The sequence below is a fragment of the Fodinicola feengrottensis genome (assembly GCF_039530045.1).
In the GTDB taxonomy this organism is placed as follows: domain Bacteria; phylum Actinomycetota; class Actinomycetes; order Mycobacteriales; family HKI-0501; genus Fodinicola; species Fodinicola feengrottensis.
The window spans coordinates 1-56,097 of record NZ_BAAANY010000017.1 but is presented as its reverse complement, the minus strand read 5'-3'; the positions used below and the strand labels follow the sequence as shown (position 1 = coordinate 56,097).

Here is a 56,097-nt window from a genome sequence, read left to right as displayed (position 1 = left end):
CAACTACCGCCTGCTCTCGGCCGTTAGCAGGAAGGCCGAGCCCGGTCCGGAGAGCGCGGTCGCCAAACTGGCCTGGTCCGAGGCGAACCAGCAGCTGACGAGACTGGCGCTGGACCTGCTCGGTCCGTACGTGGCGTACGCGAGCTCGCAGTCGGACTGGAGCGCGTTGTGGCGCTGCGAGGCGCTGCGGGCCCGGGGCAACAGCATCGAGGGCGGCACGTCCGAGATCCTCAAGAACGTGGTGGCCGAGCGCGTCCTCGGCCTGCCGAAGGGGCGGTAACAGCGCGATGGACTTCTCTTTCAGCCCCGAGCAGGACGGTCTGCGCAGCGTCGCGCGCGACTTCCTGTCCGACACTCTGCCGGCGCACCGGATGGCCGAACTCGCCAACAGCGCGCCGGGTTGGGACCCGACCAGCTGGCCCCGGCTGGTCGGCTTGGGGTGGCTCGACGCCGACCTGACCTTCCTCGACCGGGTCGTGCTCGCCGAGGAATCCGGAGCGGCCTTGCTCGCTGCGCCGTGGCTCGGCACCGTCACCTTGGCACGTGACCTGCTACCGGAGGGGAACGCGGTCCGCGACGCCATTGCCGAGGGCGGTGTGCGACTGGCCGCCGGGGCGACCGACGTGGCGCTCGACGTCGACGACGGAACGGGTACGGCCAGCGCCACGATCGTCGGCATCCCCGATCTGCGCTGGGCGACCCACGCGGTGTTGCCCCTGGCTGGCAGCGACCGCGTGGCCGTCATCGACCTCGACGATGACCGCGCGAGCGCGGTGGCGCTGGACAGCCTCGACGCCACCCGGCCGGTCGGCACCCTGCGGTTGGATCGCTGCCCGGTCGAGCTGGTGGTGAACCCGGCGCGGGCGTCGGCGGTGATGAGTTATCTCGCGGCGTTGGCCTGCGAGGCGCTCGGAGTCGGGCGTACAGCGTTGGCACTCGGTGTCGAGCACGCCGGCACCCGCGTCCAGTTCGGTAAGCCGCTCGGCGTCTATCAGGGCGTTTCGCATCGCTTGGCGCACACCTTCCAGAATCTCGAACTCGCGAGGTCGCTGAGCTATCGCGCCGCCTGGTCGGTCGATGCGCACCCGACCCTGTCCGCCGTCGACCGCGCCCTCATCGCCGGCGCGGCGCTACGGGCCGGTGCGATGGCGGTCGAGGCGTGCGAAGACACCTTGCAGGTGCTCGGCGGCATCGGCATGACCTGGGACCACCCTTTGCACCGCTGGTACAAGCGCGCGGTCAGCTCGTACGGCGTCGCGGCACAACTGGTCAATGACAGCAAGGCATTGGACGGGCTCGGCGACGGGACCATTCCCATCGCAGCGTGATCGTGTGCGCCGACAGCTCACCCAGGCAGGAAAGGAAGGTCATGACGCAGATTCCCACGCTGACCGGAGTCGTCGAGTCGAGCGACCTGGGCCGGGTTCTGGTGCACGAACACGTCTTCGTGATCTCCAGTCACGAGTACGTGAAGAACTACCGCGACGACGTCGACGAGGAAGCACTGATCACCCAGGCGGTGCGGGAGCTGACCGAACTCAAGGCCGCCGGTATCGACACGATCATGGACCCGACTGTGTGGGGCCTCGGCCGCTACATCCCGCTGACCCGGCGGGTCGCCGAACAAGTGCCGATCAACATCATCGCGGCCACCGGCCTGTACACGTACGGCGACGTGCCGTTCCCGATGCTGCACGTCGGGCCCGGCGAGATGTTCGATCAGCCCGACCCGTTGCCCGAACTGTTCGTCCGCGACCTGACCGTCGGGATTGCCGATACCGGGATTCGCGCGGCTTTCCTGAAATGCGCAATCGACACGAAGGGCCTCACCCCGGGGGTGGAACGGGTGATGCGGGCCGTCGGGCAGGCGAGCGTACGCACCGGCGCGCCGATCACCGTGCACACCGACTCGGCGTCGCGGTCCGGTTTGGTCGCGCAACGGGTGCTCGGGGGAGAGGGAGTCGACCTGCGCAAGGTCGTGATCGGCCATTCCGGGGATACCACCGACCTCGGCTATCTGACGGCGGTGGCTGACCAGGGCTCGCTGCTGGGCATGGATCGGTTCGGCCTCGACGCGGTGCTCCCGCTTGCCGACCGGGTCGCCACGATCGCTGAACTCGTCCGGCGCGGCTACACCGAGCAGATCGTGTTGTCGCACGACGCGTTCTGCTTCGCCGACTTCTTTCCACCGTACGAACCGCGCACCAGCATGCCCGAATGGAATTACGTCTACATCTCCCACAAGGTGCTGCCGGCGTTGCTTGAGGCCGGAGTCTCGCAAGCCGATATCGACACGATGCTCGTACACAATCCACGCCGCTATTTCGAGTAGGTCGCATCCATCGCCGACCGAATCACGCGCCGTCAAGATGGCGGCAGTGCTGAATCTGGATCCACGTGCCTGCCGTTGCTCGGTAAACGAGGATCTGCGGCGGCCGGCGAGACGCTGGTCGCGATGACTCTCGGGTTGGCGGCGTGTTCGTCGAGTGGTGGCCGCATTGTGCCGGAATTCCAGTTCGGGATGAGCCGGAGAGCATGCAGGCGGTTCGTGGGCGATATTTTCGGCGCTCCGCTGACAATCGAGGGGCTGCTGGCCTGGGCATGGGTGTTGTAGTGGACTTTCCCGGGCGTCGCTGATGGGCTTGTGATGGGGCTGGTCAAGTGCTAGTCGGACGGTTGCTGGGCAAGATGGGCCTGTCGCCGGGGCGACCGTTTGTGGCGTGCAGAGCTGGAAGAGCGACGAATATTCCGCTTTCTTCGCGGCCGCGAAGAAGACCGGTGCGGTGGTGTACGTCGCCCGGCGAGGCCCTGGATCAGGTCCGATTTTCACAGTGGCCCACGTGGGGACGAATGGGCGTCATTACCGCTTCGTTGGAAACAAGCGGTCGAGTATCGGGCGCCAGAGCGTGCTCTGAAACAAGGGTTTTCCACAGGGGGTTAAGTGGTCCGTTTCTTATCCACAGAAACGAAAACTGGCACCCCGACTGTCGGTGGCAGCCGGTAAAATTGGGTCATGAGCAGAAAACGACGGCGACCGGAATTCACCGACCCAAACATGCAACCGTGGCGGACCATGCCACCCAGCTGGGTTCCTCTGCAGATGCTGGAGGAACTCGACCGGTACGGCCGAGCCGACGCGGACACCGCGCTGGCCGCGATCGAAACCTTGGATAAGGTGATTTCTTATGCGCAGGCGATGCAGATGCGGTTCATGGACCGCTTCACCAACGCCCGCCCAGCCGTTGGCGCACCGTTCTCCAAATACGCGGCCGGTGAAATCGCCGCAATGCTGACCTGGAGCGTGTCAGCGGCCCAGAAGCGGCTGAATTTGGCGTACCAACTGGTCCATGAGCTGCCGGGCACGATGGCGGGGATGTCTCACGGCGCCCTTGACTTGCGTAAGGCGTTCACGTTCGCGGACCAGGTCGGCCACCTCTCACCCGAGGACGCCCGGAGAGTCGAGGAGAAGGTGCTACCCGGCGCCGACTCGAAAACGCCTCGATCGATCCGGGACAGGGCCCGCCGGGAGGTCATCAAAATCGACCCAGCCGCTGCCGAAGCCCGCCGCAAGAAACTGGTCTCCGAGAGGCGAGTCGAAAAACAACCCTGCGAAGACGGCATGGCTCTACTGGGCGCTCTCCTGCCCGCCGAATCAGCGGAGGCGATCTACCGTCGCATCGACGCGATCGCTCGCAGCCTTAAAGCCAAAGACGAGTCCCGCACCATGGACGCACTACGCGCCGACGCCCTCACCGACCTCTGCCTCGGCGTGCCCAGCAACGTACGCACCAAAATCGAACTCCGCGTCGACGCCACCACGTTGATGGGCCTGGACGACAACCCAGCGATCCTGAGTGGATACGGGCCGATGACCGCGCAACGCGCACGAGAACTCGCCGGCGACGAAAACAGCGAATGGTACCGAATCCTCACCGACCCAGTCAGCGGTGTAGTGATCGACCACGGGCGTACGCGCTACCGCCCGACCAGGGCGCTGCGGGACTTGGTGAACGCACGCGACCAGCGATGCTGCGGCCCCGCCTGCAACCGGCCGGCGGCGACCTGCGAGTTCGACCACACCATTCCCTTTCGCGATCCGGAAGGGAAGACCGCGTATGACAGTGCCGGATCGGCCTGCAAATTCCACAACGACATCAAAGAACACGGCTGGACCGTCACCCAACCGACGCCGGGCCGATTCCTGTGGACCAGCCCCACCGGTCGTACGTACGACGTCACCCCCAACGACGAATACCCACCACCACCGTTCTAGCGGTAGGAAGGGCACCGGTGATCCCGGGTTCACCACGGCCAGCGAGAGTCGCTGGGTCAAGCACGTCTACTACCAAGACGGGGATGTCATAGTGAGCTTTCCGATGGTGTGACGGAACGGACTTGGTTTATGGCTGGTCAACGGCTGAGTCGGAAGCGGAGTCTGCGGGCGCAGGCTTTTGCGGATGTTCGAAGCGGGCGTCGATCCCGAGACGATTCAGGTAGCACTGGACGCTGGCCTGTCGACGGTCTACAAGTGGTACGCGATCTGGGCCCCGACACGCCAGACCCGGTGATGGAGAAGCCAGGTCAAGCAACCTCCCACACCATCAAGATGCTCTTCCGCCATCCACCCTGCGCCACGTCTCAAATGTCCCTTAACTCACTACCGGCTTGGTAGCAGCGGATTGAGCGTGAGTCCCCACGCCACGGTGCGACCCTGGTCGTCGTACTCGATGTCACCCCCAGCGGGCACCACGGCAAGGTCCGGTTCGGCGACACTTGCTGCCGCGGCGAGCTGATAGACCGCGATCGGTTGGGCCAGCGTAGGAGCGGGTTAGCGTCGATTTGCTTTCGGATCACCACGACCGCGTGGTGTGAGAGTTGACATTCCCCCCGGGGGTAGGACGTAGCGTCGGCCGCGCATCCAATCGACGGACGGAGAATAATAATGACCATCGCCATCCCGGGGGTAGATTCCGAAGCGTTTCAGAACGAGGGCTTCGCCGTTGTCCCCGAGCTGTTCACTCGTGACGAGGTGGACAGATTCCGGCGAGCAGCCGAACGCGAGTTAGATCCTGGCAATCACAACGCAAAGGTCGGCCTGGTTACCACGACCGACGCCTGGGAGCACAACGAGGCGCTGCGTGCGCTCGCGTTGCACCCGCGTCTGGGGGCTGTGGCCGAGCGGCTCGCCGGCCGTCGGCTGCGGATCTGGGGCGGCGAGGTGCTCGCCAAGCAGCCCCACGAACGGACGCCCAGCTATCTGCACGACGACCAGGTCTCCAGCCTGCTCGACTCGCCGATAACCTTCAACGCCTGGATCGCACTCGTGGACGTTCCGGTAGCCCGCGGCGCGATGTCGTTCCTCCCCGGGTCACACCGCCGCCCCGGCCCGGATCGCGTCACGGTGGCCGACCTGCCCAACGACGCGTTCGCCAGCTATTTGCTCGACACCTGGCCCGACCTGCAGTGGAAGCGGCGCATGACGATCCCGCTGCGCGCTGGAGGAGCGACCTTCCACCATGACCGAACGGCGCATGAAGCCGGGCCAAACACGACCGATCAGATCCGGCTGGCCTTCGTGGTGACCTTCACGGCCGCCGAGGCCAGGTATCGGCCCCAGAAAGGACGTGACCCACTGGCGATGACTGCCGGGCAACCCATCGATCCCGACCGCTACCCGCTGGCCGGCACCGCCGAGGCCGTTTCATGAACCGACCAGACCGTGAGCGGTACGATCGCCTGACTTCGGTTTGGTGGTAGGGCTGTCGAGCTATTGGCCCGACCGAAAGGAAACAGCGCGACGTTGCCGCCTGTGATCCCGATCCCGTCGCGGGGTTACAACCGTGTTGGCGATAGGTTGCGCGCATCCGGCATGATCGCCAGGCAGGGTGATGCGGGATAGTGTATTCGGTAAAGCGTCGGCGAAAGGTCGGTCGCCTCCACAACCACGAGCAGCTGATGCAACGGTTAACCTGTCCGCTCGGTCTCTCCTCGTCGTGCTGTTTCGAAGGTGTCGATGCGGTCGAGGATTTGTTGCGCGACGGCGATCCGTTGCTGTAGTCGTTGCCGGGAATGCCGCAGTAGTTCGGCCAGGTGGGAGCCCACGGTGTCGTTGTCACCGGTGGTGAAATTGGTGGCTAGACGGCGGATTTCCGCGATGGTCAACCCGAGTCCGCGCATCTCGCCGATGAATCGCACGCACCACAGAGCGTCGTCGGTGTAGAGCCGGTATCCGGCGGCGCTGCGGCCCGGAGTGCGGATCAATCCGAGGTCGGTGTACTCGCGCAGGGCCTTCACAGGTACGCCGGTCCGTGCCGACAGTTCCCCGATCGTCGCCAGGCGTGTTTTGGTGTTTTTCGGGTCCATGGGTGCCTTTCTCTCATTCACCGGTGTTGAGCTCGGGTTGTTCAGCCGGCGCAGCAGGACAGCTCAATGACATCGGTGGTGAAAGAGGTCTATTCGCATTGACGAATATCTACGCGAACCATACTATGCGTCTACGCGAATAATTCAAGTCCCATGGAGGCGCCAGAATGACCCGGTCCGGCAGCGGCACCATCGTGTCGGGCGATCCGGCCTGTACACACGTCGATACGACGGCGAGATTTTTTCGCGCGCTGTCGGATCCGACCCGGCTGGCGCTGCTGGAGTTCATCGTTGCCGGTGAACGAACATCCGCCGACTGCGTGCGGTACGCCGGAATTTCCCAGCCTCGGGTCTCGGTGCACCTGTCCTGCCTCGCCGACTGCGGATATGTCGTCGCTCGCCGTGACGGCAGAAAGCTGCGCTACTCGATCGGGGATCCGCGGGTGCCCGACCTGCTGACTCTGGCACGGGCACTGGCGGTCGAGAACGCCGTCGCTCTGGATTGCTGTACCCGCATCCCCGCCGCCGTGGACGGCAGTCGATGAACGCGCTGAGGAATTCGGGCGGTCACACCGGCCCCGCTCGTGGTGACATTTCGCCATGGTGGAGTCCGGTTCCAGGACCTTCGGAAGTCGACCGAACTGCCGTGGGACGCGATTCTACTGGATGGGAATAAAACGGGCGCGCCGTACGGGTGTCGCGGCGCGCCCGCCCCCCTTACGCGAGCTGGCCTATCGACCTACCAGCTCCGCGGCTCGTTTCAGCAACCTGGTGATCGCGGCCGGATCGTCATCGTTAATCGCGGGAAAGCCGCTGCCGAAGCCACCGTTCAACCATGACACCCGCACTCCAGGGTTCGGTACGTTGGTGCCATCGGCGAGAAATACATGCGGACTGCAGTTCACTCGCCCGCCTCCTGCTTGGTCGAACTGATCGATCACCGATGAGCGGAAGGTTCCGTGGTCGAGGGCCTGCTGAAGTTTGATTTCGTCAACACCGTCGGTCTCGGCTGCGATGTCCAAGATCACGTGCCTGAGTGAGATACACCGGTGGTCAGACCAGAAGGCGATCCGCAGTGCCCGGTCGAGCTGCTCGCTGGCCGTCCAGCCCTGCGCCTTGCATGCCTGAACTGCTTCCAGCGCGGGCAGGGTCGTCACCGGATACGTCCAGTCTGGACCCGGCCGCAGGCGCCATCCGGCCTCCGGCTCGAGGGCGCCGACGACCGCGGCCTCCGAATCGACGCCCGGCCGGGAATTGACTGACCGGTTGAACAACTCGAGGGGAAAGGCCGGTGATCAAACCAGAGCCGACCGTCGAGTCCGAGTCGGCTTCTCTCGCGATGTAGTCGATACACCGCCAGATGAGCGAATGAGCAGTTCAGGTCGGAATAAATGGCAAGGACGGCCGGCGAGCTCGGCAACAGTGGATTCTCGGACACTTAGTGATCCTTTTGGATGTCAGCCCCACGATGGTCGCGGATGCAGGTGACAGTAGTAATGCGGCCCGGCGAGAGCAAGCCTGAGGTTATTACGAGAAAATGACCTGGAAATGGTCCACTAAATGGACGCGTAATTGGACCAGCGTGGGCAGCCTTTGCGTCATTCGACAGGTATAGTTCGCAGACATGGCACAGCCTTGGACTGCGTTCGGATTAGAACTTCCGCTGCTGCTGAAAAGGACTGGACAAGGCCGGGTCGCGGGGCAACTGGAGACCGCCTTACGGTCAGCGATAAACTCGGGCCGCCTTGGCAAAGGCACGAGGTTGCCGTCCACGCGTACGCTCGCGTTCGATCTTGGTCTGTCCCGCGGCACCGTGGTCGAGGTATACAGCCAACTGGTCGCCGAGGGTTATCTCATCGCTCGCCAAGGATCGGGCACCGAGGTGGCAGTGGGCGCGCGGCCGCTCGCGCTGGCCCGAACCGGCTCGGCGCGGCCTGGTCCCAGAGCTCGGTGGGATTTCCGTCCGTCGCTACCTGATTTGTCGCTCTTCCCGCGCCCGGCGTGGCGGCGCGCCCTGACCTGGGCACTGGATAATATGGCAGACGAGGCGCTGGGCTACGGCGATCCGCGCGGCGTGGAAAGCCTGCGCACCGAACTGGCCCAATACTTGCGCCGGGTTCGTAACGTTCACGCCGATCCTGAACACATCGTCATCTGCAGTGGCGTCACCCAGGCGCTGACACTGATCTGCCGGGTACTGTCCGACCATCCGGACGTGGCCGTCGAGGATCCAGGATCACCCGCATTGTGCGCGCGAATCTCGACGGCTGGCCTGCTGCCGGTCTCGATCCCGGTCGACGCCGAAGGGCTCCGTGTCGACCTGCTTCGCTCGAGCCCAGCAAAAGCGGCGCTGGTTACCCCGGCACATCAGTTTCCCACGGGCGTGGTGCTTTCCGCTCGGCGACGAGCCGATCTGCTGCGTTGGGCAGCAGAGGGCGGCCTGGTCATTGAGGACGATTACGACGCTGAGTTTCGGTATGACCATCGTCCGACCGAGGCTTTGCAGTCCGCCAGTCCGGACCGTGTGTTGTACGCCGGGTCGGCCAGCAAGGCGCTGGCTCCGGCGTTGCGGCTGGGATGGCTGGTGTTGCCGGCCCACCTTGTCGACTCGATCGCCGACGCCAAACAAACCGATGACTTGGGTTCACCCGCTGTGGAACAGTACGCGTTCACCCACCTGCTGGCCACCGGCGCGTATGACCGCCATCTCCGGCACGCACGCACGATCTACCAGAGCAAACGAGACGCACTCATGAAGGCAATTCAGCGGCATCTACCGATCGCCGATATTCATGGCATCTCCGCCGGTCTGCAGACCATGATCAGCCTGCCGTCCGCTGTTGACGAACATCAGTTGGTCAAGACCGCCCGCCGAGTCGGCGTCGGCATCTATCCGCTTGGCGACTACGGCTCCGGCAGCCGACGGATCGGCCCTGGCCTGGTCCTCGGATTTGCCTCGCTTGGTCCTTCGGAGATCGCCAGCGGTATTGAGTGCCTTGGGCAATGCATCACTCAACTACTCTCCGTTGACCATGAACGGCGATGACGTTTCTGCTGCGGACCAGGAAACCTGACCAAACTGATGCCTTTATTTCCTCCCTCTTGCTGCGGGTTCTTGTAGTACGCCAGCGCTGCCGGGCCTAGCTCGACAACCGCCGGATGAACCTTCGTGCCTTGGTTGGCAGCCGAAACGCGGACTTTTTACTGTTGTCAAAGGATCGTTGGACCGATTGCTCGGGCTGATGTGGAGGGTTGACCTGTGCGACACGGTCCTGGTCGCACGTCGAAGTGGCCACCGGATGCCGATGGCGGCCGTGGTAGTGGGCAGGCCGTGCGGCGTCGGCGTACCGCTGCGTCGCCTCGGCGCAAAAAGGTGTAACACGGTTGGTACGAACAGTGATATCCGTTTTCCCATCATCAATCATGCCCGATGAACGCGACGGACTTGATCGTCATTCCCGATTCGGCAGCCTTTTTGGCTAATTTCTGCCGCTCGCCGGCACAAATTACTCTCAGGCTGCGGCAGCCTACGGAAGGTCGATTTTCGAACGTTTTCATCGCAACGCCGGGGTCTGGAATATCCGAACTGGCACAGAAACCCCTTCAAGAATCGGACCAAAGCCGCTGCCCCTGCGACGGTATCGTCGAAGCCCGGACTCCGGAAATACCCGCCGGATCTGAGCCATGATCCCAGACAAGCCCGAGAGAAGAACGTCGTGACATCTCCTCAACAGCCATCCCCGAACGACAGCCGAGCACTGCCGGACCTCACCGGCCAACTGGCCGGACGAGCCGCGCAACTTGCCACCGAACTGCCACCCGAGGTGCTCAGCGTGTTCTTCGGACAGGCAGCAATGCTTGGCGAAAGCGACCTGGAAAGCAAAGTGCTCGCCGCAGGCTCGCGGGCACCCGACTTTTCTCTGCCGGACCCGCAAGGTGACGTCGTTGACTTGGCGGCGATGCTGGCCCGCGGACCCGTGGTTCTGACCTTCTACCGAGGAGCCTGGTGTCCCATGTGCAACCTGCAGTTACCGGCACTGCGGGACAGCCTGCCGGCGTTCACCGCCGCGGGAGCTTCACTCGTTGCGGTGAGCCCGCAACTGCCAGATGGCTCGCTGACCATGGCTGAGCGACACGCGCTGACATTCCCGGTGCTGTCGGACCTCCGCAACGTCACCGCCCGCCAGTACGGACTGGTGTTCACGATGTCCGCCGAGGTAGTCGACACCGCCCGCGCGATCGGTGTCGATTTCGTTGCGGTCAATGGCAACGACACCTGGGAACTGCCTATTCCGGCGACCTTCGTCATCGATCGCCAAGGAGTCATACGCTGGGTGCAGGCACACGCCGACTGGCGTCAACGACCGCAGCCACAGGCCATTCTCGATGCGCTCACCGCTTTGGCCGATGAACCGGAGTGAGCATGCTGTCCGGTGTAGCGCGGGCGACCCAGTTTGTCATATCCCAGCCTGCCGCACGTCTTCTTGCTGCGATCGGACCCGATCGAGCCGTTCTGTCAATGTGACCCAACCATTCCGCTGTTGATTAACACCAGGGAGCAAATGATGCAGTTTCTCGTCCTGAGCCACACCAAACCAGGCGCCACCGACGCCCAGGTAGGTGAGCACATCGCGGCCGAGATCGAGCGGGCGTGGAGTTACTACCTCACCGGAATCATCCGGCAGATATTCGCGCGTACGGCACCCGCCGCGCCTGGAGCCGTCCTGGTGATCGAGGCGGAACAGCTCACCCAAGCGCAGGAGCTGATGGATCAGATGCCACTGGCGCGAGCCGGCCTCGCCACTTTCGAAGTCATCCCGATCGGACCGTTCGCGCCATGGAATGTGCTGATGTCAAAGATCGACACCGTAGTGGGCGACGCCAAAGCAGATGCGTCGGCCTGAGCCTGGAATCGCTGCTCGTTCGCTGGGAGCGTTTCTCCAAACGCGTACGTGCCTATCTCGCTGGGCATTGGATGGTCGACAGGAAAGGCTCTACTTCCGTGGGCTAATATTCGGTGCGGGGCAATTATGACAAACCTCATGGGCGAGTCGTGTTGATTACAACTGCCCCGCCAGCGCCGGGTAGCGAACAATGGACGAGTACTCGGGTTTCGGGCCCGCACCGACCACGGAGGCAGTCCCTTGTCTATTCACGAATCGCCGCGGCCAGGTTCAGCATGAGCGCGCAAACGCAGGAGTCGTCCAGGTTCGGACGCAACATACGTTTCCGAAAAGAGTTCCGCGGCACCACCAGGCTCTCCGGTTTCTACCTTTTCCTCAGCCTGGCCACCCTGGTCGGCGTGTTCTTCCTGCGCGACAACGCGACAATGGTCACGCCAGCGGTGTGGATTCGATGCTCCATCGTGGCTGCGACCTCCATATTGCTGGTCTTGCTCACCGCCGCCGCGGCGCGCGGATCAGCAGGGGGATACATGCGACTGCGTATCTCCTCTGCGATCCTGCTGGTGGCGGTGATCGTCATTCTCGTTCTGCCGGGCGACTTCCCGCTGTGGATCAAAGCCGAGCAAGCTGGGTGCGGGTTGTTGCTGGCGGGAGTGGTCTACAACGTCAACCGAGCCAAGGTCCGCAGCCTGTTCGTGAGCTGACTCTGGCATTTGGTCCACGACCGCGGCTACTTCTATCGGCAGGGTCGCAGACCCGACTGGGCGATACTCCGCAGATATTTGTCAGCGACCACCAAGGAATGACAACTGTCATCAGCTAGTCCCAGTGGAAGCATTTCCACCGAGAGAAAATGGGGTGTCAAAGTGCGTTGGACAAAAGTCACCGCGGCTACATTCATGGCGATATTCATGGCGATCGCAGGCACACTTGTCAGCGACCAGGGCGCCTATGCGGGAATTGGGTGTGGTGCTGACACTGTCAGCGAAGGATATTTTCAGGTCGACGTTCAGCGCGCGGTGTTCAGCTGTGATGTCGTTGCGTTCGGCATCGAAGGGGTGCATGGGCCGTACGGCGGCGGTCTTTTTGTCAACGCGTGGGGTCCAGATGGCATTCAGGGTAGTGTCACGCTCACCGCGAATGGTTACGTCAACGTATGGAGCGGCGATCATGCGCCCGGCGGCCTCTGGTGCGGACAGATAAGCGACGAATACTGGACCAGGGTCTGTCTCAGCACCTGACTTCCGTGACAGCACTGGGCTCGGCGTGTTCCCTATCCGATGGCCGGTCCACCTCCAAGCTCGGCCGGCGAATGATCTTCCTGCTGGCTCCGAACGGGTGAGAGACAACGGACGGCTTGTTCTTCCAGCTCGGACTTGCCGGTGACGCCGTGGATCTGGTGAGGTTGTTCGAAACGTACGCGCGCGGGCTTTGGGCGAGGCCGCTTGAGTTTCTGGAGATGCCATGACTGCGGCGCGGTTGTTGGTGGAGGCCGAGCGGGACGCGGTTCAGATCGGTCGGCTGTCGGATTTGTTTCCGGAGCTGGACGTGGCCGGTGCGTACGCGATCCAGCTCGAAAACATCCAGCGCAGGGTCTCGGCTGGCGCCGCGGTGGTCGGTTACAAAGTCGGCCTGACCAATGCCGCGATGCAGCAGTTGCTCGGGGTGTACGAGCCGGATTTCGGCCATCTGCTGGACGATGTGACCTACTCGGACGGGATCTCGCTGGTAGCCGCGCGCTATTGCCAACCGCGTGTCGAGCCGGAGATCTGCTTTCGGTTGGCGGAAACACTGCACGGTCCCGGTGTGACGGTGTCGGACGTACTGGCCGCCACCGACGCCGTCGCGCCAGCGCTGGAGATCGTGGACAGTCGCATCCTGGACTGGAAGATCAAGCTTGTCGACACCGTCGCCGACAACGGTAGCGCGGCGGCCATGGTGGTTGGCGCCTTCCAGCCGCTGGACGGCCTGCCGGATCTGGCGTCGATGACGGCCGAGCTGTTCGTCGACGGCGAGCTGATCGGATCCGGCGCTGGCGAGGTCGTGCTCGGCCATCCCGCCGCAGCGGTTGCCTGGCTCGCCAATGCGCTCGCTGGCTGGGGCACCGGGCTGCCGGCCGGCCATCTCGTGCTTCCCGGCTCGATGACCACCGCGCCGTTCGTTCACGCCGGCCACCGCGTCGAAGCGCGCTTCGACGCGCTCGGCACTGTGTCCGCGAGGTTCACGTAAGGAACCCGTCATCAGGACCGATGTGCGGCATTCCGTCCTGCCGCTGGAACGGCGCGGAACATCGCGACCGGCCTGTGAATGGACGACAGCACGATTTCGGGCTGCGCGCGATCGGCTGCAGTGGAGCGACCTACCAGCTCTGGTACCTGTCAGAAGCCTGACAGCGGCGGCCTTTGGCGTGAATCCCCCGCCGGCGGGGGATGTTTCCTTGGGCGGTTGAGATAGTCACCAGCGAGCCCGACCCTGGGCTGCCTCTTCGCGGGGACGCTCATCGGGCGGACGGCAGGACCCCACCGGCCTGCCAGGTTGTCCATGACAGGTTCCAGTCGCCGTAGCCGTCCCAGCTGGGTGTCGTGGGTCCGCCGGTGTTGACATAGCTGAAGACGTCCCCGATATGGGCGAAGTTGAAGTAACGCTCGGCGTCGGCCACAGTGAGGTTGGTGCAGCCGTTGGAGGTGCTTCGGATACCGATGTTGCCGCCGTTCCAGCTGGCTGAGTGCACGAATTCGCCGGAGCTGGTCAGCCGGACCGACCACGGCACCTGCAAGTCGTAAGGGTCAGCCGGGTTAGTGGACATCATGCGCTGGACCCGGTCTTTTTCCATGACTATCTTGGTCCCGTTGTAGGTAGGGGTCTTCGATTTTCCCAGCGACACGGGCAATGTCATCGCGGGTTGACCGTCCGATGTGACGGTCATCCGTTTCGTCGCACCGTCCACGGTGGCGATGTTCGCGGCGCCGGTGGCGATCGACAGGGTGAGGCTGTCGTCATAAACGAGCCCATTGCCGGCAGACAGGCCCTTGACTGGGAAAGCGACCTCTATCTTGGCGTGCGCCGGCCAATATTGCTGGAGCCGGTAGTGCGCTTCCAGAACCTGTCCGGCCCGTGCGGACCGCTCCCAATACCAGGCGCCGACGGCCGGCGCGCCGTTGACGGTCACCGTCGTCGCCTTGTCGAAGGCACTCGCATCGGTGACCTTGCGATTGAAAAACGCGACGATTGGCATGCCCACGCCGTACACCGTGCCGTCGCTCTCAAGCAGTGACAGGTGAACGGGAGCACCCGTCAAGGCTGGTCCGGGCGAGGCGGATGATCCCGGGCTGGCGGGACCGCTTTTCGACGGTGTCGGGCTGCCGGCAGCATTGCTCCCACCCGACGAACAGGCGGAGAGAACGATGAAAGCCGCGACGGCCACGGCGACCGCGCGGACCGCGCCGCCGCGGGTGGCTAAAATGTTCATCTGTATATTGTACGCTGACCGTTGCGCGCTGGAATTTTCCGCGTTGACTCATGAAAAATGCCCGCGTACGTGATTCTTGCCCATGCAAGGGCGCCGGTGTGGTGTACGGGCCTTGGAAGGCAGTGAGGTTGACGGTGACTGTGTCCTGGTCGCAGGAGGCGCGTCGGCTATCTGCACCGCATACTGTGCTGCGTCTTGGCGAAACGACCGAATCGAGGAGGCCGAGTGCCTGACGACATCGAGTACGCCATTGCCGCACAGGTGACGCGTCTGCGCGACACTTTCCGCACTGGTCGTACGAAGCCACTGTCCTGGCGCATCGATCGGTTGCAGCAGCTGCGCACGATGCTTGACGAGCAGCGTGAGGATTTCCGCGCCGCGCTTCAGAAGGACCTCGGCAAGAGCGCCGCGATGGCTGACCGTACCGAAATCGACTTCGTGATCCGTGAGATCGACCACCTGCTCGCGCATCTTGAGGAGTGGCTGCGCCCGCAGCCCGCGGCGGTGCCCGCTGCGATGGGTGCCGCGACCGCTTGGACCGTCTTCGATCCGCTCGGAGTCGTGCTGGTTGTCGCCCCATGGAACTATCCACTGCAGCTGCTGCTCGCTCCGGTGGTCGGTGCGTTGGCCGCTGGCAACTGCGTGGTGGCCAAGCCCAGCGAGGTTTCCCCGGCCACCTCAGCCGCGATCGCCCGCCATGTGCCGCGCTATCTCCCTGGACGCGGTCGCGGTCGTGGAGGGTGCTGTCGCGGAGACGACAGCGCTGCTCTCGCAACGCTTCGACCACATCTTCTACACCGGCAACGGCGTGGTAGGCCGCATCGTCATGACCGCCGCGGCGAAGAACCTCACCCCGGTCGCGTTGGAGCTTGGCGGCAAGTCACCGGCGTACGTCGACCGTGGCGTGGATCCGGCGGCCGCGGCTGCCCGGATCGTCGCTGGCCGGTTCCTCAATGCCGGTCAGACGTGCGTCGCGGTCGACTATGTCCTCGCCGATCCGGATACCGCCGCCGCCCTGGAGTCCGCCTTCCCGCAGGCCCTCGAGGACTTGTACGGACCGAACCCCGCCTCGGCCCCTGACTACGGGCGCATCGTCAACGAGCGCCATTTCGACCGGCTGCTGGGCCTGCTCGGCGCCGGGCGTGTGGTTGTCGGCGGCACCCATGACCGCACCACCAAATACCTTGCTCCGACCGTGCTCGCCGGGATCACCGGCGAGGATCCGGTGATGCAGGAGGAGATTTTCGGCCCGATCCTGCCGATCATCGAAGTTGCCGACCTCGACGCGGCCATCGAGTTCATCAACGCGCGGGACAAGCCGTTGGCGCTTTACGTGTTCACCGACTCCGACGCCACCCGGGACCGACTGCAGAACGAAACCTCCTCCGGTGCGCTCGGCATCGGACTCCCGCTGGCTCACCTCACCGTGCCCGAGCTTCCCTTCGGTGGGGTCGGCGAGAGTGGCATGGGGCACTATCACGGGCTGTACTCGCTCGAGGCATTCAGCCACCGCAAGGCGGTCCTGGAGAAACCACTCGGCTGAACAGCGGTGTCAGGGAGGTGTGCGTCGGGACCGCGTCGGCGGTACGGGTGCGTCCGGCCGCCGCGCGGACGGTTGGACCGCCGACGGTTTCACCAGGACCCGGCGGTTATCCGTTGACCCTGGAGGCGTATCCACCCGACATGGAGACAGGGGTGAACTCCACTTTGAATCCCACGCCCACTCCGTCTTTGGACTCGGCTTTGCCGATGGCAGGGAAGATCAGGCGTCCCACCATGGCACCGCCGTCCATGAACTCCAAGGCGTCGATACCGGTGTAGTTGTGCTTGCTGCCCTGGACAACTGATTCGAAGTTCATGAACCTGGCCACCACGATCGGACCGGCGATGTCCGCGGGCGCCCAGTACTGACTGGGTTTGTCGGCTTCGACGCCGTCTTTCTCGAGCTCCAGCTTGATGAGACCGATGCCCAAACCACCTTCAACGAGCTTCGCGTGCTCCTTTTCCTTCTCCGGTTTCTCCCATTGGCTGATTCCCTTGCTCACCAGGTTCTTGGCGGTATCCCAGGCACCCCCAAGCAGCCCACCCGCGGCCCCCTTGGCGGCCCCACCGGCGGCCGTACCAGCCTGACCTTCCAGCGACGCGTCGACGCCGATCGAGGCCTTGAGCTCCATTCCGACAATCTGATATTTGGAGGTGAATGCCCAGTCGGCACCAATGTTGTTGGCGTACGTGATGTCGACGGTCGTCACCAGCTTCTCGACCACCCATTTCATCCCGTCGAACACGGGGTTGGTCGGGGCTTCGTGATGCATCGAGATCTTGTACTGGTGCTCGGCATTGAGGTGGTGGCCGTCGAGGAACATCACCAGCACCCCGGACGGGATCGCCGACGAGCTGACCTTCTCGCCGCTCCCGCCGCCGATGCTGTCGAGTTCACGGAGCAGCTTCTGCCGGTCGCCGGCCAGTTTGGCCTTGGCCAGCGGAGCCAGCGAGGCGTACCAGGAGTCGTATTGGGGCAGCGAACCACCGCGACCATCGAAGGCCGCCATGGCCGCGGCGATCCGAGACTGGCCGGGCAGGTTGCCCGAGCCGCGACGGTTGGTGTCCTTCTTCCAGGCCTCGAAGTCGCCCAACGCGGCGTCAATGTCGGCGACGAGCTGATCGCCGCCTTTCTGTTCCCAGATCTGCTGCACCTCGCCGGCTGGTCCCGGCTTGGCGCCGGTCTGCCCACCAGCGCCGGGCCCGCCCGCGTCGCGCTGCACCGCAGCCCGCTTGCCGTTCAGCAACCGAGCCACCGCCGCGTTGCCGGCCGACCGCTGCAGGTCGACCAGCCCGCTGGGATCAGCTGGCCGTGCCGGATGGAGCGGCGGTCGACTGCCCGTTGTCGGTCGTTGCTGGTTGTCGTCGTGCTGTCGCATGTCCCGATCTCTCCATCGGCGGGGCGAGCGCCTCGACGCTGGCCAAGAATAGGAATCTATCAACCCCCGAAATCAAGCACCAGCGGAGCGAAACCAAGGCTCGCTGCTTTTCGTGACCATATGCGCGCGGCCTGGCGGAGAAGTTCACGGCGGGAACACACAACTGCCCAATCGGGAAATGGCCAGCCAATTTCTTGGCGAGATTTTTACCTGAACAGGGCCGTATGAATGCGTTCGAAGACAAGAAGTGTTCGCGCGATTACGGAACGAGTTTCGCCCTTCACTCCAGCGGGCGCGGCTGTCGTACGTCAAGACCGCCTGGGTGCGTCCGCATATTCTCGAGGTGCTGCGCTACCTCCGTGCGACCCGGGCGACTCGGCAGCGCTCAGCCACCGCTGTCCCGGGCTGTGCGGCGAACCGGGGGAGCCCTGTTGCTGGCGGGTCCGAAGCCAGAGACTGCGGACAACAATGTCTGGTCAGGTCGACTCGGGATTTGTCATTTGCGGGTTCCTGGTTTTATTTTGTTTCGGTGGCTTAGAAAGTCACTCGGGCTGTTTGGAGGGCGCGGACCGCGGGCGCGTTGCGTGCGGCTAACGCGTGGTCGACCGGGCGGCCGGACAGCCCGCGAAGGAAGTCGACGGCGTCGGCGCGGACGTGTCCGGTCGGAGCGCTGTCGCCGAGCTGGAATTTGTCGCCGGCGGGGCCGGTCAGTTCCAGTGTGACCGCCGGGCCAGTCCAGCTGGCGGCGAGGTCGCGAATGACCTCGTTGACGATCCAGCGGTCGTGGTCGTCAAAGACCATCGGTTGGTCCGTGGCGCGACACAGATCAACGCGGTGCATCCAAAGATCGCGGCTGTAGATGATGTCCTGGAGGTAGCCGATGGTCCAGCGCGGCGGGTCGGGTATGCCTGGGCGGATCGTACGGTTGCGGATGACTGCTGGCATCCGACGTACCGAGCGCAGCGCGCGCGGCCAGGCCGTCGCGAAGGCCGTGACCAGCTGCGGGCCACTGTCCTCGGTATGGTCGGCTATTTGCTGCGCGGTGAGCGCATCAAGCTCGATACGGTCGGGAAAGTGCCGCCTGCCGTGGCGGATCCGCCGGGTGACGGTGAACAGCGACGCGAGGTCTTCGGCCTGACCGACCAGATGCGCGGTGATGTCGCGAACCGACCAGCCGACACAGTCGGTCGGTTGCTGCCAGTGGTCACCGATTCGGCGCAGTACGGCCAGGATCGCGTCGCCTTCGGCTTCGGCGGCGTTGGCTGCCTGGTCGCGATCCGGTTTCTGTCGCCGAGCGGCCGGGTACGTGGTCATCGGCGTCAAAGTTTCTCCGTTGGGGTGTAGTAGGCGCAGAACATGTCAATGGCTTGTGGTGCCAGTCGGACGTACCGCCCGGCTCCCAGGTCCACTGCCGGTTCGTTGGACAGCTGTTGGCTGAGCAGACCCGCCATCAGCGAGGTGTAGAGCGCCAACCCATCTGGCTCGGCGGCCGCCGGGGACAGCCGGCCGGCGGCCACCGCCTCGTCCAACGTGGTCCGCAGCAGGTCAATCGTCTCCACGGCCGGCGCGTACGCCCGCTCGGACGGGGTGAACCCGGGAACTGGCCGCCAGAACAGCAGCTGGGCGAGTACCGGATGCGCGGTGCCCCATCGCAGCGCGCCATCCTCGCCGGCCCGCAGGCGCTCGATCGGATCGGTGATGCCCTCAGACGCCGTCGCGATCGCGACGTTCTGTCCGCGCGCGCCGGCCTCAAACAAGGCGTCGTACACGGCGATCTTTGAGGGAAGTACTGGTAGAGCGACGGCGGGCGCAGCCCCATCCGGCGAGCCACCTCCGCCAGACTCAGCGCCGCGACACCTTCTTCGACCATCACAGCCAGCGCGCCGTCGAGGATTTCCGCGATGGTGTCGTTCCGTCTACGCGTGCGCCTATCGAGTCCCTCGCTCATGGCATTAGCGACCTAACCCACTGTCGGGAGGGTTCTGTGACCGCGCTGCCGTCAACGACGCGGACCTGCACCGAGCAGGCCTCCGGCTTCCCGTACGTCGCCAAAGGAGCGAGCTGCGACCCGGCCAACCGGCTGACTGACGGCCACTGCGGGCAGGTCATGGCCGCGCTCGAGCAACGGATCGAGGGGCTCACCGCCTGCGTTCGCGGCAACCGCGCACGGGCTCGACACCTGCTTGATGCAGCCGCGACGGCACTGCAGCGCGCTGGCGCCTCGGTGCTTGCCGCCCAGACCCGACTGGAATGGGCCGAGCTTGCCGACCCTGCCGACCCAGAAGTTCGGCGTGCCATCGCCGGATGCTTAGAAATCTTCGACCACGCGGGACTGTCCAGCTGGACCGAGCGTGCCCGTGCGGCAATGCCTCGTACCACCAGGCAGCGCTGGCTAGAGCCGCTCAGCCGCCGCGAAGCCGAAGTCGCCGAACTGGTCAGCCGCGGCCACTCCAACCGGCGCATCGCACACCAGCTCTCCATCAGCGAACGAACCGTCGAGGCACGCTTGCACAGCGCCTACACCCGTCTTGACCTCGCCTCGCGGGTCAGCCTCGCCGCTTGGGTCATCGCCCGACAAACCTGACGCCCCACCCTTGGAACCACCTGCTGAGCAGATCCGCCACAAAGTAAGCAGCCGACACTGCCTCACCAAGTGGACCATCGGGATGCCAGCCAAGCGGCCGTGAGTGCTGCTGGTGCGTACGCGCGAGGGAATCCGGACCAGTGATCGGAGTCGGCGGAGTGCGACCAGTGAGCGCCGGTTTGAATCTGTACTACCGGTTCGCACCCGAGGCGTGGGGCCGGGCTGGTTCCGACTGGCTCTGTAAACGACCCCGCCGGCATGCAGTTGAGGTTCGCGGTCACGACCGAAGGCCGCGCTGATCACCATCGCGACTCCAAATCTGTGACCAGAAGGGCGACATTCCAGTTGTCCGTCCTCCGTAACTGCACCACTCGCGCCACTCCGCAGCCACCACGGGCAAACCCGGCCCTGGTCAGGACGCCTATGATCGGTTAAATGTCGCCCTCGAACTATCGGGTACTCCGATCCGCGCGGCTCTCGTACCGAACCAGGATCATGGGGTTCTTTGGGGTAATAGCCTTCATACTCTTCGTCTTCTCCTTCAACGGTGTAACCATGGCGACCTACTATGTGCTGGGGAACAAGGTTGTTGCTCACGTGGACGACTGCCACACATACCCAACGCGGTATACGGACAGCGTTGAGGTCGTCTGTAACGGAACGTGGAAAGAAGCTTACGGCGACCAGGTTGGTCAGATCTACGGCGTGGCGCCGAGCGAGAAGGGCAGCACCATCACAGTCCACGCCCTCCACGGCAGCGCCGTGGAGGACGGCACTCAACTTCCATCGATTGGTGCAGCCGGCGTCAGCTTGGTGGCGCTGGGTGTAATCGGTTTTGGGTTTCTGCTTGGAACTGTTCGGAAACATAGTGCCCGTGCTCGCGCCATCGCCGACGACGCCCAAGGTCAACCACGAACCGTCCCGAAACAGGTCAAGTAAGCACGCCGGACTAAAAGACCCAGCCGTCGCAGGCGAAATCCGTCACGGGCCGGAATGGCCAACGACCTTCGCCAGGCCGGAGCTGCCTCCGGCCGTGGTGTCAGGCGAAACTCGTTGACCGTTGCTCAGCCTCCGAGGAGTGGGCGCATGAAGGAGCGGTCGTAGCGCAGTACGCAGCCGCTGTCCTCCTTGATCCGGTCGGCGGCGATGAAGTCGGGATCCTTGCCAAACAGCGTCCTGTATTGCTCGTACTCGGCGAAACTCGGGAAGCTGAAGAGCGCGAGTGCCTTGTCGCTCGAGCCTTCTGACGGTAGGAAGTATCCGTGGTGGGCGCCACCGTGGCGGTTGGCGAGGTCGATCCACCGTTGGGCGAATCTCTCGAAGGCTTCGATCTTCGCGGGGTCGATGACGTACTCGACGACACAGGTAATCATTCGCTCAAACTACAGTGAGGTAACGGCCATCAGCCGATGGGTCAATGCAATCGACCGCGAAGCCATCTGGGTCTTCTGCATATTTCTTCCTCGATATTCGCCTGCTGGGATGCTTTTCCAAACGTCGAATGCCGCGGCTCGTACGAGTTTGTCAGCGGCAGTCCCACAACACGGGATTGCCGTAACCGATATTGTCATGACCGATGTTGCCGTAGACGATCTCGTTGTCGGCCACGCCGACCAACACGTTGCCGTCGGCGCTGCCGTTGACTGGAAGTTGCCGAAGGTTTCCTTGCTGCAACAGCCGAAGCAGGTAGGTGTCGTCGATCCCCACCGAACCAGCCGAGTTCACCGCGACCGCTTTGCCGTCGACCGGTGAGGTTACGCCGATACCCAGCAGCCAGGTCACCGATCCGACACCAGCCCGGCCTGTCACGACTCCATTGCGGATTGCTCGGCGAACTGGCGGCGGCCGTACGCGGTGGCCACTGGCCGGCGAAGGTTGTGCTGGCCGATCGACGCGACACCACGTGGCCGCAGCTGCTGGCGGCGCCAGGTGCACTGGCGTGGCGTGCCAGCGCGGACCGGCGGCTGGTCGACGTCCTGACGGCGCTCGCCGACAGCGGCATGACCGAGCCAGGTTGGCGAGTTGTCGATGCCTATCCGCCGCCGGACTTCGACGGCGAGCCATATTTTTTCCAGACTGGCAGTGAATTCATCGTCCTGCTCGGCTCGCGACGGCGGTACGAGCCGAAATTCTGGACCGCGTTGCAGTATTCGCCTGGCGCTTTCCGTCTTCCGGTCGGCTGGTCGGTCGACAACGTGCGAGGTGTCGACGGCTCGTTCGGCGCGGAGCGGATCAGGCAGTTCTGCTCGCTCCTGGCCGAGCACGGATCGGTGCCGTGGCGGCCTGCGGCGGCAGCGAAGCTGGCTGATCGCACCGGCCTCAACGCGGTCGAAGCCGCACTTTTGTTGGCGGGACTGCCAGACCCGGTGGACGTACGCGGCCGGCTCGGACTCAGCGCGGCCGATGCCGCGGCTGCCAGCCGGTCGCTCAGCCGGCGTGCCAAGCTGGCCGTGGACGCGGTTTTGCAGGCCGCCATCCCGAAAGAGCTTGAGCAGCTGTGGACGGCAGGACCGGATGTCAGTGCTGCCGCCGATGAGTGGATCCGCCGGTTTGGCAGGCGTACGCCGGTGGACATCGACACGCTGTCTTCGGCTTATGATGCGCGCGTCTCGCTGACCTCGATCGACGCGCTGGCCAGCGAAAAGGTTGGCAGGGACCAATTCGACCGAGCGGCCTGTCCGAGCTGGTCACGGCGATCCGCTGGCTGGCCTATCAGTTGCCGGCCGGTGCTCCGCTGCGCAGTCGGCTGCACTTGCGGCCGTACGCGGCTGGCTCGCCGACCCCGAAACGTCGCTTGAGATTGGCCGGTCGTACCAGCGCGGCAGCCTCCTTTCGTTGCTGGGACTGCGTTCGAAAGGTCACGGCGAGCGGATCGTCGTCGCTGACTGGCTGGAGTTACGCAAGGACGGCAACCGGTTCACGGTGGTGATCCGGCCAGGTGTGTACGGTCCTGAGCATCGTTCGACACTGGCCGCGATCACGGCTCTGCTCGATGACGCAATGCCGGACGTTGGCCTCCTCGATGTGTTGGCGCAGCAGGAAATCGACACGATCTGCGCTCAGACGGCCGCTGGCGAATATCTGCAGAATCCGGCGGTCGCCGTGCCTGACCTCGTGGCGACGGCGGCGGCACGGCACGCGATCGACTCCGGCGCGGCCACGCTTTACCTGCAGTTGTTGGCACTTCCGGATCCGACCGACGCCAATGTCGCTCGCTGGACTGGTTGGCCGGCCGATCGACTCAAGGCCGCTCGAGCCGCACTGGCCGAGACGGATCTCGTCCGCACCGCCAAACGTACGCGAGCCGGCCGCAGCCTGTTTCTTCCCGGCGGCTGGACCGATGTGCGCAGGCCGCGACGGCCGGTGGAGACCTGGAAGCTGGCACTGCTGGCGACGGATCGGCCGGGTCCGCTGCTGCCGGCCGGCACGGTGGCCGGCTGTTTTCGGGCGGCCTGGCAGCGCGTCGAGGACGGCGACGCGCCGACGTACAAGCAACTCTGAAAGACACCGAGGATGCAGGCGCATAAAGGAACACGGCTGGACCGTCACCCGCCGACGCCAGGCCGTTTCCTGTGGAGCAGCCCCACATTGGGCTCAGAGGAGAGGTCATGCCTGCTCGAGGATTTTGGAAAACGCGCGCAGGTAGGTTGGGTCTCCGTTGTGCTGGCGCAGCAGCCAGTATTCGGCGCCCCAGAAAAGATACGCTGACAGCCCTGGACGCAGGCCCTGGTTCCAGCGTATGCAGTGGTTGTAGTTGCCGATGATGTTCTCCGGTAGGCAGCTGTACATGCCGTGAGAGCGCGGATTCGGCGGCACCGTGACGGTTTCCCATGGCTCCGCCTGGCCTTCGGTGATCATCAGCTGCCGGCCGTTCTCAGCCGCCCACTCCAGCAGCTTCCGACGCCGGCTCTGCTGCCACGGTCGGTTTGCGCCCTCAAGGTAGAGCGTACGACCGCGGACGTTCACCAGTGCGTGCCGCGGATAGAAGTCGATCCCCACAATGTCAGCGAAGCGCATCGCCGCGTCGAGCGAGTCGCCCTGGTCCCGGGTTCGCCACCATTGCTGCGCGTTCACCAGCGTCGAAGTGGGCAGGAAGCCGTTCATCAGCACCGGCCGGGTCGGGTCGGCCGCTCGTACGGCCGCGACCTCCTGCTGGACGAATCCGGCGGACAGCCGCCACGAGTGTTCCATGCCGAGCGGATCAGTGGCCTCGTGCTCCACTTGCCAGGCCATGATTGCCGGCCGATTCTTGTATCTTTCTACCAAATGGACGAGATAGTCGATGCTGGTACGCAGTAGTGGGTGGGTCGGAGCAACCAGTTCTCCCTCCGGCAGTGGTGTCAGCAAATGGTGCGGTGGAACGAAGAATTCCGGATAGCCGAAGTTCTTTACCGGCCCAAGGCTCAGAATTATCCGCTTGCCGGCGCCTTCCGCGATGTCGAGCTGCCGGTCGAGCTCGTCCGTACGATACTTCCCGGTGGCCAGCACCAACCTATCCCAATAGGCGGCCAACCGGATCACCTCGAACGGATATTCCACCAGTGTTCGCAGCGTTTCGTCGGGGTCCAAACCCAGCGACTCAGCTTGCAGCGGTCGGAAACTGAGCCCCAGCTTGGTTTGTCGCCGCGGCAGGACCGGCTGTCGCTCCCAACGCCCGGTCAGCGGACGGGCCGCCCGGCGGACTCGAAATTCGGACAGCACCGGCGCGAGCAGGCCGGCCGCACCGAGGCCGATCGCCGCTGCTGTCCGGGTCCGCCGGGAAAGGGTCTGTCGGGAGGGAATTTCTGGTCGAGTCATACCCACCAGCTTTACCGGCTGCGGCCCTTCTGTCGTTCTGCCTGCGCAGTATTCACGCGTACGCAAATTGACGTACGCCGGCTGCTGACCGACGGAGTGTTGGCAAGCCATACGTAGCCGAGCGTACGCCGGCGCAGCGGTGGCCTCCTGCGACCGTACATGCGCCTCAGTCCGCTGACCGACGACTTGCTTACCGCCTGCTGGCACTCTCGAAGCCAGGAAAATCACCAGGTCAGGGGGAAAATGTGACGTCCGATGGGCTGGTCATCGAGAATCCGGCCAGCGGCGAGCGGATCGTTATTCGCAGGACGGCCGCCGAGACCGGCGGTGATCTGCTGGCGTGGGAGCTGTTCCTGGCACCCGGCGGGCGGGTGCCGAGCAGTCACGCGCATCCAGAGCAGGAGGAGCGTTTCGAACTGCTGGCCGGCCGGTTGCGGTTCCGGGTTGGGTTCCGAACCGTGGTCGCCGGACCTGGCGACGTCGTTGTTGTCCGGCCCGGCCAGGTGCACGGATTTGTGAACACCGGCGGGGAAACCGCGCGCGTGCTGGTGGAAACCCGGCCCGCACTGCAGATGCAGGAGCTCTTGGAGACGGCGGCGGCGCTAGTCTGCGCAAACCGCCGGCTGCCGCGGCTTTTCGACCTGTTGTTGTTCATGCACGAGTTCCGCCGCGAGGTTCGGGCGCCCTACACACCTCATTTGGTGCGTGCGTTCGTACGACCGTTGGCGTGGCTCGCCCGGCGCGGTGGCCTCGATGCTCGCTATCGCCGAGCTCGGTTGCGTTCGCGGCGGCGGGCATGACGGACGCGATCGAGGTGCGGGAGCTGGTGAAGCACTATCGGGGCGCGGCTGGCAACGCGGTCGACGGGGTGTCTTTCGACGTGCCGGACGGCCAGTTTTTCTGCCTACTGGGGCCGAACGGTGCGGGCAAGACCACCACCCTGTCGGTTCTCACCACGCTCCTCGCGCCGACCTCCGGCCAGGTCCGGGTGGCCGGCCTGGATCTGGCCGCGGAGCAGTCAAAAGTACGTCAGCGGGTGGGCATTGTTTGCCAGCAGCCGTCGCTGGACCCCAACCTGACCGCAGAGGAAAATCTTCGGCTGCACGCTGTTTTGTACGGACTCTATCCGTGGCGGCCGCTTTACCGGCTTATGCCGCGCGCGTACCGCTGGCAGGTAGCGGAATTGGCGGTTTTGTTGGAGCTGGAGGACATTCTCGGCCGGCGGGTGCGTTTGCTGTCCGGCGGGACCAGGCGCAAGCTCGAGATCGTCCGCGCTCTGATGCACCACCCGCGAGTGCTTTTCCTCGACGAACCCACCACCGGTCTGGATCCGCAGAGCCGCCGGAGTCTTTGGGCTTACCTGGCGGATATTCGCCGACTGCGAGGTACCACCATCTTCCTCACCACTCATTATCTCGAAGAGGCGGAGCCGGCCGACATGGTCTGCGTCCTGATGGGCGGTCGGGCCGTCGAACTGGGAAGCCCGGCGCAGCTCAAGAACCGATACTGGCCACCGGGTGCGCCAGAACCATCCCTTGAGGACACTTACCTTCTCTTGCTGGAAGGTGAAACTCGGTGACCGCTGGCCACGAGTTCTGGGCCGTGGCGGCGATAGCCCAGCGGGACGTGATCAAACTGCTCCGTGACCGGGCCCGGTTGGCGGTGAACCTGGCCTTCCCGATCATGTTGATCGCGGGCCTGGGCACGGTGCTGCAGTCCACTGTCGGCAAGGCAACGGGACTCGACGCCGTCACGGTCGCCTTTACCGGCGTACTCGCCGCCAGCCTTTTCCAGTCGACAGCGGCCGGCATGGTTTCGATCGTCGAGGACCGGGAGACGGATTTTTCTCGCGAACTGTTCGTCGCCCCGATCTCACGGGCCACGTTGATGGCGGGAAAGATCGCCGGCGAGTGCCTGGTCGCGCTGTGTCAGGGCGGTGCTGTCGTTCTCTTCGCCGTGCTTTTCGGAGTGGCGGCAACACCATCGCAGCTCGGCCGGCTGGTCGTACCAGCTCTCGCCTGCGCTCTGCTGGGAGCGGCCTTCGGGCTCGCGACCGTCGCGACGCTGCCGAATCAGCGCTCGGCGATGCAGGTCTTCCAGTTCCTCATCATTCCGCAGTACGTGGTCGCCGGGGTCCTCGTGCCGCTGCATAATCTGCCGGCATATCTCGACATTCTGGGCTGGGCGATGCCGCTACGATACGCGGTCGGCCTGATGCGCGAGGCCTTTTATGCCGGCACGCCCGGATACGAACAGGTGGTGGTCGCCGGCCCCACTCGCGACGGGCTGATTGTCGCGGGGCTTTTCCTCGTGCTCCTTGTCGTTGGAACCCTGCTGTTCAGTTATCGAGAACGCAATCGGTGATATCGACAGAGAAGCGGCGCGCTGAGTGACGCCGGGCACCCGCAGTAGACCGTACTGCAACGATGCACTGAATGCGTTTCTGATGCGCCCATTGGTCGATCGGCTTGGAGTACGCGAAGCAAATCGCTGTTCGGGAAACCGGCTGTGCGCCTACCCGTTGACGGCGAACCCCATCGCCTCTATCTTGGTGCATCGTTACACCATAGCGGCCTTGCCTGACTGCTGCGTCGGCGACGGCGGTCGAGTCACCTTCACCGCCCTGACTGTCACGACTGATGGACGAAGGGAATTCCATGAAGGGCACGATGTGGTATCGGCTTGCTCCGGCGGCGACGGCTGTCCTGGCCGTCTCGCTGCTGGCGGCGCCGAGCGCGGCGGCCGGTCAGCCAGGCGGGCAGAGTATCGGCGACCCGTACTTCCCACACGACGGGAACACTGGCTACCAGGTCGACAACTACGCATTGGACCTGGCCTACCAGCCTGGTGCGGATCAGTTGAGTGGAACGGCGACCATTTCGGCGACCGCGACGCAGGACCTCAGCAGCTTTTCCTTCGATTTCGGGTTGACCGCCTCAGCGGTGACGGTCAACAGCGAATCGGCGGAATTCAAGGATCAGGACAACAAGCTGATCATCACGCCGAAAGTCGACCTGCCCGCCCAGAAACCGATGACGGTCGTGGTGACGTACTCGGGAGTTCCGTCCAAGGTGCGCATGTACGGCGAACAGGCCTGGTTCGCCAGCGCTGACGGGGCGTCCTCAGTCGCCGAGCCGCACTATGCCGCGTTCTGGTTTCCCTGTAACGATCACCCCTCGGACAAGGCCACCTGGTCTGCGTCGGTGTCTGTTCCGGATGGAACCACCGCGATCACCAACGGCAAGCTCGTCAGTTCCGAAAAGAGCGGCGACAAGGTGGTCTGGAAATGGAGCAGCGCCCAGCCGCTGGCCACCTACAACTCGTTCATGGCGATCGGCCGCTTTACGATGAAAAACACCACGGCCGCTGACGGACGTACGTTCATCCGTGCCTACAGCCAAAGCCTGTCTGAGACCGAGAAGAAGAACGCCACCTCAAGCATCGAGCAGACCCCTGACGTGCTCGCCTGGGAATCCGGCCTCTTCGGGCCGTACCCCTTCGACATCGAAGGCGGGGTCGCCGTTGACGCCGGGAGCGTGAACGACGCCGAGGAGTATCAGACAAAGCCGGTGTACAGCAACGTTTTCAAGGACGGTAAGGACTTCGGCGACGTCGTTCACGAGAACGCGCATCAGTGGTTCGGCGACGCGGTGTCGCCCAAGTCATGGCAGGACATCTGGCTCAACGAAGGCTTCGCCCAGTACACCGAATGGTTGTGGCAGGAGCACGAAGGCACCAAACCGGCGAGCAAACTTGCTGACGAGGACTACAAAAGCCACGACAGTGGCGACAGCTTCTGGAAGACCCCTCCCGGCGACCCGGGTGCGGCCGGCCTGCTGGACGACCCGGTGTACGAGCGTGGCGCCATGACCCTGCAAGCACTGCGTTCGACCGTGGGCGACGACACGTTCTTCGACATCCTCAAACACCGAGTAAGCGACAACATGTACAGCAACGAGTCGACAAGCGAATTCATCGCCCTTGCCGAGAAAATCTCCAACAAATCACTCAAGCCACTGTTCGACACCTGGCTGTACGCAAAGGAGCGTCCAGCCAACCCACCGAGCCAAGGAATGCGGCTCGGCTGAACGCGGTCGACGCCGGCGGGCGCGTGCCCGCCGGCTGGATCGACGGTCGGTGTTTCAAGGCGTCCCGCGAGGCCGGCTCAGGCCTGCGACCCGTAACGTGCGGCGATCTCCTGAGAGCTGCTCCAGTTGCTGTAGGTGGGCGACTTGGGCCACCCCTGGGGTGAGTCCTGCCATTCCTCCTGTCGCCCGTACGGCAACACGTCGACCAGCGCGAAGGTGTAACTGAGCTGTTCGGTGCCCCGGCCGCTGCTGTTCCAGGTGCGGTAGACCGTGTCGCCGTCGCGCAGGAACACGTTGACCGCGAAACCACCGCCGGCAGGCGCGCCGACGTCCGCACCGAACGGGCTGTCCGCGGTGGAATACCAGGTCATCGTGTTGCCGACCCGCCGCTGGTAGGCCAGCGCCTCCTCGATCGGTCCCTGGGTGACCAGGACGAACCGAGCGTCGTACTTGTCCAGGTATTCCAGCCGGGTGTACTGCGAGGTCAGGCTGGTGCAGCCGCCGCACTGCCACTGCTCGCCGGCAGACCACATGTGGTTGTAGACGATCAGCTGCGACTTGCCTTCGAAGACATCGACCAGCCGGACCGGCCCGTTCGCGCCCTCGAGCGTGTAGTCGGGCATCTTCACCATCGGCAGCCGGCGACGCTGGGCGGCGATCGCGTCGAGTTCCCGGGTCGCGGCCTTCTCCCTGGCCCTTAGCTCGTCGATCTGACGCTGCCAGGTGTCGGTGTCGACCACGGATGGGAGTGCGTTGATGCTCATAGGGACCCTTCCAGCTCACCCTTGACTATCGGTATCACCAGTACTGACCTCACCCGAGCCCAAAACTCATCGGCGCGGTCGTCTCCAACTGTGGTTGAAGCCCAACTGGGACATCGCGCGGATCAGTGACCGGCTCTCAGGCAGGCGGTGGGGGCCCAGCGGCGAGTACGTGGGAGTGCGGAGGGCAAGCCGAAGTCTTATCGACAAGAAAGGGTAGGATTCTCGCCGGTTTCCGGACCTGGCCCGGTCAGCCTGGTCGACGCGAACCAAACCTGGCGGTCGTGGGTCGGTTTGTTGATTTCTAAGGCGACAACTCGGCGATCGCCGCCTGCACGGCTTTGCGGTTGTAGCTGCCCGTCGGCATCGTGGCGCTGTGTGCGTAGCGGATGACTCCGCTGCGGTCGATCAACAGGGTGCCGGACTGTTGCATCATTCCGAACACCTTCTTGGTCAGGCCGACGCCGGTGTGCGGGCCGCCAGTGGAGTTACTGATGACCGGGAAGGGAATGCTCTGTTTTTCCTTCCAGCGGGCGGCATCCACCCGGTCTTCAGGGACCGCGATAATGACTTGTACGCCGTGGGCGCGAAATTCCGCGGAGCGCGACACCAGGTGGCGGACGTGGAGGTTGCACACCGGGCAGGTAGTCGACCGCATGAAGAACATCAGCACGGCCTGACCGGGGAAGTCGGTCAGGCGCACAGCCTTGCCTTCGGTGTCGGACATCCTGATTTCGGGCAGCCGGGTATCCACAGCAAGCATTGAATCTCCTTGGTAGGAAAGAATCAGCCGAGGCTGTCGCGTACGGCCAGCCGCGCCCGATGCAGTTGTGACTTCATCGCGGCGAGGCTGAGACCGAGTGCGTCGGCCGCCATCTGGCCGGAATAGCCCTGCACGTCTCGCATGATCAGGACCCGCCGCTGAAGATCCGGAAGCGCGGCAATGACAGCCGCCACCCGGTCGGACTCCAGCCTGGCCAGCACCTCGTCCTCAGGATTGAGCATCGCGTGTGGTTCGACCGAGTGAGACTGCAGCATGAGTCTGGAGAGTCGTACGCACTCGTTTCGTACGATCCGGAACACCCAGGACGCCAGGGCACCTGAGGCGCGCAGCGTGCCGATCTTGCGGTAAAGGATCAGCAGCGCCTCCTGCGCCGCGTCCTCAGCGTCCTCCGGGGTGGCGCACAGCGTACGAGCGAAGCGCTGGACGTGCGGGTGCGCTCCGTACACGACGGCACTGATCGACTCGACATGGCCGCGTTTCGCCGACTCGACAAGCTGCTCACTGACCCAGTTCGGCATGTCACCTCCCGGTCCGCTCACATACTGACCCCTATAAGAGGCCAGCTGCGGCGAAAGGATTCGCGGTCACGCCGCAACGTTTCACAACGGGTCCTGGCCGAGGCCGACGCGGCCGTCGATCAGTTCGCGGGCCGCGTCGAGGTGACCGAGATGGCGGGCGGTCTCCTCGATCATGTGCATCACGACGAAGCGGAGGTCGGTGACCAGGGTTTCGTCGCCATGGCCGTGTCGTCCCAGAGGTCGGGTGGACAATGGGGTCGAGGCGAGCACGACATTCGCGCGCTCGATCTGGTCGCGGTAGAAGGCGAACACCGGCTCGGTTCGCTGGCCTGTCGCGAAAGGCCCGTTCTGGGCAGGCCACGGCAGTGGTTCCGCGGTGCCGAGGGTGACCTCCTGGAACCAGTGCCGCTCCGCGTGCCCGAGATGCTCGAGCATCCCCACCAGCGTCCAGCCGGACGGCAACACCGGGGTTGCCAGCTGATCTTCGTCCAGGCCGGCGAGGATCTCGAACACTCGGGCCCGCTGGGCGTTGAGGAAGTCGATCAGCAGGTCATCCATACTCATGGCCTGAAGTTTGCCGCATCCGTACGGTCAAGGACGGGACGACGTACTAACCGAACGGGTCCGGTGCGACGTACGACCGCTGGGTGAACGCGAGGGCGATCAGACTGTCGCACTCGCGAGTTTGAGCGGGTCGCGTGGCGCGTTGGGTTTGGCGTCGAGCATTCGCTGACCGATAGCCTGCACCTCATTTCGGCCCATTGCCTCGCGCACCTTCGGAAACCATTCCTGCTCTTCACGGGTCACGTCTGTGCGCGTTGGGCGAGCAGGTCGGATGCCTTGGCGGTGGCGAAAAAGGAGGCCACCACAGTGGCCGTCAGCAGGAGTCCGATCAGCAGGATGCCGCCGGTCGCGACCGGCGGTTCGGCGGTCTCGCCGGCCTGGGCGCGGGCCGAGCCGCTGAGAAATGGTACGACCGTCAGGACGCCGATTCCGAGAACGACCTCGATCGCGACGACCTTGGGAAAATGCCGCAACACCAGCGTGACCAGGGATCCTTCGGAGCCGGCGAGGCGGGCCCGTACCACTCGCGGGATCAGCCAAAGCTGGTTGAATCCGCCGGCTGTCACCAGCCCCACCACCAGAATCAGCTTGAGCAGCAGGAAACGGCCGAAGGTAGTGGTCACCAGTTGGGCGGGATCGCCGACGTTCTTCCAGGTCAGCCACAAGCCGGAGAGCAGCACCCCGCCGACGGCGACCAATGCGAGCGTGCTGAAGCGCTGCCAGATGTCCGCCCAGATCGCGGCCACCCCGGTGGCTTCCCGGCGGCCGGCCAGCACGAGCGCTACCAGCACGGTCAGGCCACCGAGCCAGGCCGTACCGCCAATGATGTGGACCTGGGTCAAGTACCTGTCCATCAAGGTGTCCAGCGCGGTGGCGCGCGTCGGTGTTGAGCCGATCAGGCTCGCAAGCATGGCGGCTGGGAAGGCAAAGAGCGCGATTGTGTCAATTCGGCTGCCGATTTTCTTGAAAAACAAGGAGATCAGCAGTGCGGACAGCAGCAGGACCAGGACATTCTGTACGAGATAGATCGTGCCGCTGGCGATCCAGTCACCTGGGGTGGCGGCCTTGGACAAGAACCGCCACATCGCGGCCGGAGTGGTGGCCTCGCCAAATGACATCCCCTTGGTTCCCCGGGCTACCCGGCTTGCCAGCTGGAAATAGCCAGTGACGAGCAACAAAACACCGCTGGATGCCAACAGCGCGGCGGCGCGGCGGCGGCTGGCGACCACGTACGCGTCAGTGCCGGACCTGTCCAGTGCGGGGCGTACGGCGACCCAGTAGGTGAGCGGGAACCCGATGGCCGCGGACAGGCCCAGGAAATATCCGAACTCGGTGAGCATCCGCCAGAGCGGTGGCAGAGCGCTGGGCACGGCGTCGGCGAGCACGTCAGGCGTCATGTTAGGTGAGGCTAGCCTACTTTTCAGGTGAGAGGGCTGTGACCCGAAGCACCAGGTGGGAAGTCGATCTTGCCCTGGTAGCGTCCGCCGCATGGCTGACGATGCCCTAATGCCGCTCGGGTACCGGGCCGCGAGTGCGGATGACGCTGAGCAGGTGGCGGCGCTGCACGCGGCGAGTTGGCGGCGGCACTATCGCGGCGCGTACGCGGACTCGTTCCTGGATGGTGACGTTGTCGCGGACCGGAGGGTGGTCTGGTCGGTACGCCTCGCCGAACCCGCCGGCAGCATCACCGTGCTGGGTGAGGACGCCGGTGGCCTTGCCGGCTTCATCCACGTCATTCTCGATAAGGACGCCGAATGGGGCAGCCTCATCGACAACCTGCATGTCGCTCATCGCTGCCAGGGGACCGGCGTCGGCACCGCTTTGTTTGCCCAGGTAGGCCCCGAAATACTTGAACGAGCCACCGATTCGGGTGTCTACCTCTGGGTGCTCGAGCAGAACCTCGCGGCCCAGCAGTTCTACCGTGCCCGGGGTGGCGTTTCCGTGGAGAAAGCGCCGGTTCCGCCGCCGGGCGGCGTGCCGTCTCGCCTAAAAGGCGCCCCGATGGCGCTGCGCATCGCCTGGCCCAACGCCGCCTTGCTGGCGGCCCGCTAGTAGCAAGCGGGTTAGGCGAAGCTGTGGATCGGCCGGGTGGGAACGCGGTTCGCGCTGTCCCCGAGGCGTTCGTTCAGTGGACAACAAACGTCGTGGAGTGGGCGAGGGGTGTGACGGATGTGAGTCCGGTGGCGCGCGAGGGGTCGTAAGAACTGCATTCTGTTGCGGTTTCGCGGTTTGCGAACGGTGGCGTCGCCTCGTTACGTGCGCCCCGGCCTGGATGTACCGGCAGGGAGCTGGGTTCGGCCTTGTTTCGCCTGGCTCTTCGTCGAGAGTGAGGCCCCACCCTCACCAAATTGCTTAGGGCTTGAACGCGCGCGCTCCGCGTTTTGCTGATGTGATTGAGAAAATGACCACGTTCCGATCGTACGAACTCGATCTTTTTTGACGGTGATAGCGGTAGAATGGTGTCATGGCCGCCGGCGATGAAGGCACAGATCCAGAGCTCGGTTTCGCGTACGCACACACCGGCATCGCTATATCTCCAGAATCCGGCCGCAGGCTCGCCTGCGACGCGGACATCACCCCCATGCTCCTGGGCAGAAACAGCGTACCGCTCAACGTCGCCAGCACCGAACGACTCCTACCCGCACACCTACGAAAAGCACTGATAGCGCGGGATAAAGGCTGCGCCAGGTGCGGTCGACCACCTCGCTGGTGCCGCGGCCATCACGTCACTCACTGGGCCGATGGTGGCGATACCTGCCTGGAAAATTGCGTGCTCCTGTGTGATGCCTGCCATCGCCTGATTCACCACAGCGACTGGGAAGAACGCATCACCGACGGAATCGTCGAATTCATCCCACCCGCGTACCGGGACCCCGAACGAAGAACCATCCGTGGAATCAACCAACTCGCCGCATAAAACATCCACCCGGCCGCCGGGCACCACCACGCCCGGCGGCTCACAACCCTACCCGCCCCCGACGTTGCACTTCGAGTTCGGACCCACCATCCGGTTGTTTCGCGGCTAACGCAGCTCGAAATATTCGTCGTAGAACATGCCGTCGCCGGCAAGCGCACCGCGAAAGACTGCCTGGACCCGGTTGAGCCACGTGTAGCGCGAGTGGCTCGTCTCGAATCTCGGGGCACCGTAGAGAACGCCCGCGTTGCCTATCCCGCCCCGCATGTCGCAGCGCCCTGAGCCGTACATGTAAATCGTCGCTCCGTCGTCGGTCTCAAGTGTGCCGCGGAAATCGATCGTGCCAGTGCCGTCGGGTCCGATCAGAAACCAGTCAGCTGTCGTTCCGCCAACGACTCGACCGTTGACGCGATCGCCCTCGATCCGGCCTTCGGGGATCTCGATGATCACCCGGGTGCCCGCCGGTGTGGTGCCGAGTGTTCGGTATTCCGCCAGTCGCCACGCGCCGACAAAAAGGGGCACGAGCTGTACGGCGGGGAGTGTTTTGAGATCGACGGCCGGCATGATGCTACCTCTCTGGAGACTTACCTTGAGGTTCCAAGGTAAGCCGCTTTACCTAATCTAGTCAAGGTAGGGTGGCGGGGTGACAGGACGCGTTCGCCGTACACCCGAGGAGGCGCAACGTCTCATCCTTGAGGCGGCCGAGCTGCTGCTTGTCGAGGGCGGGCCGCGAGCCGTCGAGGTGCGTGCGGTCGCCCAGCGAGTCGGCATGACCGACGCCGGCGTCACGCATCACTTCCAAAACAGGGAAAGTCTGCTCGTCGCTTTGTTGAGCCGCGGCGGGCGGCGGCTGCGCGGCGCGGTCGAGGCGGCGTCGAGCCGATGGCTCAACGGCGTGGTTTCCGTCAGCGACCTCGTCGAAACGATGGCCGCGGTCTACGCGGACGGGTACGGCGAGCTGGCTATCGCGCTGCACGCCGCCGGTTGGAGACCAGATGGGCAGGGAATGCTCGAACCGGTGGTCGACGCCCTCCACGGGGCGCGGCGTCGTACCGGCAGCGGTTCGCCTCGCCGGATCGAGACCCGGCTCGCGGTGGCGGCCCTGCATCAGGCACTGGCCACCGACCCCACATATGGCGTGGCGTTTCGGAACAGCGCTGGAATCGCCAATCCGGCCGCCCAGGACCCGCGTGCTCAACGGCGATGGTGGGCGGCGACGATCGCCACTGTCCTGGGCATTCCCGCCGCCCCTTCTTCGCGAACTTGACGTTTTCGTTGCCGACATGCCGATAGCCACTACTAAAACGTCCCTGATCGCCTATCGATCCACTCGGAAGCGGCGGTCGGCTCGTACGGCGAGTTCGTCGGCGTCGACCAGGGTGAGCATGGGTGCGCCGATCATCACGACGACGAAGCGGGTCCAGGCGTCGGGAAGGTTGTTGGCGGCCAGGTAGTGGATGACGTCGCCGCCGGGTTCCCAAAACGCCTCGCCGGCCCGGATGATCCGCGGCGGCTCGCCTTCGAGCTCGAACAGCATCTCGCCTTCGATCAGATACCCGAAGACCGGACCGCTGTGCCGATGCGGCGGCGTGCCCGGGTCGGCTGGCTCCAGCTCGATGGTGGCGGTCATGACCTCGGCGCCGGCGGGCAGGAACGGCGGGACTTCGTGCGACAGGGTGGTCAGCGTTGTCATGGCCCGACCGTATGCGCGATCTGGACCGCTGGCGGGGGCCAGTTGACGACTTTTCTGGTGGACCAGTTGGGGCACTCGTACGAAGAAGGCATAACGGTCAGGGCGTACCTTTTTGACCTCTGTCGAATACGTTGCTCGCGTCGATCACCAAATGCCACCCTCCTGGGGCATCCACATTTGTGAATGCCATAAGGGGCGTACGTCCCAAGTGCACCTGTGGTGAATCATGATGGAGAGAACGATGAAGGCAGTCGGGAAGATTTCGGCGGCACTCGCGTCGATAGGGGCGTTGACCACCATGTTTGCGGTCCTCGCGGCCACTCCCGCGGCAGCGTCCCCCATGAACAGCCCGATTTCGCGAACGGCGTGCGATCAGAGCAATGACTTCAACTACTTCACCTTCTTCACCGGCGGATATCCGGTCTGCTTCGAAGGTGAGGGAACGCTTCCCATGCATTTTGGCCCGGTCAGCATTTGGTACGCGGAGAACAATCAGGGCTCCTTCACCTACCTGCTGCCAGGTCTCTGCCCACCGCCGGTGATCTTCAACCCGCACGAGACGGGGACCTTGCCGCCGGACGCCACGATCATCTCCCTCACCATCCTCTACGGCAGCTGAGCCGACCCGTTCACGTTGGTACGTCAGCTGTCCGCGCGAAGCCGTGCTCGCCGGGTCCGCAGGAAGGTTCGTTCGGTGTCGTTGGTGGCCAGGGCGATCGCTTCGTCGTACGCGGCGATGGCAGCTGAGGTGCGGGCGAGACGGGTGAGCAGGTCCGCGCGGGTGGCCGGCAGCAGGTGATAGCCCGGCAGGTCGAGGTCTTGGATGCAGGCCAGCGCTACCGCCGGTCCGTGCACCTCGGCGACCGCGACCGCCCGGTTGAGCGCGATGATCGGGGTGGGGCTGAGGTGCAGCAGGTGGTCGTACAGCGCCAACACCTGCGTCCAGTCGGTCGCCGGCCCGTCGGTGTGTACGGCGTTGATCGCGGCCTGCAACTGCTACGGCCCCGGCTGGTTGCGGCGCAGGCATCGCCGTACGAGCTCGTGCCCTTCGGCGATCAGCGCCCGGTCCCACAACGACCGGTCCTGTTCCGCGAGCACCACCAGCTCACCCGACGGCCCGACCCGCGCCGGCCGCCGGGACTCGACGAGCAGCAGCAGCGCTAGCAGCCCGATCACCTCCGGCTCGTCCGGCATCAGGTCGGCGAGTGCCCTCGCGAGCCGGATCGCCTCCTGGCACAGGTCCGTACGCAGCAGTTCCCCGGCGGTTGAGGCGTACCCCTCGTTGAAGACCAGGTAGAGCACGGTGAGCACCGGCTGCAGCCGGTCGGGGAGTTCGGCGGCGCCGGGCACTCGGTACGGGATGCCGGCGTCCCGGATTTTCTTCTTCGCACGAACGATCCGCTGGTGGACGGTCGGCTCCGGGACAAGGTAGGCCCGCGCGATCTCGGCCACCTCCAGCCCGCCGAGCAGGCGCAGGGTGAGCGCGGTCTGGGCGAGCGGCGACAGCGCGGGGTGGCAGCAGGTGAACATCATCCGGAGCTGGTCGTCGCGCACCGGTCCCACCTCCTTCGGCTCTGCGGGTTGGTGCAGCAGCAGCGCCTGCGCGTGGCGGGCTTCGCGACTGGACTCCCGGCGTAGCCGGTCAATCGCCCGATTACGGGCGGTGGTCACGATCCAGCCGCCCGGGTTGGGCGGCGGCGCCTCGCCCCACTTCTGGACGGCTGCCGCGAACGCATCCTGTACGGCTTCCTCGGCGAGACCGATGTCACCGAGCATGCGTGTCAGCGTGGCCACGCACCGGCCGTATTCCGCCCGATAGACGCTGTCCAGGTCCATCCGCGCCTATTCCGCCGGCAGTTCGTTGAACGGGCGTACCTCGATCGGGCGCCCGCAGGCCAGCGCGCCTTTCCGGGCCCAGGCGAGCGCCTGGTCGGCGTCTTCGCACTGGATCACCCAGAACCCGGCGAGCTGTTCCTTCGTCTCGGCGAAGGGGCCGTCGGTCATCGTGGTCGTGCCGTTGGCGGGACGGACGACGGTGCTCGCGTACGAGGGCATCAAGCCGCCGGCGAACACCCACGAACCGGCGGCTTCCATCTCCAGGTTGACCTTGTGCGTCCGAGCCAACTGCGCCCGCAATTCCTCTTCGGTCTCCGGGTGGCTTTCGTCGAACTGGACGGCGAGCAAATATCGCTTCACGGTGGAGCTCCTTCAAACGTCAGGCGGGCGATGGCCGGGATCGCGATCGCGGCGAACGCGGACATCGGGCCCTCCGGTGAGTGGCGACCGGCTCGTTTGCCGGCCTCTCACCATGGCTACGAACGGACTCGACGCCATTCGACACCATCGCGGAAAATTCCGCGGACTTCCCCGCCGAACCCGGCGGCCCGCCTGATCGTCACCGGCGGCGGCCGGCCTTCGCGGCGGCCGCCGTGTCGAAGTCGACCCGGGCTTGCTCCACTTTGACCAGATTCTGGGCGGTCCAAGTGGCCAGGTGCGCGAACAGCGGCGCCAGGCTGCGGCCGAGTTCGCTGATCTCGTACTCCACCCGTGGCGGCACTTCTGGGTGGTACGTACGAGTGACCAGCCCGTCTCGCTCCAGCTGCCGGAGCCGCTGAGTGAGGACTTTCGGTGTGATCGTACCGATCCGCCGTTCCAGTTCGACGAATCGCTGGACACCGAACTCGTTGAGTGTCCACAGGATCGGCGTGGTCCATCGGCTGAAGACGATGTCGACAACCGGGCCGACTGGGCACGCCTGTTCCGGAGTGGCATCGCTGGCTGGGTGCCGGGTCGCTGTCTCGGTCATAGCGGCCTTTCCGTCCAATACTTTCTTCTAGGTACCTACTATACCGACGCTGTTACGGTGACCGCGTCGCAGCGATGAAACCGCGCCGGAGACCACTGGGCCGCCGGCGATCCCGCCATCCTCCGGTAGGCCCGGGCGGAGGGTGGCGGCCCGAAAATCTGTCTATCTCTGGGAGTTCAACCGCATGTCCATGACCGAATCCACCGCCAACCAGGTCCGGACGGCCCGCAGTCCAAGCCTGGTGCTGGCCTTCTTATGTGTCGCCGGGTTCATGACGTTCGTCGACGTCTCCATCGTCAACGTGTCCCTACCGACCATCGAGCGCGAACTCGGCATCACCGAGACGTACCTGCAGTACGTCGTCACCGCGTACGGCACTGTGCTCGGCGGATTCCTGCTGCTTGGCGGCAGGCTCGCCGACACCTTCGGCCGTCGGCGCATGCTGCGAGGCGGCCTGGTCGGGTTCGCGCTGGCCTCGCTGCTGGCGGGCTTGGCGCAGGGCCCGGCCATGCTTATCGTCGCCCGCGGGCTGCAGGGGCTCGGGTCCGCGTTCATCGCGCCCGCCGCGTTGAGCCTCCTGACCACCACTTTCGCGCAGGGCCCGGCCCGTACCCGCGCCCTCGGTGTCTGGGGCGGGATCAGCGGACTGGCCTCGGTGGTGGGTGTGATCCTCGGCGGCCTGCTGACCGAGGGCCCCGGATGGCGCTGGATTTTTATTATCAACGTGCCAATCGGTCTGGTCGCGGCCTTGTTGGCGCCGCTCGTCGTGGCGGAGAGCCGCGACCCCGAACAGCGCAGGAAATTCGATGTTGCTGGCGCTGTCGTGCTCACCGCCGGCTTGGTGTTGCTGATCTACACCCTGGGCCAGACGGTCAGCTGGGGCTGGGATTCGGCGGCCACCATCTGCTGCCTGGTCGCGGTCATGGTGCTGCTCACTGGATTCGTGTTTGTTGAGCGCAGGGCGAGCGCACCCTTGATCCCGCTCTCCATTTTCCGGCAAAAGGTCATCCGCGGTGCCAATATCACCGCGGTGTTCATGCTCGGTACGCTCGTGACGTTGTTTTTCTTTGCCAGCCTGTATATGCAGCAGGTGCTGAACTATTCGCCGGTCACCACGGGCCTCGCGTACCTTCCGATCGCCGTCATTATCTCGGTCGGCGCTGGCGTTTCCCAGCAACTGGTGAACAAGTTCGCGGCCAAGCCGGTGCTCATCGTCGGCCTGGTGTTAGCCACCAGCGGACTCCTGCTTTTGTGGCGTGCTCCAGCTGATGCGAGTTACGTGGTGGACGTGCTGCCCGCGTTCCTGATCGCTGGGCTGGGCCTGGGCATGGCGTTCGTACCGATCCAGGTGGCAGCTTTTGCTGGCGTGCGGGAGGCGGACTCCGGCGTCGCCGCCGGACTGATCAACACCAGTCAAGAGGCCGGAGGCGCGCTCGGCGTGGCGGTCGCCGCGACCGTCGCGTTCAGCCGCGTACCCGAGCTGGTGGCGTGGGCCGGCACTGATCCTGGACGCATCGTGCAGGCCAGGCTCAGCGTGTTCCACGAAGCGTTCCTGGTCGGTGCCGGCCTCGCTTTCGCGGCCGTACTCGTCGCACTCACTCTGCCGATGATGCGAGCAACAGCAACGAAGTAGCGGTCGTCAGGAGGGCAGGGGCCGGGTGCGGGTGGGGTACGTCCGCGGTGCCACCGCGGTGAGGTGCGGTGTGGTCGTGGGCCGTTGAAGGACGGTGGTGCCGACCAGCGGGAGGCTGAGTGAGCTGCCGGTCAGGTCCACCGTGACGGTCGCGCCGGTGCTCGACGGCGAGGTTTTTTCGGTGTCGGACAACGAAAGGATCAGTCCCAGAGTGTGCCCGGCCACGAGGATCTGGTCCTGTGGCTGCAAATGCCAGGTGATCGTGTACCACTGGCCCGGCGTCAGCGGCGTCTGCTGGCTGAGCGACTGGTAGTGCGCCGCGTCCTGCCAGCCGCGCGTCAGCACCCCGTACGACGAGCTCGCGGTGTCCTCGGCGGTGTCGAGATAGCAGGCGCTGTCCGCTGTCGTGGAGTCGCCGTAGCAGCTTCGCGTGCGCAGCGTCTTGACTCCGCTTTCGTCGTCGGCCAGATCCCGGTCGCGGGTAGCCGTGCCGTAGTCGACCAGTCGTGCGGACAGCTCGGTGTCAGGTTTTGTTGCTTTGACGCGCAAAGTGATGGTTGGCGTGCCGGACAGCTGGGTGTTGGCGGCCAACGGCGCGGACAGGAACGCCAGCCGGCCGGTACGGGTGGTGGTCGGACTGGACACGGCGTTGGCCTCGGTGAGGCTGGTGCTGTCGGTGATCGAGCGGGTGGTGGCTGTGCCACCGGGGGAGGTGCCGAGCGTTCCGGCGCCGGTGCTGCTGGCACCCATCGTCAGCGTCACCGGCGCTGATCCGGCCGCCGGGTAATCGCTTTGGGTCTGCCACTGGTTCGGCGTCCGCTCGACGTCGACGGTCGGCTGGCTCATGACACCGTTGTCCAGGCCCTGCAACCAATAGTCGAACCAGGACTGCAGTGTGGTCACCCAGGTGGAGCGGCGAATATCGAATGGGTCGGCGTGGCCTTCCTGCGACAGCCAGAGCTTGCGTGGCACGTCGTGCGCGGCGAGGCCGCTCCACCACTGCGCGAAATTCTGCGGGAAGACATTTTCGTCGTTGAGCCCATGCACGGCGAAGACGCTCGCTTTTACGTTGCCAACATTGGCGAAGTAGTTGCGCTGTGTCCAGAAGGCGTTGTAGTTGCCGGTGTGGTCGTCGCCGCCGGTGGTGAGCGAGGTGTATTCCGACGAGCAGACGCTGCCCGTACGACCGACCTCCGAGGCGAGTCCGCCGGGCCAGCCGGTGGAGCGCGGCACGCCGTTGACCCGCATGTAGTCGTACCAGCTGGAGATCGCCGAGATCGGCACGATGGTGGTCAGGCCGGCGACTCCGGTGGCCGCGACCGCGTTGGCGATCGTGCCGTCCCAGGACTTGCCGATCATGCCGACCTTGCCGGTGGTCCAGTCCGCGACCGCGGCGGTTCCGTTGGCGTAGTGCGCGGTCGTACGGCCGTTGAGCCAGTCGATGACCGCCTTGGCGCTGGCCACCTCCTCGGGACCGCCGAGGTCTTCGCAGCCTGTGGAACGGTTGGTGCCGGCCAGGTCGACGCCGACGAAAGCGTAGCCGCGCGGCACGAAATAGTTGTCGTAATAAAGCGGCATCGAATCGATGACGCCGTTGCTGTCGTAGTCTTTCACCTGAGTTTCGTTGCCACGGCCGCAACAGGAGTAATACGGCGACGCTTCCATGATCACCGGCACCTTCAGCCCGGCCTGCGCCGCCTCGGACGGTCGTACGATATCGATGGCCACCCGGTCCGGACTGCCGTCGCCGTCGTTGTCCAGACTGGTGTCGACCCAGATGCTTTCGCGGATCGCGTTGGCGTACGAATAGACCGGCGTCGTCGTGTTTCCGGACACGTACGGTCGCCGCTGGGCGGCCGAAGCCGGCCCCGCCGGCACGGCCGTCACGCAGACCGCCATCGTGACCAGGACACCCAGGACTCCTGCGAGGGATCCGCGCGGTACACGTCGCATCGAACGTCCTTCCATCGGGGGACTTCGGCGAGCAGTCGAGAGGCCATGATAGAGCAGGAACCCGGTGCCGCGCTGACCTGTGATGACAGCCGCCGTTTCTGGCCTCTTTGCTTTTTGGGCCGCGCCGCCATTCCCCATCAGGCAGCCCTTCGTTCGTACGGTTGCCCATTGCTGGACGTCCAGTCGAAGGTGTGGCTAATGTGCAGACAGATTCATTTGCAGGAATGCGAACATGCCACGGGGGAGCCAAAAATGCGCCACGAGCCTTCGATTTTGTTGTTCTGACGAAGTCTTGACGGCCTACGTGGGTCAGTGGGTCCAACCCACTGTCGCGTTTCGCGGCGATCCCACCCATGTCTCCTCGACGCCGGACACCATTGGCGTCGAGGTAGTGATGCCCGTCGTTTGTCAAGAAGGAGGTGAAATCCATGAAGCCAGCCAAACCGAAGATGAAGCAGATCAAGGTGCGCAAGCCCGGCACCGTACGGCTGACCATTCCAGCCCAGTGCTACGGCTGTTGTTGCTGCGCATAGCGCAGGCGCCACCGGGGACCGAAGGACCGCGAGCCCCTGTCGCGTCCTTTGGTCTCCGGTGATTCCCATCCTCGGAAAGGAAAGTGATGTCGCTCCAGGTCGAGGGCGGGACGTTGCGATTCCATTCGTTGTCTTTCCTACCGGAGGGTGGCGAGGTTGTCGTCGGGCGTACCGATGTCGACTCGTACGGCGTGTTTCCCGACGACGGCGCCGCGCTGCTCCAAGAGCTCGTCGCCGGCCGGGCCACCGAGGATGCCGCCCAGTGGTACAGCAAGACGTACGGCGAAGACGTCGACATGGCCGAATTTGTCGAGACACTTCGGGAACTTGACTTTCTCCGTGTCGATGACGTGGCACGGGTTGGACCGGTGCGGTGGCAGCGGCTTGGCCGGGCGATGTTCTCGCCACCCGCCTGGTGTTGTTACGCTCTCCTGGTCGCGGTGGCGGTGGTGCTTTTGGTGCTGGATCCGCGTTTGTTGCCCAGTCGTCAGCACATCTTCTTCTCGCCCTATTTGCTGGTCATCGAGGTGACACTGTTCTGCGGGCAGCTTCCGCTGTCCATGTGGCATGAGATGTTCCATGTCCTCGCGGGCCGGCGCCTGGGACTGCCTTGTCGTACCCGAGTGGGGCGAAGATTCTATTTGCTGGTGTTCGAGACGGCGATTGACGGACTGGTGGTCGTACCGCGGCGCAAGCGCTATCTGCCGATGCTCGCTGGGATGCTGGCTGACCTGCTGGGTATGTCCGTACTGACGATTGTCGCGTATCTCACCCGCGAGCCGGACGGTACGATCTCGCTGGTTGGTCATGTCTGTCTCGCGCTCGTGCTCACCTCGGTCCTGAGGGTCGTCTGGCAGTTCTATTTCTTCATGCGTACGGATATCTACTATTTGGTCACCACCGTGCTCGGGTGTGTGGATTTGCACGGAACGAGCAGCGCGATGATCGGCAACGGTGTCAAGCGTCTGTTGGGACGGCGGGATCGTTTGATTGACCCGGAAAACTGGCATCCGCGAGACCGTCAGGTGGCGAAATGGTATGCCCCGCTGCACGTCGCCGGTTACGCCGTCATGCTGGCCGTTCTGGTGTTCGCCATTGTTCCGATCGGCTGGCAGTTCCTGACGACCGCGATGCACACCCTGCTGTCCGGTGACGCGCGGCCGGCGCGACTTGCCGATGCGGCCGCCATGCTCGTCATCAACGTCAGCCAGCTCGCTTTCGCGGCCTTTCTGGCCGTCCGCGAGCGCCGCGGCCGCGGCACGTTGTCCAGCCAGGAAAAGAACTTCAAGGAGCGCGCATGAACACCGCCAACCACCTGTGGGTCGCGACATCGAGTAGGAAGGCCGGTCGCGCGCTGGTCGCGTCGCTGCGCCTGGGAACGCCGTTCGCGACGATCGACGCGCACCACCGCCTTCGCGGCCCGTACACCATGGGTGGCAGCATGTTGCGTACTATCGCGCCAGACTTGTTGAGTCACCATCGCGAACTCGCTCAGCGGCATGACCTGGAACTGCTCGCCATCGCGCCGGAGCTCGCCGACAGCCTCGAATGCCAGCGAGTCACGTTGATGGCCACCGCCGCTCCGCAGGATCGGACCAGGTATTTCTCGGCTACCCAGACCGCGCGGCTGGCACACGGATTCGTCGATCTCCTGCTGGCATACCTCGCGCGCCTGGACGGTCCAGCGCCATTGGTGGTGATAGAGAACGCCGAGCTGTCGGAGGCCACCGACGTCGAGCTCCTGACGATTCTCCTTCGCCGCGCCGACCCGCGGCGGCTGCGGTTGGTGATCTGTACGGCCGGTGAGGTCAGCGAACCGCTCGCCGGATTTCTTGGCAAGTACACCACCAAAGTCCAGGCCGACGAGATATCCGAGAACGATGACTCGTGGACTGATGATCCGGCGGATTATGTGGCGGCGGAATGCGTCGGCGACGATCGGCAGCGAGCCGCCTACCTGGCCCTGGATCCGGCCGAGCGCGCCGCCCTGCATGACCAGCGCGCACGGGATCTGCTGGGGCGCAACGAGTTCTCGCTGCAGCTTGGTGCTGTCCCTTACCATCTCGTGCGCGGCAGCGATCCGGCCGGTGCCGGCGCCAAGGCCGCCGAGATAGCTCTCCAGCACTGCCTAATGCAGGGTTTCTACGAGTCGGTGTTGCATTTCGGTCGGCACGTACTGGACTTGCTTGACTGGTCAGTGGACGGCGAACGTTGCTGGCTGGCCACCGTCAAGATGGGGACCGCGCTTTCGGCGCTGGACCGGCCGGCGGAGGCGGAGCAGGTGTACGAGGACGCCTGCCGCAGCAGCACGCTGCCCGCTGTCCATCTCGGGTCCGCGTACGGGCGTGCGATGCTCTACACCCGCTTCTACGACGAAAAGCGGGACCAGGGGCGGGCGATGTCTTTGATCAACACTGCCATCTGCATCGCGTCACTCGGCACCGAACAGCAACGCCGGGCGTACAACGTCACCTTTCAGGAAAACGGCAGAGCGCTCGTCGAAATGCACCTTGGCAACTTCTCGGCGGCACTGCGCCTGCTGGACGCGGGGCTGGCCCGGTTGGATGAGGAGGTCGATCCTGGCCGGTTCGCGCCGCACCGCTCGGTGCTCATGTACAACAGGGCGAAGCTGTTGAGTCGTATTGGTTCGCCGGAGGAGGCGCTTCGGGCGTACGACGCGGTGATCGGCGTCGACCCCAACTATTCGGAGTACTACGTCGAGCGGGCCGAAGTGCATCGGCAGCTGGGCGCGGTGGAGCTGGCCTTTTCCGACTACGAAACGGCAATCCGGCTCAGCCCGCCGTATCCACAAACCCATTTCAACCGCGGCGACCTGGCGATGGAACAGGGCGACCTGCCGCGCGCGATCGCGGATTTCGACCGCGCTCTTGAGCTGGATGACACATTGGTGGACGGCTATGTCAACCGGGCCACCTGCCAGTTGGATCTCGATGAGTGGGAGAAGGCAGGCGAGGACATCGACACCGGGCTCGTTCTGAGTCCCGACCATCCGCAGCTGCGTTGTTTGCAAGGTATGTTCGAACAGCGTCGTGGAAATCTGCCGGCGGCCCGCGAGGCTTTCGCCGCCGCGGTAGAGCTCGATCCGTCGCTGGCCGCCGGTTGGTGCAACTTCGGAATACTGGCATTTGACGAGGGCGAGATCAGCGCGGCCATCAGCTATTTCGACCGGGCCATCGCGCTCGACGACGACCCGACGATACGGATGAACCGCGGCATCGCGCGCCACCAGGCCGGCCAGCACGCTGAAGCGATCGAGGATTTTTCCTTCGCGCTCTTGACTGTCGACGAAGACGACGCCGGCGAGCTGCTCAGCCACCGAGATCAGTGCCTGCGTGAGCTCGTGTCCAAGCCCTAGTGGTCTGTCTGTGGCGTGCTGAATCGCTGGTCGTTGCTGATGACAAATGTCCCTGGCGTTCGCTACCGCCTGCATGTTCTACTCGACCGGCACTTTCGCGGTGCGGACCGCAAAGTCTCCGCCGCGGCGAAGGTGCGTACGCACATGCCGTCATATCTGAGGTGACCATCGGTCACCGGGCGGTAGTCGAGATTGGAGCATGAGCTTATGAAGGTGAGTAGCGGTGTGCGGCGCACTCTCGCCGTCCTTGTCGCAGCGGTGACAGCTACGGCCTTGATTCTGGCGGCGACATCGCCGGCCGAAGCTTCCACGGTGCGGCCGATGTACTGGACTAGCAACGCGCACATTTGGATCAGCGTCGAAAAGGATTTCCAGTTTTACACCGCGGTCAAGTTGCAGAGTGTCCCGAGTGGCAACTCGGTGTATGGCCATTGGGCCGCGTGGAACGCTGACGACCCCAGTCAATCCGGCAACACCGCGGAGCGGTGGTGGACCGTCAGTGAAGGGCAGAGCCAGATCGCCAACACGTGGCGTCATACCTGTGCGACTTTCTGGGTCCACGGCACCGGCTACACCGAGTGGGGGCCAGCGCTCTGCGCGTTCGCCTATTAGCAGCGCCTCATCGGGGCTAGGAAGCTCGTCCGCATGGCCCCCATGCTTGCGTCTGACGCAAGTATGGGGGCCATGCGGACGTCCGGCGGGGCGGAATTAGGAGCCTGGAGCCGTGGATTTACGGCCCCGCGTGTTCGTGTCCGGTCGAATTAATTAGGTGGAGACGGACCCTTTACAACCATGATCTAAGGCGTGTACGAAGTGACCCAGCAGCCCATCTTCGAAATGTTCCCTGGCAGTGCGGAACGGCATACCTACTGAGGCGATAAGCGCGGCCCTCGTACGAGGGTCACGGGCCTGGTCGGCATCGAGAGAAAAGGGGCGTGGACAATGGAAAACGTGATCAGTCGTGGGTGGAGTCGAGGACTCCTGGTGGGCGCTCTCGCGGCGGCGTTGGTCGGTGGCACGGCTGCGGCCGCGCAGGCCGGCGTCGATCCAGCGCTGGCGGCGGGGACGCATCGGCCGGCCACCGTGGTACGGCCGCTGGACTGCTCGTCGATTCCGTCCACCGCGGACGACAATATTCTGCGGATCCTGCGGGACGTGGGAAACCAGCGGGGCGTCGACGACCGGGTGCGGTTGGCTGAATTCGAGACGGCTTGGGTGGAGTCGCATGCCAACAATCTGCCGTGTGGTGACCAGGACTCGATTGGTGTCTTCCAACAGCGGCCGAGCCAGGGCTGGGGCACGTACGACCAGATCATGGATCCGTACTATGCCACCAACAAATTCCTCGACTATGCCATTCCGACGGCGGCCGACAACACCTGGATGACGGCCGGCCAGGTCGCGCAGGCCGTCCAGCGCTCGGAATACCCGGACCGGTACGACGAGGCCCAGGGCATCGCGCAGGACATGATCAATCGTTCGTGGGGGCTGTAAATCCGACCGGAACGGCTCTCAGTGTGGCGAGCCGGACCTGCTCAGGCGCCGCCTTTCCAGTGATGGTCCGCGACCGCGGCGGCCGTGCGCTCCAGGGCGCTCTGGGTGTCCGCGTACGTGCGCTGGGCGACGGCGATGTAGAGACAGTCCAGGATCAGCATCTGTGCGTGCCGCCCGGCCATGCTGCCGGAGCGGAAGGAGATTTCCCTGGACACGGTCTCCAGCACGATGTCGCTGACCTTCGCGAGCCGTGCACGCGGCGAGTTCGTGACTGCGATCGTGGTGGCGCCCTGGTCCCGGGCCAGCGCGGTCGCCTCCACGACCTCTTTTGTCCCGCCGGTGTGTGAAATCGCGAGTACGACGTCCCCAGTAGTCAGCAGTGCGGCGCTTGCCAGCGCGTCGTGGATCTCGTTCCAGGCGCTCGTACGCCGGCCTATCCGGTTCAGTCGCCGGCTGAATTCGCCGGCGGTGGATGCGCTGCCGCTCACGCCGTAAATGTCGATGCTCCGGGCGGTGGCTATTCGCTCGGCAGCAGTTTCCAGCGCGACCAGATCGATGCGGGCGGCGGTGTCCTCCAGCGCGCGTACGTCGGCGGCGAGCAGTTGGGCGAGAACCCGCGGCATCGGCTCGTCCGGCGCGACCCCGCTGGTTCCTTCCGACCAGGCCGGCGTCGGATGGACCGGGTCGTGGCTCATCCGCCCGACCTCCGCGGCCAGCGCCAGCCGCAACTCGCCGTAGCCGGACAACCCGACGGACCGGCAGAACCGAGTGACCGTCGTACGAGAGATGTCACAGCTCGCGGCGAGGTCGACGATGGTGGTGGCCGCGACCTGCGCCGGATGGGCGAGGACCTCCCGGGCAAGCCGCTGCTCGGCCTCCGAGAGCGTCGGCAGGACGGCACTGACACGCGCGTGGACGGAACCGCCGAACGGAGCGTTGGGACCCAACGCTCCGCTGGCGGGGCTGCTGCTGCTCATGGTCGCTACGGTTGCCCATCGGGCGGCGACCCGTCAACCGTCAGTGGTTCCAGGCGCCGGTAATGGGGGTGTCGTTTTGTTGTCCGAATGCGGTGGTGATGTCGGTGTGTGGGGTGATGTTGGAGTTGCAGAGGTAGTAGACGCCGGTGGTTTGTCGGTAGACGCCGATGGTGGTGTAGCCATCTGCGTTCCAGTCTCCGGTGACTGGTACATCGCCGGTCGCACCGAAGGTGATGGAGCCGTCGGTGTGTGCGGTGATGTTGGAGTTGTCGAAGTAGAAGGTGGAGTTGCTGGGTCGGTAGACGCCGACTGTCGTGCAGCCGTCGCCGTCCCAGTCTCCGGTGATGGGTACGTCGCCTTTTTGGCCGAAGGTGAGTGAGCCGTCGATGCGGCTGGTGATGTTGGAGTTGTCGAAGTAGAAGGTGGACGTGCTGGGTCGGTAGACGCCGACTGTGGTGGAGCCGTCGCAGTCCCAGTCGCCGGTGACGGGGATGTCGCCGAATTGTCCGAAGGCGAGTGAGCCGTCGGTATTGCCGGTGATGTTGGAGTTGTCGAAATAGAAGGTGGAGGTGCTGGGGCGGAAGGTGCCTACGGTGGTGAAGCCGTCGGCGTTCCAGTCGCCGGTGACGGGGATGTCGCCTTGGGCACCGAAAACGAGTGTTCCGTCGGTGTGGCCGTTGGTCGTTGAATTGCTGAAAATGAACGTGGAGCTGAGTCCGCGATAAACGCCGAGCGTCGTGGTGTAATGCGGGCGTCCACCGCCGGTGGACAGCGTGATGCCGGAGTAGTACGTGGTCAGGATGCGCTGGTACGAGTACCCGGCCACCGCGCAGGCTTGTGATCCGTACTGGCTCATCTTGCTGCCGTCCGCGCCGGCGCCGCAGCCCTCGCCATTGTTTCCGGTCAGGTTCGCGCGGTATTGGCTTTCGAAAATCGCGCCGCCACGGTGCATGGAGACCGGCCAGGTGGCGTCCACCGCGGCGTCGGTCGACGGCTGATGGCTCCCGGCCTTGTAAACCTGGGAGCTGGTGCTGTCGTACACGTCGAAGCACTGGCCACCGGACGTACGGTCGCCGGAATGGTTTGTCCAGTACCAGGCGTAAGTTTTCGCTGCCATCGCGCCGGCTTGCAGTGCGGCCGCGCTCCAGCTCGCGATCCATTCGTTGGGCAGCACGTCCTTGACGTACTGTTCGAATGGCACTGTGACAATGGACCCGGTCGCGGTGATAAGGACACGGATCGAAGCCGGCGGATTATTGTCGTCGTAGTGGCCATTGCATCCGGTCGAGGCGAGCGGACCGACCGTGGTTCCCATGGTGCTGGGCAATGCGTTGGCGGCAGCCGCCTTGGTCACGCCAAGCACCATTGCCAACGCCACTAACGGTACGAGCGTCCACTGATATTTCTTCACCATTTCTTCCCTCCTTTCGGCCACGGCTCAGTGGTTCCAGGCGCCGGTTATCGGTGTGTCGTTTTGTTGCCCGAAGGCGGTGGTGATGTCGGTGTGTGGAGTGATGTTGGAATTGCAGAGGTAGAAGACCCCGGTTGTCGGCCGGAAGACGCCAATCGTGGTGTAGCCGTCCCCGTTCCAGTCGCCGGTGACTGGTACGTCGCCGGTGGCGCCGAAGGTGATGGAGCCGTCGGTGTGTGCGGTGATGTTGGAGTTGTCGAAGTAGAAGGTGGAGTTGCTGGGTCGATAGACGCCAACCGTCGTGCAGCCGTCGCCGTCCCAGTCGCCGGTGATGGGTATGTCACCCTTCTGGCCGAAGGTGAGTGAGCCGTCGATGCGGCTGGTGATGTTGGAGTTGTCGAAGTAAAAGGTCGAGTTGCTGTCTCGATAGACGCCAACCGTCGTGGAGCCGTCGCAGTCCCAGTCTCCGGTGACCGGGTGGTCGCCGAATTGTCCAAAGGCGAGCGAGCCGTCGGTGTTGCCGGTGATGTTGGAGTTGTCGAAATAGAAGGTGGAGGTGCTGGGGCGGAAGGTGCCTACGGTGGTGAAGCCGTCGGCGTTCCAGTCGCCACTGACCGGAATGTCGCCCTGTGCACCGAAAGTCAAGGTCCCGTCGGTGTGGCCGCTCGTGGTCGAGTTGCTGAAAGAGAACGTCGAGCTTAATCCGCGGTAAATGCCGAGTGTCGTGGTGTAATGCGGGCGCCCAGTGAACAGTCGTGCGCCGCCATAGAAGTCTGTGTGGGCCGACAGGTTGGAGACCTTGACCAGCTCGCCAGAGTTGGCGGCCTCCACGATCCAGCCGGCGCCGAGATACATGGCGACGTGATGGATCCCGGCGACAGTGTTGTTGCTGCTGTAGAAAAGCAGATCACCGGGGAGAGCTTGAGCGGTGCTGTAGAAGTGCGTCTTCACCGCCGGTGAATGCCATTGTGCATCGGTGTTTCCCGATCCGAGGATGTCCGGGCCGAGCGCGAGGGCGTAGCCGTAGCGGACCAACCCGGAGCAGTCGAGACCTTTGACATGGCAGTCGTTGGGCGCGCCATTGTTCGGGTCGCATTGACCCAGCGTCGGGCCCGGTTGCGGGCCGTGCCCGCCGCCCCATGAGTAGGGCACGCCGATTTGGTAGCAGGTATTGATAACCGCGTTGTTCGCTTGCTGTGCTGCTCCACCGGCGAGTACGCCGCACGCTGGCGCGGCCTGCGCCGGACTGCTGTTCGCGAGCCCGCTCGCGAACAGCGACAGAGCGATCAGGAGTACGGCCGAGAATCTCGGCCAGCCGGTTCGGTGGGTTGCTACTTCCATGGTGTGCATCCCTTCGGCGGCGCCGCCGGTGAGCGGGTGGGCAGGGGGCGGCGCAGGGAGTGGGGCGGCTGCCCCACGGGAGAGGTGGACGGTTCGCCTTGTGAATAATGCCCGTGCTTGCTTGTGCGGGCATGATCTTTGCCCGCGACCTCTCGCGTGTCAATGGAGAGAGCACACATTCCCCAAGTTGGCCCCCGATTTGCCGTCAACCGTTCCTCGTATGACAATTGTCAAAAGACGGCCCCCGGAGAGAATTCCCCTATATCTCGATAAAACACCGCGAACTCGACGTATTCGCTGGCGATCCGCCGGTAAAGGCAGCGAAAACGTCGAGTTCGCGAAGGGCAGCGTTGGCCCAGGTCATCGTCCGGTCATCGCTCGCTCGCGGTATTTGCACGGAACACATAGCGGCGCAGCACCGGATACAGGACGAGCACCGAGCCGAGGGTGACCAGGAAGCCCAGCGGCGTGATGCCCGACTCGGTCAGGAAACCGCCGGTGGCCGCCGAAGCCAGAACCGAGACCACGCCAGCCCAGTTGACGGATTCGACCTCGTCTGGGTCCGCCACTTTGCGCCGCCGTATGAGGTAATAGTCGGCGATGATCACGCCGGCCAGCGCGGTCGTGGTCACGCCGAGGACTCCGAGGTACCGATTGATGAGGCCCAGAATGTCTCCGGCCACCATCAGCAGTCCGATGACATTGGCGAGCACCACCATGGTCAGTCGGCCCACATTGCGACGCAGCAGCCCGTCGAAGAGGTTGGACAGTGAGAGCGACCCGGAGTAGGTGTTCGGCACCTGCGCTTTGGCTTGTGCCACGTACATCAGCAAAAAACCGAGCAGTCCGGCCAAGACGATGAAATAGGCGCCGGAGTTGTTGTTCGCCATCCACGAAACCTTTTCCGCGATCGTGGCGCCCTGTTGGCTGGCCGCGACGGCCGGATTCTTACCAAGGTATGTGGCGACCGCGCTGCTTCCAGCTCCTACGATCAGGCAGCCCAGCACCACCATCACGATGTCGATCATGATCGCCCCGCCGATCGCGAGGATGCCGACATCCTTGCTGGTACGGGCATACCGGGCGAAGTCGGCGTCGGTCAGCGCGAGAGCACCGGCCGAACCCGCGAGGATGGCGATCACCGCGGCGAAATGCGCGCTGCCGTCGCCGCCGGTCACCGGTCCTGCCGTCAAGATCGCGGACAATGACAGACCCGATGTGGTCACCGCGATGGCCGCGAGAGCTATCGCCAGGATGAGAAATGCTATGAGCAGCACTGTCGACGTACGTTGCACCAGCTTCAGGCCGAATGTCGTGAGCGCGATCCACACCACCGTCAAAAGACCGTAGATAACGATCGCGTTGACCACCGACGGTTTCCAGCCGAACATGAAGAGTGTCCCGTAATAGAGCAGCGCGTCTTCCAGCGCCAAAAATCCGATGATCATGAAGGAATAGATCAGCGAGGCGATCACCGAACCACGGATTCCCAGCCCGTACACGCGTGAGGTCACCGTGCTGGAGGTGCCGTTCTGGTACGCCACGTGGCCGACCAGCCAGCCCAGGGTGCCGCCGAAGACCGTCACCAGCAGACCGGCGAGAATCCCCCAGCCGACCCCGGCGATCAGGGTCACTCCGCCGCCGATCGCCAGCTGGACCAGCGTCGAGACGATGCCCGCCGTATTCATCAGGAGTCCCCAGCCGCCTCGGCGGGCGGCCAGTGGGACAGCGGTCAGCGCGTAGTCCTCGATCTGGGTCTTTATGCCGGCAGGTTCTGTGGCCACCGAACGCCTCCGAGATTTAGTGCGGCTCTCGCCGGGAAAACAGCCGAATGTTGATCGACCAGAGCCCTTCGCGCTGGAGGATTTCGCTGACCGCGGCACCCGCGACGATCAGTCCGCTCAGAATTTGCTGCCAGTAGCTGGGAACGCCCGAGATCGCGAGGCCATTGGCCAGGGTGCCAAGGAAAAGCACCCCGATGGCGGTGCCCACCACACCGCCCGAGCCGCCGCGTAACGCGGTTCCGCCGAGCAGGACGGCGGCGGCCGCGTCGAACATGATCGTGTCGCCGACCTGCGGGCTGGCCGCGGCGACCCGGGCGCACTGCAGCACCGCCCCGAGGGCAGCGGCCGAGGCACAGATCGCGTACACCCAGATCGTGACCCGAGTCGTGTTGATGCCAGCCAGTCGGGCCGCCTGGAAATTGCCGCCCACCGCGTACAAGTCCCGGCCGAAATGGGTGAACCGCAACACCCACCATGCCGCGAAGAACACCACGGCCATCATGATCACCGGAATCGGTATGCCGACCACGCTCCCGAATGCCATTCCGTCCAGGAATCCGGAATTGATCGCCTTCGTCTCGGTGCCCGATACCAGGTTGACCAGTCCGCGAAAGAGCGACAATGTCCCCAGCGTCACCACCATGAAAGAGGCGCGAAGGCGGCCGATCAGGAATCCGTTCGACAGCGCACCCAACGCTCCGGCCAGTACGACCGTGGCCACGCATGCCACGAAGATGGGGAATCCCAAATCGTGGTAGAACCAGGCCAAAATGAACCCCGAAAGGGCCATCATCGACCCGATCGACAGGTCGAACCCGCCCAGGATCAGGACGAAGGTCAAGCCCATCGACAGCATCCAGAGAATGGAGACACTGGTCAGCAGGGTCTTGATGTTGGCTTCGGTGGTGAACGTCGGCTGAGTGACGGCGAAATAGGCGATCAGCAGGACAAGGCCGATCGCGATCATCGCGATCCGCGAGTGGGCGAGAAAAGAGCGGACTCGGGAACTCAGATGTGGGTCGGTCGCGGATAAATCGCGACCTTCGGTACGGGGGCCACTCTGAATGTCGGTCATCGCGGTCCCTCCGTCGCCAGGTGGGTGAGCCGTGCCTGGGTTGCCTCGGCACGGGAGAGCGTGGCCACCACCCGGCCCCGAAACAGCACGACAAAACGGTCGCAGAGCAGCAACAACTCATCGATCTCGGCGGATGAGATGACCAGCGCCATCCCGTTGTCCCGTGCCTCGTGGACGATCCGATGGATCAGGGTGGTTTCACCGAGACCGACCACCGGAATGTCCAGCGCAGCCCGCAGTTCATGGACACCGCCGTCCTGGAAATGGCCCACCACCACGGCGTCGAAACCGCGCCGTGCGGCGTCCAGGTTGGCGGCGACGAGTTCGTACGCGCAGCGGGCCTCGCTGAGCCGGTGAATGTACGGGTGCGGCCGTTCCAGGCCGGCGACGACAACCTCGACCTGATCACCGGCCAGTGCCCGCAGAGCATCCTGGAGAAGACGCAAATACGTGCTTCCCGAAGCGGTGAAACTCTGCCAAAGGATTCTCATCTGATCCGTTCCCTGTCGTCGTGACCCATCCCTATTCTGGTGCTGTCGCGATGGTGTCGCACTTCCTTGTTTCGGTCAGCGAACCGAGCGCTGGCCAGCGGGGCGGTCGTGCTGCAACTTCGGAGGCGTGCTCGTACGATGCCATTCGCCGGGGGTGCAGCTTTGATTTCGCCAACCGTGGACGCGGCGGAGAAATTCGCTGAATCGGTGCCACTGTCCATTCCCGACCTGTTGCGCGCACGGGCGAAGCAGTCGCCCGATCGGCCACTTCTGCGGATCGGTGCCGATCGATGGACCGCTTCGCAGGTGTGCGACCGGGCATCCCGATTCGCGGCCGCTCTGCGAGCGGAAGGAATCGCGGCCGGTGAGCGGGTCGCGATCATGGCCGACAACAGGATCGAGGTGCTCGACCTTATTCTGGGTTGTGCGTGGATGGGCGCGATCGCCGTTCCCATCAACACCGGCGTACGCGGCCAACAGCTCCATCACATTCTCACCAACTGTGCGGCCGAGCTGCTGGTGATCGAGAATGCCTTTCTCGATCGGATAGAAGCGTTGCCGGACACCGCGTCGCTTCGACGAATCTGGACGCTGGACGGCCGGGAACCCGAGTCGCCGTTGGCCGTCGCGCTGCCACCGCTGAGCATGGGCATCGAACCTGCCGATGTCCGTCCTCGCGACACTGCGCTCATTCTCTACACTTCCGGCACGACCGGTGTCTCCAAAGGAGTGCTCTCCCCGCATGGGCAGTTTCATTGGTGGGGAGTCAATGTCAGTACGCAGCTGGAGCTTAGGAATTGGAATGAAATAACATTTCAAGTTGGCTGATTATTTGGTATTATGTCGGGGTGCCCAAGGATCGA

The 56,097-nt window shown here is 64.4% G+C and carries 57 protein-coding genes and 3 pseudogenes (1 of these 60 only partly in view); 33 read left to right on the top strand and 27 right to left on the bottom strand.

The genetic code is table 11. The features are described 5' to 3' along the window. The 6 genes from ABD301_RS21850 to ABD301_RS21825 all read left to right on the top strand — a co-directional run. Positions 1-280, top strand: partial view of an acyl-CoA dehydrogenase family protein gene (locus ABD301_RS21850; RefSeq protein ID WP_344312206.1) — the 3' portion only. It extends 944 nt beyond the left edge of the window; the window shows 280 of its 1,224 coding nt (coding positions 945-1,224); the start codon falls outside the window, past its left edge; it ends in the stop codon at positions 278-280. 7 nt (positions 281-287) lie between these two features. Next, complete coding sequence (locus tag ABD301_RS21845; RefSeq protein ID WP_344312205.1) at positions 288-1,328, top strand: acyl-CoA dehydrogenase family protein; 1,041 nt, start codon at positions 288-290, stop codon at positions 1,326-1,328. Between the two features lie 41 nt (positions 1,329-1,369). Beyond that, entirely contained in the window at positions 1,370-2,332 is a 963-nt protein-coding gene (locus tag ABD301_RS21840) for a phosphotriesterase family protein (RefSeq protein WP_163569998.1), read from the top strand. A gap of 123 nt (positions 2,333-2,455) precedes the next feature. Continuing rightward, entirely contained in the window at positions 2,456-2,614 is a 159-nt protein-coding gene (locus tag ABD301_RS42490) for a cytochrome ubiquinol oxidase subunit I (RefSeq protein ID WP_163570051.1), read from the top strand. Between the two features lie 399 nt (positions 2,615-3,013). After that, on the top strand, positions 3,014-4,273 hold the full coding sequence (locus ABD301_RS21830) for a DUF222 domain-containing protein (RefSeq protein ID WP_344312203.1): 1,260 nt from the start codon (positions 3,014-3,016) through the stop codon (positions 4,271-4,273). 669 nt (positions 4,274-4,942) lie between these two features. Next, positions 4,943-5,707 (top strand): phytanoyl-CoA dioxygenase family protein, encoded by a 765-nt coding sequence (locus ABD301_RS21825; RefSeq protein ID WP_344312202.1) that lies wholly within the window; start codon positions 4,943-4,945, stop codon positions 5,705-5,707. A gap of 257 nt (positions 5,708-5,964) precedes the next feature. Here ABD301_RS21825 and ABD301_RS21820 read toward each other — a convergent pair whose 3' ends face one another. Then, positions 5,965-6,363: a MerR family transcriptional regulator gene (locus tag ABD301_RS21820; protein WP_163570001.1), complete on the bottom strand. Its 399-nt coding sequence runs from the start codon at positions 6,361-6,363 to the stop codon at positions 5,965-5,967. A 167-nt stretch (positions 6,364-6,530) separates the two neighbouring features. Between ABD301_RS21820 and ABD301_RS21815 the strand changes: the two genes are divergently transcribed. Continuing rightward, complete coding sequence (locus ABD301_RS21815) at positions 6,531-6,908, top strand: ArsR/SmtB family transcription factor (RefSeq protein WP_344312200.1); 378 nt, start codon at positions 6,531-6,533, stop codon at positions 6,906-6,908. A 186-nt stretch (positions 6,909-7,094) separates the two neighbouring features. Here the strand turns inward: ABD301_RS21815 and ABD301_RS21810 are convergent, their stop codons facing one another. After that, positions 7,095-7,520: a hypothetical protein gene (locus ABD301_RS21810; RefSeq protein WP_344312197.1), complete on the bottom strand. Its 426-nt coding sequence runs from the start codon at positions 7,518-7,520 to the stop codon at positions 7,095-7,097. Positions 7,521-7,987: 467 nt separating this feature from the next. On the opposite strand from ABD301_RS21810, the gene pdxR reads away from it, so the two are divergent. The 6 genes from pdxR to ABD301_RS21780 all read left to right on the top strand — a co-directional run bounded on the left by pdxR (position 7,988) and on the right by ABD301_RS21780 (position 13,496). Beyond that, the gene (gene pdxR / locus ABD301_RS21805; protein WP_344312196.1) at positions 7,988-9,409 is read left to right on the top strand and encodes a MocR-like pyridoxine biosynthesis transcription factor PdxR; all 1,422 of its coding nucleotides are present in this window, start codon (positions 7,988-7,990) and stop codon (positions 9,407-9,409) included. Between the two features lie 787 nt (positions 9,410-10,196). Continuing rightward, entirely contained in the window at positions 10,197-10,784 is a 588-nt protein-coding gene (locus tag ABD301_RS21800; protein ID WP_344312195.1) for a peroxiredoxin-like family protein, read from the top strand. A gap of 144 nt (positions 10,785-10,928) precedes the next feature. Further along, positions 10,929-11,267 (top strand): YciI family protein, encoded by a 339-nt coding sequence (locus ABD301_RS21795; RefSeq protein ID WP_279581451.1) that lies wholly within the window; start codon positions 10,929-10,931, stop codon positions 11,265-11,267. A 275-nt stretch (positions 11,268-11,542) separates the two neighbouring features. Further along, positions 11,543-11,971 carry a hypothetical protein gene (locus ABD301_RS21790; RefSeq protein WP_344312192.1) on the top strand — a complete coding sequence of 143 codons (429 nt, stop codon included), beginning with the start codon at positions 11,543-11,545 and terminating at the stop codon, positions 11,969-11,971. Between the two features lie 207 nt (positions 11,972-12,178). After that, entirely contained in the window at positions 12,179-12,508 is a 330-nt protein-coding gene (locus ABD301_RS21785; RefSeq protein WP_163570006.1) for a hypothetical protein, read from the top strand. Positions 12,509-12,731: 223 nt separating this feature from the next. Next, positions 12,732-13,496: a 2-keto-4-pentenoate hydratase gene (locus tag ABD301_RS21780; RefSeq protein ID WP_163570007.1), complete on the top strand. Its 765-nt coding sequence runs from the start codon at positions 12,732-12,734 to the stop codon at positions 13,494-13,496. 268 nt (positions 13,497-13,764) lie between these two features. On the opposite strand, the gene ABD301_RS21775 is transcribed toward ABD301_RS21780, so the two are convergent. Continuing rightward, a complete protein-coding gene (locus tag ABD301_RS21775; protein ID WP_344312190.1) occupies positions 13,765-14,736 on the bottom strand; it encodes a L,D-transpeptidase in 972 nt (323 codons plus the stop codon). 225 nt (positions 14,737-14,961) lie between these two features. Between ABD301_RS21775 and ABD301_RS42485 the strand changes: the two are divergent. Continuing rightward, positions 14,962-15,375 (top strand): annotated as a pseudogene (locus ABD301_RS42485) (aldehyde dehydrogenase family protein); the annotation flags it as partial. Positions 15,376-15,433: 58 nt separating this feature from the next. Continuing rightward, positions 15,434-16,279, top strand: coding sequence for an aldehyde dehydrogenase family protein (locus ABD301_RS21765; RefSeq protein WP_344312189.1), 846 nt, complete (start codon positions 15,434-15,436; stop codon positions 16,277-16,279). Between the two features lie 106 nt (positions 16,280-16,385). On the opposite strand, the gene ABD301_RS21760 is transcribed toward ABD301_RS21765, so the two are convergent. From ABD301_RS21760 to ABD301_RS42480, 4 genes and pseudogenes are all read right to left on the bottom strand, one after another. Then, the gene (locus ABD301_RS21760; protein ID WP_344312186.1) at positions 16,386-17,657 is read right to left on the bottom strand and encodes a hypothetical protein; all 1,272 of its coding nucleotides are present in this window, start codon (positions 17,655-17,657) and stop codon (positions 16,386-16,388) included. 534 nt (positions 17,658-18,191) lie between these two features. After that, positions 18,192-18,971: a maleylpyruvate isomerase family mycothiol-dependent enzyme gene (locus ABD301_RS21755; RefSeq protein ID WP_344312183.1), complete on the bottom strand. Its 780-nt coding sequence runs from the start codon at positions 18,969-18,971 to the stop codon at positions 18,192-18,194. Positions 18,972-18,976: 5 nt separating this feature from the next. Continuing rightward, positions 18,977-19,426: a TetR-like C-terminal domain-containing protein gene (locus tag ABD301_RS21750; protein ID WP_279581458.1), complete on the bottom strand. Its 450-nt coding sequence runs from the start codon at positions 19,424-19,426 to the stop codon at positions 18,977-18,979. 23 nt (positions 19,427-19,449) lie between these two features. Next, positions 19,450-19,605: pseudogene (locus tag ABD301_RS42480) on the bottom strand (TetR family transcriptional regulator); the annotation flags it as partial. A gap of 36 nt (positions 19,606-19,641) precedes the next feature. On the opposite strand from ABD301_RS42480, the gene ABD301_RS21745 reads away from it, so the two are divergent. Both ABD301_RS21745 and ABD301_RS21740 read left to right on the top strand, forming a co-directional pair. Next, positions 19,642-20,241, top strand: a complete 600-nt coding sequence (locus tag ABD301_RS21745; RefSeq protein WP_163570014.1) for a helix-turn-helix transcriptional regulator — start codon at positions 19,642-19,644, stop codon at positions 20,239-20,241. A gap of 435 nt (positions 20,242-20,676) precedes the next feature. Next, on the top strand, positions 20,677-21,180 hold the full coding sequence (locus ABD301_RS21740; protein ID WP_344312178.1) for a hypothetical protein: 504 nt from the start codon (positions 20,677-20,679) through the stop codon (positions 21,178-21,180). A gap of 125 nt (positions 21,181-21,305) precedes the next feature. On the opposite strand, the gene ABD301_RS21735 is transcribed toward ABD301_RS21740, so the two are convergent. Both ABD301_RS21735 and ABD301_RS21730 read right to left on the bottom strand, forming a co-directional pair. After that, positions 21,306-21,614 (bottom strand): NIPSNAP family protein, encoded by a 309-nt coding sequence (locus ABD301_RS21735; RefSeq protein WP_163570016.1) that lies wholly within the window; start codon positions 21,612-21,614, stop codon positions 21,306-21,308. A 151-nt stretch (positions 21,615-21,765) separates the two neighbouring features. Next, the gene (locus ABD301_RS21730; protein WP_163570017.1) at positions 21,766-22,050 is read right to left on the bottom strand and encodes a hypothetical protein; all 285 of its coding nucleotides are present in this window, start codon (positions 22,048-22,050) and stop codon (positions 21,766-21,768) included. Between the two features lie 14 nt (positions 22,051-22,064). On the opposite strand from ABD301_RS21730, the gene ABD301_RS21725 reads away from it, so the two are divergent. Further along, positions 22,065-23,039: a hypothetical protein gene (locus tag ABD301_RS21725; protein WP_163570018.1), complete on the top strand. Its 975-nt coding sequence runs from the start codon at positions 22,065-22,067 to the stop codon at positions 23,037-23,039. A gap of 37 nt (positions 23,040-23,076) precedes the next feature. Then, complete coding sequence (locus ABD301_RS21720) at positions 23,077-23,742, top strand: hypothetical protein (protein ID WP_344312177.1); 666 nt, start codon at positions 23,077-23,079, stop codon at positions 23,740-23,742. Positions 23,743-23,847: 105 nt separating this feature from the next. On the opposite strand, the gene ABD301_RS21715 is transcribed toward ABD301_RS21720, so the two are convergent. Beyond that, on the bottom strand, positions 23,848-25,038 hold the full coding sequence (locus ABD301_RS21715) for a glycoside hydrolase 5 family protein (protein ID WP_344312176.1): 1,191 nt from the start codon (positions 25,036-25,038) through the stop codon (positions 23,848-23,850). 245 nt (positions 25,039-25,283) lie between these two features. Here ABD301_RS21715 and ABD301_RS21710 point away from each other — a divergent pair, with 245 nt between their 5' ends. From ABD301_RS21710 to ABD301_RS21695, 4 genes are all read left to right on the top strand, one after another. Next, positions 25,284-25,838 carry a cupin domain-containing protein gene (locus ABD301_RS21710; RefSeq protein ID WP_344312175.1) on the top strand — a complete coding sequence of 185 codons (555 nt, stop codon included), beginning with the start codon at positions 25,284-25,286 and terminating at the stop codon, positions 25,836-25,838. Further along, on the top strand, positions 25,835-26,617 hold the full coding sequence (locus tag ABD301_RS21705) for an ABC transporter ATP-binding protein (RefSeq protein WP_344312173.1): 783 nt from the start codon (positions 25,835-25,837) through the stop codon (positions 26,615-26,617). The genes ABD301_RS21710 and ABD301_RS21705 overlap by 4 nt, the downstream gene beginning before the upstream one ends. After that, positions 26,614-27,402 (top strand): ABC transporter permease, encoded by a 789-nt coding sequence (locus ABD301_RS21700; protein ID WP_344312170.1) that lies wholly within the window; start codon positions 26,614-26,616, stop codon positions 27,400-27,402. Before ABD301_RS21705 ends, ABD301_RS21700 begins: the two co-directional genes overlap by 4 nt. A 461-nt stretch (positions 27,403-27,863) precedes the next feature. After that, complete coding sequence (locus ABD301_RS21695; protein ID WP_344312167.1) at positions 27,864-29,126, top strand: M1 family metallopeptidase; 1,263 nt, start codon at positions 27,864-27,866, stop codon at positions 29,124-29,126. Positions 29,127-29,203: 77 nt separating this feature from the next. Here the strand turns inward: ABD301_RS21695 and ABD301_RS21690 are convergent, their stop codons facing one another. The 5 genes from ABD301_RS21690 to ABD301_RS21665 form a co-directional block, all read right to left on the bottom strand. Next, positions 29,204-29,890, bottom strand: coding sequence for a DUF899 domain-containing protein (locus ABD301_RS21690; RefSeq protein ID WP_344312166.1), 687 nt, complete (start codon positions 29,888-29,890; stop codon positions 29,204-29,206). 301 nt (positions 29,891-30,191) lie between these two features. Then, the gene (locus ABD301_RS21685) at positions 30,192-30,641 is read right to left on the bottom strand and encodes a peroxiredoxin family protein (protein ID WP_344312164.1); all 450 of its coding nucleotides are present in this window, start codon (positions 30,639-30,641) and stop codon (positions 30,192-30,194) included. Positions 30,642-30,673: 32 nt separating this feature from the next. Next, complete coding sequence (locus ABD301_RS21680) at positions 30,674-31,189, bottom strand: RNA polymerase sigma factor (RefSeq protein WP_344312162.1); 516 nt, start codon at positions 31,187-31,189, stop codon at positions 30,674-30,676. Between the two features lie 81 nt (positions 31,190-31,270). After that, entirely contained in the window at positions 31,271-31,753 is a 483-nt protein-coding gene (locus tag ABD301_RS21675) for a DinB family protein (protein WP_344312161.1), read from the bottom strand. A gap of 239 nt (positions 31,754-31,992) precedes the next feature. Next, positions 31,993-33,150, bottom strand: coding sequence for a copper resistance D family protein (locus ABD301_RS21665; RefSeq protein WP_163570026.1), 1,158 nt, complete (start codon positions 33,148-33,150; stop codon positions 31,993-31,995). Positions 33,151-33,241: 91 nt separating this feature from the next. On the opposite strand from ABD301_RS21665, the gene ABD301_RS21660 reads away from it, so the two are divergent. Then, entirely contained in the window at positions 33,242-33,805 is a 564-nt protein-coding gene (locus tag ABD301_RS21660; RefSeq protein ID WP_163570027.1) for a GNAT family N-acetyltransferase, read from the top strand. Positions 33,806-34,217: 412 nt separating this feature from the next. After that, positions 34,218-34,670 carry an HNH endonuclease gene (locus ABD301_RS21655; RefSeq protein ID WP_163570028.1) on the top strand — a complete coding sequence of 151 codons (453 nt, stop codon included), beginning with the start codon at positions 34,218-34,220 and terminating at the stop codon, positions 34,668-34,670. 105 nt (positions 34,671-34,775) lie between these two features. Here the strand turns inward: ABD301_RS21655 and ABD301_RS21650 are convergent, their stop codons facing one another. Further along, positions 34,776-35,231: a DUF3237 domain-containing protein gene (locus ABD301_RS21650; protein ID WP_344312158.1), complete on the bottom strand. Its 456-nt coding sequence runs from the start codon at positions 35,229-35,231 to the stop codon at positions 34,776-34,778. A 79-nt stretch (positions 35,232-35,310) separates the two neighbouring features. Here ABD301_RS21650 and ABD301_RS21645 point away from each other — a divergent pair, with 79 nt between their 5' ends. Further along, positions 35,311-35,934, top strand: a complete 624-nt coding sequence (locus ABD301_RS21645) for a TetR/AcrR family transcriptional regulator (RefSeq protein WP_344312155.1) — start codon at positions 35,311-35,313, stop codon at positions 35,932-35,934. Positions 35,935-35,985: 51 nt separating this feature from the next. On the opposite strand, the gene ABD301_RS21640 is transcribed toward ABD301_RS21645, so the two are convergent. Then, positions 35,986-36,360 carry a cupin domain-containing protein gene (locus ABD301_RS21640; RefSeq protein WP_163570031.1) on the bottom strand — a complete coding sequence of 125 codons (375 nt, stop codon included), beginning with the start codon at positions 36,358-36,360 and terminating at the stop codon, positions 35,986-35,988. Between the two features lie 241 nt (positions 36,361-36,601). On the opposite strand from ABD301_RS21640, the gene ABD301_RS21635 reads away from it, so the two are divergent. Further along, entirely contained in the window at positions 36,602-36,979 is a 378-nt protein-coding gene (locus ABD301_RS21635; RefSeq protein WP_163570032.1) for a hypothetical protein, read from the top strand. A gap of 23 nt (positions 36,980-37,002) precedes the next feature. On the opposite strand, the pseudogene ABD301_RS21630 reads toward ABD301_RS21635, so the two are convergent. The 3 genes and pseudogenes from ABD301_RS21630 to ABD301_RS21620 form a co-directional block, all read right to left on the bottom strand. Continuing rightward, positions 37,003-38,196 (bottom strand): annotated as a pseudogene (locus ABD301_RS21630) (RNA polymerase sigma factor). Positions 38,197-38,202: 6 nt separating this feature from the next. Continuing rightward, the gene (locus tag ABD301_RS21625; RefSeq protein ID WP_163570033.1) at positions 38,203-38,556 is read right to left on the bottom strand and encodes a YciI family protein; all 354 of its coding nucleotides are present in this window, start codon (positions 38,554-38,556) and stop codon (positions 38,203-38,205) included. A gap of 199 nt (positions 38,557-38,755) precedes the next feature. Continuing rightward, a complete protein-coding gene (locus ABD301_RS21620; RefSeq protein ID WP_163570034.1) occupies positions 38,756-39,166 on the bottom strand; it encodes a winged helix-turn-helix transcriptional regulator in 411 nt (136 codons plus the stop codon). 184 nt (positions 39,167-39,350) lie between these two features. Here ABD301_RS21620 and ABD301_RS21615 point away from each other — a divergent pair, with 184 nt between their 5' ends. Next, the gene (locus ABD301_RS21615; RefSeq protein ID WP_344312150.1) at positions 39,351-40,799 is read left to right on the top strand and encodes an MFS transporter; all 1,449 of its coding nucleotides are present in this window, start codon (positions 39,351-39,353) and stop codon (positions 40,797-40,799) included. 6 nt (positions 40,800-40,805) lie between these two features. On the opposite strand, the gene ABD301_RS21610 is transcribed toward ABD301_RS21615, so the two are convergent. Next, entirely contained in the window at positions 40,806-42,752 is a 1,947-nt protein-coding gene (locus tag ABD301_RS21610) for a Xaa-Pro dipeptidyl-peptidase (RefSeq protein WP_344312148.1), read from the bottom strand. A gap of 619 nt (positions 42,753-43,371) precedes the next feature. Between ABD301_RS21610 and ABD301_RS21605 the strand changes: the two genes are divergently transcribed. From ABD301_RS21605 to ABD301_RS21590, 4 genes are all read left to right on the top strand, one after another. Next, positions 43,372-44,586, top strand: coding sequence for a hypothetical protein (locus ABD301_RS21605; RefSeq protein WP_163570035.1), 1,215 nt, complete (start codon positions 43,372-43,374; stop codon positions 44,584-44,586). Continuing rightward, entirely contained in the window at positions 44,583-46,661 is a 2,079-nt protein-coding gene (locus ABD301_RS21600) for a tetratricopeptide repeat protein (protein ID WP_344312147.1), read from the top strand. The genes ABD301_RS21605 and ABD301_RS21600 overlap by 4 nt, the downstream gene beginning before the upstream one ends. 225 nt (positions 46,662-46,886) lie before the next feature. Beyond that, a complete protein-coding gene (locus ABD301_RS21595) occupies positions 46,887-47,273 on the top strand; it encodes a hypothetical protein (RefSeq protein WP_344312146.1) in 387 nt (128 codons plus the stop codon). Between the two features lie 372 nt (positions 47,274-47,645). Then, positions 47,646-48,155 carry a hypothetical protein gene (locus ABD301_RS21590; protein WP_344312145.1) on the top strand — a complete coding sequence of 170 codons (510 nt, stop codon included), beginning with the start codon at positions 47,646-47,648 and terminating at the stop codon, positions 48,153-48,155. A 41-nt stretch (positions 48,156-48,196) separates the two neighbouring features. On the opposite strand, the gene ABD301_RS21585 is transcribed toward ABD301_RS21590, so the two are convergent. From ABD301_RS21585 to ABD301_RS21560, 6 genes are all read right to left on the bottom strand, one after another. Further along, positions 48,197-49,132 carry a MurR/RpiR family transcriptional regulator gene (locus ABD301_RS21585; RefSeq protein WP_344312143.1) on the bottom strand — a complete coding sequence of 312 codons (936 nt, stop codon included), beginning with the start codon at positions 49,130-49,132 and terminating at the stop codon, positions 48,197-48,199. A 40-nt stretch (positions 49,133-49,172) separates the two neighbouring features. Continuing rightward, the gene (locus ABD301_RS21580; protein ID WP_344312142.1) at positions 49,173-50,546 is read right to left on the bottom strand and encodes a SpoIID/LytB domain-containing protein; all 1,374 of its coding nucleotides are present in this window, start codon (positions 50,544-50,546) and stop codon (positions 49,173-49,175) included. 24 nt (positions 50,547-50,570) lie between these two features. Beyond that, positions 50,571-51,884, bottom strand: a complete 1,314-nt coding sequence (locus ABD301_RS21575) for a C40 family peptidase (protein ID WP_344312141.1) — start codon at positions 51,882-51,884, stop codon at positions 50,571-50,573. 371 nt (positions 51,885-52,255) lie between these two features. After that, a complete protein-coding gene (locus ABD301_RS21570) occupies positions 52,256-53,668 on the bottom strand; it encodes a purine-cytosine permease family protein (protein WP_344312140.1) in 1,413 nt (470 codons plus the stop codon). A gap of 16 nt (positions 53,669-53,684) precedes the next feature. After that, positions 53,685-54,743: an ABC transporter permease gene (locus ABD301_RS21565; protein WP_163570043.1), complete on the bottom strand. Its 1,059-nt coding sequence runs from the start codon at positions 54,741-54,743 to the stop codon at positions 53,685-53,687. Next, positions 54,740-55,234 (bottom strand): aspartate/glutamate racemase family protein, encoded by a 495-nt coding sequence (locus tag ABD301_RS21560; RefSeq protein WP_344312139.1) that lies wholly within the window; start codon positions 55,232-55,234, stop codon positions 54,740-54,742. Before ABD301_RS21560 ends, ABD301_RS21565 begins: the two co-directional genes overlap by 4 nt. 162 nt (positions 55,235-55,396) lie before the next feature. Between ABD301_RS21560 and ABD301_RS21555 the strand changes: the two genes are divergently transcribed. Then, the gene (locus ABD301_RS21555; protein WP_163570046.1) at positions 55,397-56,062 is read left to right on the top strand and encodes an AMP-binding protein; all 666 of its coding nucleotides are present in this window, start codon (positions 55,397-55,399) and stop codon (positions 56,060-56,062) included. Positions 56,063-56,097 lie beyond the last annotated feature (35 nt).

Bases quoted from the DNA above. Each gene is read 5' to 3' on its own strand.
- ABD301_RS21705 (WP_344312173.1), top strand. From the start codon at position 25,835: ATGACGGACGCGATCGAGGTGCGGGAGCTGGTGAAGCACTATCGGGGC.
- ABD301_RS21600 (WP_344312147.1), top strand. From the start codon at position 44,583: ATGAACACCGCCAACCACCTGTGGGTCGCGACATCGAGTAGGAAGGCC.
- ABD301_RS21665 (WP_163570026.1), bottom strand. From the start codon at position 33,150: ATGACGCCTGACGTGCTCGCCGACGCCGTGCCCAGCGCTCTGCCACCG.
- pdxR (WP_344312196.1), top strand. From the start codon at position 7,988: ATGGCACAGCCTTGGACTGCGTTCGGATTAGAACTTCCGCTGCTGCTG.
- ABD301_RS21690 (WP_344312166.1), bottom strand. From the start codon at position 29,890: ATGAGCATCAACGCACTCCCATCCGTGGTCGACACCGACACCTGGCAG.
- ABD301_RS21795 (WP_279581451.1), top strand. From the start codon at position 10,929: ATGCAGTTTCTCGTCCTGAGCCACACCAAACCAGGCGCCACCGACGCC.
- ABD301_RS21790 (WP_344312192.1), top strand. From the start codon at position 11,543: ATGAGCGCGCAAACGCAGGAGTCGTCCAGGTTCGGACGCAACATACGT.
- ABD301_RS21580 (WP_344312142.1), bottom strand. From the start codon at position 50,546: ATGGTGAAGAAATATCAGTGGACGCTCGTACCGTTAGTGGCGTTGGCA.
- ABD301_RS21735 (WP_163570016.1), bottom strand. From the start codon at position 21,614: ATGATTACCTGTGTCGTCGAGTACGTCATCGACCCCGCGAAGATCGAA.
- ABD301_RS42490 (WP_163570051.1), top strand. From the start codon at position 2,456: ATGACTCTCGGGTTGGCGGCGTGTTCGTCGAGTGGTGGCCGCATTGTG.
- ABD301_RS21585 (WP_344312143.1), bottom strand. From the start codon at position 49,132: ATGAGCAGCAGCAGCCCCGCCAGCGGAGCGTTGGGTCCCAACGCTCCG.
- ABD301_RS21680 (WP_344312162.1), bottom strand. From the start codon at position 31,189: ATGCCGAACTGGGTCAGTGAGCAGCTTGTCGAGTCGGCGAAACGCGGC.
- ABD301_RS21655 (WP_163570028.1), top strand. From the start codon at position 34,218: ATGGCCGCCGGCGATGAAGGCACAGATCCAGAGCTCGGTTTCGCGTAC.
- ABD301_RS21775 (WP_344312190.1), bottom strand. From the start codon at position 14,736: ATGAACATTTTAGCCACCCGCGGCGGCGCGGTCCGCGCGGTCGCCGTG.
- ABD301_RS21715 (WP_344312176.1), bottom strand. From the start codon at position 25,038: ATGACTCGACCAGAAATTCCCTCCCGACAGACCCTTTCCCGGCGGACC.
- ABD301_RS21660 (WP_163570027.1), top strand. From the start codon at position 33,242: ATGGCTGACGATGCCCTAATGCCGCTCGGGTACCGGGCCGCGAGTGCG.
- ABD301_RS21675 (WP_344312161.1), bottom strand. From the start codon at position 31,753: ATGAGTATGGATGACCTGCTGATCGACTTCCTCAACGCCCAGCGGGCC.
- ABD301_RS21605 (WP_163570035.1), top strand. From the start codon at position 43,372: ATGTCGCTCCAGGTCGAGGGCGGGACGTTGCGATTCCATTCGTTGTCT.
- ABD301_RS21840 (WP_163569998.1), top strand. From the start codon at position 1,370: ATGACGCAGATTCCCACGCTGACCGGAGTCGTCGAGTCGAGCGACCTG.
- ABD301_RS21765 (WP_344312189.1), top strand. From the start codon at position 15,434: ATGTGCCGCGCTATCTCCCTGGACGCGGTCGCGGTCGTGGAGGGTGCT.
- ABD301_RS21620 (WP_163570034.1), bottom strand. From the start codon at position 39,166: ATGACCGAGACAGCGACCCGGCACCCAGCCAGCGATGCCACTCCGGAA.
- ABD301_RS21650 (WP_344312158.1), bottom strand. From the start codon at position 35,231: ATGCCGGCCGTCGATCTCAAAACACTCCCCGCCGTACAGCTCGTGCCC.
- ABD301_RS21610 (WP_344312148.1), bottom strand. From the start codon at position 42,752: ATGCGACGTGTACCGCGCGGATCCCTCGCAGGAGTCCTGGGTGTCCTG.
- ABD301_RS21760 (WP_344312186.1), bottom strand. From the start codon at position 17,657: ATGCGACAGCACGACGACAACCAGCAACGACCGACAACGGGCAGTCGA.
- ABD301_RS21575 (WP_344312141.1), bottom strand. From the start codon at position 51,884: ATGGAAGTAGCAACCCACCGAACCGGCTGGCCGAGATTCTCGGCCGTA.
- ABD301_RS21780 (WP_163570007.1), top strand. From the start codon at position 12,732: ATGACTGCGGCGCGGTTGTTGGTGGAGGCCGAGCGGGACGCGGTTCAG.
- ABD301_RS21845 (WP_344312205.1), top strand. From the start codon at position 288: ATGGACTTCTCTTTCAGCCCCGAGCAGGACGGTCTGCGCAGCGTCGCG.
- ABD301_RS21560 (WP_344312139.1), bottom strand. From the start codon at position 55,234: ATGAGAATCCTTTGGCAGAGTTTCACCGCTTCGGGAAGCACGTATTTG.
- ABD301_RS21635 (WP_163570032.1), top strand. From the start codon at position 36,602: ATGAAGGCAGTCGGGAAGATTTCGGCGGCACTCGCGTCGATAGGGGCG.
- ABD301_RS21640 (WP_163570031.1), bottom strand. From the start codon at position 36,360: ATGACAACGCTGACCACCCTGTCGCACGAAGTCCCGCCGTTCCTGCCC.
- ABD301_RS21820 (WP_163570001.1), bottom strand. From the start codon at position 6,363: ATGGACCCGAAAAACACCAAAACACGCCTGGCGACGATCGGGGAACTG.
- ABD301_RS21755 (WP_344312183.1), bottom strand. From the start codon at position 18,971: ATGACCACGTACCCGGCCGCTCGGCGACAGAAACCGGATCGCGACCAG.
- ABD301_RS21785 (WP_163570006.1), top strand. From the start codon at position 12,179: ATGGCGATCGCAGGCACACTTGTCAGCGACCAGGGCGCCTATGCGGGA.
- ABD301_RS21565 (WP_163570043.1), bottom strand. From the start codon at position 54,743: ATGACCGACATTCAGAGTGGCCCCCGTACCGAAGGTCGCGATTTATCC.
- ABD301_RS21830 (WP_344312203.1), top strand. From the start codon at position 3,014: ATGAGCAGAAAACGACGGCGACCGGAATTCACCGACCCAAACATGCAA.
- ABD301_RS21825 (WP_344312202.1), top strand. From the start codon at position 4,943: ATGACCATCGCCATCCCGGGGGTAGATTCCGAAGCGTTTCAGAACGAG.
- ABD301_RS21815 (WP_344312200.1), top strand. From the start codon at position 6,531: ATGACCCGGTCCGGCAGCGGCACCATCGTGTCGGGCGATCCGGCCTGT.
- ABD301_RS21615 (WP_344312150.1), top strand. From the start codon at position 39,351: ATGTCCATGACCGAATCCACCGCCAACCAGGTCCGGACGGCCCGCAGT.
- ABD301_RS21740 (WP_344312178.1), top strand. From the start codon at position 20,677: ATGTCGCCCTCGAACTATCGGGTACTCCGATCCGCGCGGCTCTCGTAC.